The organism is Hwangdonia sp. (assembly GCF_048381975.1).
In the GTDB taxonomy this organism is placed as follows: Bacteria; Bacteroidota; Bacteroidia; order Flavobacteriales; family Flavobacteriaceae; genus Hwangdonia; species Hwangdonia seohaensis.
Genome location: NZ_JBLWYT010000001.1, coordinates 692056 through 749726, shown reverse-complemented (window position 1 = coordinate 749726; position 57671 = coordinate 692056). Strand labels below are relative to the sequence as shown.

At 35.8% G+C, this 57671-nt stretch carries 59 protein-coding genes and 1 tRNA gene (2 of these 60 only partly in view); 36 read left to right on the top strand and 24 right to left on the bottom strand.

The features are described from left to right. From murB to ACN5J7_RS03245, 10 genes are all read left to right on the top strand, one after another. Positions 1–796, top strand: the 3' portion of a protein-coding gene (murB, locus tag ACN5J7_RS03290) for a UDP-N-acetylmuramate dehydrogenase (protein ID WP_418602716.1). It extends 218 nt beyond the left edge of the window; only the last 796 of its 1014 coding nucleotides appear in the window; the start codon falls outside the window, past its left edge; its stop codon occupies positions 794–796. Positions 797–864: 68 nt separating this feature from the next. Continuing rightward, the gene (locus ACN5J7_RS03285; protein WP_311939597.1) at positions 865–1395 is read left to right on the top strand and encodes an RNA polymerase sigma factor; all 531 of its coding nucleotides are present in this window, start codon (positions 865–867) and stop codon (positions 1393–1395) included. An 11-nt stretch (positions 1396–1406) separates the two neighbouring features. Continuing rightward, on the top strand, positions 1407–2195 hold the full coding sequence (locus ACN5J7_RS03280) for an anti-sigma factor (protein ID WP_418602714.1): 789 nt from the start codon (positions 1407–1409) through the stop codon (positions 2193–2195). Positions 2196–2317: 122 nt separating this feature from the next. Beyond that, positions 2318–2521, top strand: coding sequence for a membrane or secreted protein (locus tag ACN5J7_RS03275; protein WP_311939593.1), 204 nt, complete (start codon positions 2318–2320; stop codon positions 2519–2521). A 6-nt stretch (positions 2522–2527) separates the two neighbouring features. Then, positions 2528–3640, top strand: a complete 1113-nt coding sequence (locus ACN5J7_RS03270; RefSeq protein WP_418602713.1) for a glycosyltransferase — start codon at positions 2528–2530, stop codon at positions 3638–3640. Next, positions 3631–4182: a sigma-70 family RNA polymerase sigma factor gene (locus ACN5J7_RS03265; protein ID WP_311939589.1), complete on the top strand. Its 552-nt coding sequence runs from the start codon at positions 3631–3633 to the stop codon at positions 4180–4182. The genes ACN5J7_RS03270 and ACN5J7_RS03265 overlap by 10 nt, the downstream gene beginning before the upstream one ends. Further along, positions 4175–5419: an NRAMP family divalent metal transporter gene (locus ACN5J7_RS03260; protein WP_418602712.1), complete on the top strand. Its 1245-nt coding sequence runs from the start codon at positions 4175–4177 to the stop codon at positions 5417–5419. The genes ACN5J7_RS03265 and ACN5J7_RS03260 overlap by 8 nt, the downstream gene beginning before the upstream one ends. A 51-nt stretch (positions 5420–5470) precedes the next feature. After that, positions 5471–6349 carry a lipoyl synthase gene (lipA, locus tag ACN5J7_RS03255; RefSeq protein WP_311939585.1) on the top strand — a complete coding sequence of 293 codons (879 nt, stop codon included), beginning with the start codon at positions 5471–5473 and terminating at the stop codon, positions 6347–6349. Position 6350: 1 nt separating this feature from the next. Next, a complete protein-coding gene (gap, locus tag ACN5J7_RS03250) occupies positions 6351–7367 on the top strand; it encodes a type I glyceraldehyde-3-phosphate dehydrogenase (RefSeq protein ID WP_418602709.1) in 1017 nt (338 codons plus the stop codon). A 28-nt stretch (positions 7368–7395) separates the two neighbouring features. Beyond that, positions 7396–9633: an ATP-binding protein gene (locus ACN5J7_RS03245; protein WP_418602707.1), complete on the top strand. Its 2238-nt coding sequence runs from the start codon at positions 7396–7398 to the stop codon at positions 9631–9633. On the opposite strand, the gene lpxK is transcribed toward ACN5J7_RS03245, so the two are convergent. Then, entirely contained in the window at positions 9620–10627 is a 1008-nt protein-coding gene (gene lpxK, locus ACN5J7_RS03240; protein ID WP_418602705.1) for a tetraacyldisaccharide 4'-kinase, read from the bottom strand. The genes ACN5J7_RS03245 and lpxK overlap by 14 nt on opposite strands. Positions 10628–10680: 53 nt before the next feature. Here lpxK and ACN5J7_RS03235 point away from each other — a divergent pair, with 53 nt between their 5' ends. From ACN5J7_RS03235 to ACN5J7_RS03215, 5 genes are all read left to right on the top strand, one after another. Next, on the top strand, positions 10681–11775 hold the full coding sequence (locus ACN5J7_RS03235) for a Nif3-like dinuclear metal center hexameric protein (RefSeq protein ID WP_418602703.1): 1095 nt from the start codon (positions 10681–10683) through the stop codon (positions 11773–11775). 3 nt (positions 11776–11778) lie between these two features. Continuing rightward, positions 11779–12558 (top strand): zinc ribbon domain-containing protein, encoded by a 780-nt coding sequence (locus ACN5J7_RS03230; protein WP_418602701.1) that lies wholly within the window; start codon positions 11779–11781, stop codon positions 12556–12558. 501 nt (positions 12559–13059) lie between these two features. After that, entirely contained in the window at positions 13060–13719 is a 660-nt protein-coding gene (gene msrA, locus ACN5J7_RS03225; protein WP_418602699.1) for a peptide-methionine (S)-S-oxide reductase MsrA, read from the top strand. Between the two features lie 161 nt (positions 13720–13880). Further along, positions 13881–14738, top strand: a complete 858-nt coding sequence (locus ACN5J7_RS03220; protein WP_418602697.1) for a DnaJ domain-containing protein — start codon at positions 13881–13883, stop codon at positions 14736–14738. Positions 14739–14740: 2 nt separating this feature from the next. Then, entirely contained in the window at positions 14741–15142 is a 402-nt protein-coding gene (locus ACN5J7_RS03215) for a hypothetical protein (RefSeq protein WP_418602695.1), read from the top strand. Here ACN5J7_RS03215 and ACN5J7_RS03210 read toward each other — a convergent pair. Further along, on the bottom strand, positions 15129–15929 hold the full coding sequence (locus ACN5J7_RS03210) for a class I SAM-dependent methyltransferase (RefSeq protein WP_418602693.1): 801 nt from the start codon (positions 15927–15929) through the stop codon (positions 15129–15131). The two genes, ACN5J7_RS03215 and ACN5J7_RS03210, sit on opposite strands and share 14 nt — an antisense overlap. A 33-nt stretch (positions 15930–15962) precedes the next feature. Here ACN5J7_RS03210 and ACN5J7_RS03205 point away from each other — a divergent pair, with 33 nt between their 5' ends. Beyond that, entirely contained in the window at positions 15963–16631 is a 669-nt protein-coding gene (locus ACN5J7_RS03205) for a hypothetical protein (protein ID WP_418602691.1), read from the top strand. A gap of 150 nt (positions 16632–16781) precedes the next feature. Here ACN5J7_RS03205 and ACN5J7_RS03200 read toward each other — a convergent pair whose 3' ends face one another. Beyond that, a complete protein-coding gene (locus ACN5J7_RS03200; protein ID WP_418602689.1) occupies positions 16782–17201 on the bottom strand; it encodes a (4Fe-4S)-binding protein in 420 nt (139 codons plus the stop codon). 117 nt (positions 17202–17318) lie between these two features. Between ACN5J7_RS03200 and kynU the strand changes: the two genes are divergently transcribed. The 7 genes from kynU to ACN5J7_RS03165 all read left to right on the top strand — a co-directional run bounded on the left by kynU (position 17319) and on the right by ACN5J7_RS03165 (position 24969). Beyond that, positions 17319–18587, top strand: coding sequence for a kynureninase (gene kynU, locus ACN5J7_RS03195; RefSeq protein ID WP_418602687.1), 1269 nt, complete (start codon positions 17319–17321; stop codon positions 18585–18587). Positions 18588–18697: 110 nt separating this feature from the next. Further along, complete coding sequence (locus ACN5J7_RS03190; RefSeq protein WP_418602685.1) at positions 18698–20143, top strand: FAD-dependent oxidoreductase; 1446 nt, start codon at positions 18698–18700, stop codon at positions 20141–20143. A 329-nt stretch (positions 20144–20472) separates the two neighbouring features. Further along, complete coding sequence (locus tag ACN5J7_RS03185) at positions 20473–20916, top strand: RidA family protein (protein WP_418602683.1); 444 nt, start codon at positions 20473–20475, stop codon at positions 20914–20916. A gap of 7 nt (positions 20917–20923) precedes the next feature. Then, the gene (locus ACN5J7_RS03180; RefSeq protein WP_418602833.1) at positions 20924–22366 is read left to right on the top strand and encodes an aldehyde dehydrogenase; all 1443 of its coding nucleotides are present in this window, start codon (positions 20924–20926) and stop codon (positions 22364–22366) included. Between the two features lie 84 nt (positions 22367–22450). After that, complete coding sequence (locus ACN5J7_RS03175; RefSeq protein ID WP_311939559.1) at positions 22451–23233, top strand: SDR family oxidoreductase; 783 nt, start codon at positions 22451–22453, stop codon at positions 23231–23233. Between the two features lie 114 nt (positions 23234–23347). Beyond that, on the top strand, positions 23348–23884 hold the full coding sequence (locus tag ACN5J7_RS03170) for a 3-hydroxyanthranilate 3,4-dioxygenase (RefSeq protein WP_418602681.1): 537 nt from the start codon (positions 23348–23350) through the stop codon (positions 23882–23884). Continuing rightward, positions 23884–24969: an amidohydrolase family protein gene (locus tag ACN5J7_RS03165; RefSeq protein WP_418602679.1), complete on the top strand. Its 1086-nt coding sequence runs from the start codon at positions 23884–23886 to the stop codon at positions 24967–24969. The genes ACN5J7_RS03170 and ACN5J7_RS03165 overlap by 1 nt, the downstream gene beginning before the upstream one ends. 25 nt (positions 24970–24994) lie before the next feature. On the opposite strand, the gene ACN5J7_RS03160 is transcribed toward ACN5J7_RS03165, so the two are convergent. The 3 genes from ACN5J7_RS03160 to ACN5J7_RS03150 are packed head-to-tail and all read right to left on the bottom strand — an operon-like array spanning position 24995 to position 28289. Next, entirely contained in the window at positions 24995–27424 is a 2430-nt protein-coding gene (locus tag ACN5J7_RS03160; RefSeq protein ID WP_418602677.1) for a hypothetical protein, read from the bottom strand. A gap of 8 nt (positions 27425–27432) precedes the next feature. Beyond that, complete coding sequence (locus tag ACN5J7_RS03155) at positions 27433–27861, bottom strand: hypothetical protein (protein WP_418602675.1); 429 nt, start codon at positions 27859–27861, stop codon at positions 27433–27435. A gap of 23 nt (positions 27862–27884) precedes the next feature. Further along, entirely contained in the window at positions 27885–28289 is a 405-nt protein-coding gene (locus ACN5J7_RS03150; RefSeq protein ID WP_418602673.1) for a hypothetical protein, read from the bottom strand. Between the two features lie 363 nt (positions 28290–28652). Here ACN5J7_RS03150 and ACN5J7_RS03145 point away from each other — a divergent pair, with 363 nt between their 5' ends. Continuing rightward, complete coding sequence (locus ACN5J7_RS03145; protein WP_418602671.1) at positions 28653–29297, top strand: O-methyltransferase; 645 nt, start codon at positions 28653–28655, stop codon at positions 29295–29297. Between the two features lie 3 nt (positions 29298–29300). Here the strand turns inward: ACN5J7_RS03145 and ACN5J7_RS03140 are convergent, their stop codons facing one another. The 6 genes from ACN5J7_RS03140 to ACN5J7_RS03115 all read right to left on the bottom strand — a co-directional run bounded on the left by ACN5J7_RS03140 (position 29301) and on the right by ACN5J7_RS03115 (position 36745). Then, positions 29301–31568 carry an ATP-binding protein gene (locus tag ACN5J7_RS03140; protein ID WP_418602669.1) on the bottom strand — a complete coding sequence of 756 codons (2268 nt, stop codon included), beginning with the start codon at positions 31566–31568 and terminating at the stop codon, positions 29301–29303. A 131-nt stretch (positions 31569–31699) separates the two neighbouring features. Next, positions 31700–31987, bottom strand: coding sequence for a Sec-independent protein translocase subunit TatA/TatB (locus ACN5J7_RS03135; RefSeq protein WP_418602667.1), 288 nt, complete (start codon positions 31985–31987; stop codon positions 31700–31702). A gap of 71 nt (positions 31988–32058) precedes the next feature. Further along, positions 32059–34362, bottom strand: a complete 2304-nt coding sequence (locus ACN5J7_RS03130) for a M1 family metallopeptidase (protein WP_418602665.1) — start codon at positions 34360–34362, stop codon at positions 32059–32061. Between the two features lie 107 nt (positions 34363–34469). Then, positions 34470–34973: a DUF6702 family protein gene (locus tag ACN5J7_RS03125; RefSeq protein ID WP_418602663.1), complete on the bottom strand. Its 504-nt coding sequence runs from the start codon at positions 34971–34973 to the stop codon at positions 34470–34472. 184 nt (positions 34974–35157) lie between these two features. Then, positions 35158–35958 (bottom strand): hypothetical protein, encoded by an 801-nt coding sequence (locus tag ACN5J7_RS03120; RefSeq protein ID WP_418602661.1) that lies wholly within the window; start codon positions 35956–35958, stop codon positions 35158–35160. After that, complete coding sequence (locus tag ACN5J7_RS03115; RefSeq protein ID WP_418602659.1) at positions 35945–36745, bottom strand: carboxypeptidase-like regulatory domain-containing protein; 801 nt, start codon at positions 36743–36745, stop codon at positions 35945–35947. Before ACN5J7_RS03115 ends, ACN5J7_RS03120 begins: the two co-directional genes overlap by 14 nt. A 115-nt stretch (positions 36746–36860) precedes the next feature. On the opposite strand from ACN5J7_RS03115, the gene pepE reads away from it, so the two are divergent. Then, positions 36861–37568 (top strand): dipeptidase PepE, encoded by a 708-nt coding sequence (pepE, locus tag ACN5J7_RS03110; protein ID WP_418602657.1) that lies wholly within the window; start codon positions 36861–36863, stop codon positions 37566–37568. A gap of 196 nt (positions 37569–37764) precedes the next feature. Here pepE and ACN5J7_RS03105 read toward each other — a convergent pair. Both ACN5J7_RS03105 and ACN5J7_RS03100 read right to left on the bottom strand, forming a co-directional pair. Further along, positions 37765–37837, bottom strand: a tRNA-Gly gene (locus tag ACN5J7_RS03105). 49 nt (positions 37838–37886) lie between these two features. Beyond that, positions 37887–38312, bottom strand: a complete 426-nt coding sequence (locus ACN5J7_RS03100) for a GNAT family N-acetyltransferase (protein ID WP_311939531.1) — start codon at positions 38310–38312, stop codon at positions 37887–37889. Positions 38313–38501: 189 nt separating this feature from the next. On the opposite strand from ACN5J7_RS03100, the gene ACN5J7_RS03095 reads away from it, so the two are divergent. Beyond that, positions 38502–39269, top strand: coding sequence for a M48 family metalloprotease (locus tag ACN5J7_RS03095; RefSeq protein ID WP_418602654.1), 768 nt, complete (start codon positions 38502–38504; stop codon positions 39267–39269). Between the two features lie 72 nt (positions 39270–39341). Here ACN5J7_RS03095 and ACN5J7_RS03090 read toward each other — a convergent pair whose 3' ends face one another. Beyond that, positions 39342–39725, bottom strand: coding sequence for an ankyrin repeat domain-containing protein (locus ACN5J7_RS03090; RefSeq protein WP_311939524.1), 384 nt, complete (start codon positions 39723–39725; stop codon positions 39342–39344). Between the two features lie 259 nt (positions 39726–39984). Between ACN5J7_RS03090 and gpmI the strand changes: the two genes are divergently transcribed. Then, positions 39985–41502: a 2,3-bisphosphoglycerate-independent phosphoglycerate mutase gene (gene gpmI / locus ACN5J7_RS03085; RefSeq protein WP_418602652.1), complete on the top strand. Its 1518-nt coding sequence runs from the start codon at positions 39985–39987 to the stop codon at positions 41500–41502. 105 nt (positions 41503–41607) lie between these two features. Continuing rightward, on the top strand, positions 41608–42015 hold the full coding sequence (locus tag ACN5J7_RS03080; RefSeq protein ID WP_418602650.1) for a BT0820 family HAD-type phosphatase: 408 nt from the start codon (positions 41608–41610) through the stop codon (positions 42013–42015). Positions 42016–42027: 12 nt separating this feature from the next. On the opposite strand, the gene ACN5J7_RS03075 is transcribed toward ACN5J7_RS03080, so the two are convergent. Then, positions 42028–43293, bottom strand: a complete 1266-nt coding sequence (locus tag ACN5J7_RS03075) for an acetyl-CoA hydrolase/transferase family protein (RefSeq protein WP_418602648.1) — start codon at positions 43291–43293, stop codon at positions 42028–42030. Positions 43294–43415: 122 nt separating this feature from the next. Here ACN5J7_RS03075 and map point away from each other — a divergent pair, with 122 nt between their 5' ends. From map to ACN5J7_RS03060, 3 genes are read left to right on the top strand one after another with little or no spacing between them, the layout of a single operon-like run. Next, positions 43416–44234 carry a type I methionyl aminopeptidase gene (map, locus tag ACN5J7_RS03070; protein WP_418602646.1) on the top strand — a complete coding sequence of 273 codons (819 nt, stop codon included), beginning with the start codon at positions 43416–43418 and terminating at the stop codon, positions 44232–44234. Between the two features lie 51 nt (positions 44235–44285). Further along, on the top strand, positions 44286–44663 hold the full coding sequence (locus ACN5J7_RS03065) for a GxxExxY protein (RefSeq protein WP_418602644.1): 378 nt from the start codon (positions 44286–44288) through the stop codon (positions 44661–44663). Positions 44664–44700: 37 nt separating this feature from the next. Continuing rightward, positions 44701–45465: a class I SAM-dependent methyltransferase gene (locus ACN5J7_RS03060; protein WP_311939509.1), complete on the top strand. Its 765-nt coding sequence runs from the start codon at positions 44701–44703 to the stop codon at positions 45463–45465. Between the two features lie 73 nt (positions 45466–45538). Here the strand turns inward: ACN5J7_RS03060 and ACN5J7_RS03055 are convergent, their stop codons facing one another. Together ACN5J7_RS03055 and ACN5J7_RS03050 are read right to left on the bottom strand one after the other, a co-directional pair. Continuing rightward, complete coding sequence (locus ACN5J7_RS03055) at positions 45539–46555, bottom strand: FAD:protein FMN transferase (protein ID WP_418602642.1); 1017 nt, start codon at positions 46553–46555, stop codon at positions 45539–45541. Positions 46556–46562: 7 nt separating this feature from the next. Beyond that, on the bottom strand, positions 46563–46940 hold the full coding sequence (locus tag ACN5J7_RS03050; RefSeq protein WP_311939504.1) for a Na(+)-translocating NADH-quinone reductase subunit F: 378 nt from the start codon (positions 46938–46940) through the stop codon (positions 46563–46565). 149 nt (positions 46941–47089) lie between these two features. On the opposite strand from ACN5J7_RS03050, the gene ACN5J7_RS03045 reads away from it, so the two are divergent. Beyond that, the gene (locus ACN5J7_RS03045) at positions 47090–47803 is read left to right on the top strand and encodes a DUF6090 family protein (protein WP_418602640.1); all 714 of its coding nucleotides are present in this window, start codon (positions 47090–47092) and stop codon (positions 47801–47803) included. 175 nt (positions 47804–47978) lie between these two features. After that, a complete protein-coding gene (locus tag ACN5J7_RS03040) occupies positions 47979–48437 on the top strand; it encodes a Na(+)-translocating NADH-quinone reductase subunit F (RefSeq protein ID WP_418602638.1) in 459 nt (152 codons plus the stop codon). Between the two features lie 94 nt (positions 48438–48531). On the opposite strand, the gene nqrF is transcribed toward ACN5J7_RS03040, so the two are convergent. The 6 genes from nqrF to ACN5J7_RS03010 all read right to left on the bottom strand — a co-directional run bounded on the left by nqrF (position 48532) and on the right by ACN5J7_RS03010 (position 54682). Further along, positions 48532–49842, bottom strand: coding sequence for an NADH:ubiquinone reductase (Na(+)-transporting) subunit F (gene nqrF, locus ACN5J7_RS03035; protein WP_418602637.1), 1311 nt, complete (start codon positions 49840–49842; stop codon positions 48532–48534). A 1-nt stretch (position 49843) separates the two neighbouring features. Then, positions 49844–50566 (bottom strand): NADH:ubiquinone reductase (Na(+)-transporting) subunit E, encoded by a 723-nt coding sequence (gene nqrE / locus ACN5J7_RS03030; protein WP_418602635.1) that lies wholly within the window; start codon positions 50564–50566, stop codon positions 49844–49846. Between the two features lie 82 nt (positions 50567–50648). Continuing rightward, positions 50649–51296, bottom strand: a complete 648-nt coding sequence (locus ACN5J7_RS03025; protein WP_311939490.1) for an NADH:ubiquinone reductase (Na(+)-transporting) subunit D — start codon at positions 51294–51296, stop codon at positions 50649–50651. A gap of 3 nt (positions 51297–51299) precedes the next feature. Further along, positions 51300–52043 carry a Na(+)-translocating NADH-quinone reductase subunit C gene (locus ACN5J7_RS03020; RefSeq protein ID WP_418602633.1) on the bottom strand — a complete coding sequence of 248 codons (744 nt, stop codon included), beginning with the start codon at positions 52041–52043 and terminating at the stop codon, positions 51300–51302. Between the two features lie 2 nt (positions 52044–52045). Continuing rightward, on the bottom strand, positions 52046–53272 hold the full coding sequence (locus ACN5J7_RS03015; RefSeq protein WP_418602631.1) for an NADH:ubiquinone reductase (Na(+)-transporting) subunit B: 1227 nt from the start codon (positions 53270–53272) through the stop codon (positions 52046–52048). A gap of 54 nt (positions 53273–53326) precedes the next feature. Continuing rightward, on the bottom strand, positions 53327–54682 hold the full coding sequence (locus ACN5J7_RS03010; protein WP_418602629.1) for a Na(+)-translocating NADH-quinone reductase subunit A: 1356 nt from the start codon (positions 54680–54682) through the stop codon (positions 53327–53329). A 170-nt stretch (positions 54683–54852) separates the two neighbouring features. On the opposite strand from ACN5J7_RS03010, the gene ACN5J7_RS03005 reads away from it, so the two are divergent. The 3 genes from ACN5J7_RS03005 to ACN5J7_RS02995 all read left to right on the top strand — a co-directional run. Beyond that, positions 54853–56100: a DUF5103 domain-containing protein gene (locus tag ACN5J7_RS03005; RefSeq protein ID WP_418602627.1), complete on the top strand. Its 1248-nt coding sequence runs from the start codon at positions 54853–54855 to the stop codon at positions 56098–56100. A 117-nt stretch (positions 56101–56217) separates the two neighbouring features. Then, the gene (gene apaG, locus ACN5J7_RS03000; protein ID WP_311939478.1) at positions 56218–56604 is read left to right on the top strand and encodes a Co2+/Mg2+ efflux protein ApaG; all 387 of its coding nucleotides are present in this window, start codon (positions 56218–56220) and stop codon (positions 56602–56604) included. Positions 56605–56961: 357 nt separating this feature from the next. After that, positions 56962–57671 carry the 5' portion of an aspartyl protease family protein gene (locus ACN5J7_RS02995; RefSeq protein ID WP_311939475.1) on the top strand. Its footprint extends 466 nt past the window's final position, so only the first 710 of its 1176 coding nucleotides appear in the window; it begins with the start codon at positions 56962–56964; the stop codon falls past the right edge of the window.

Sequence of the window (57671 nt, the reverse complement as noted above, 5' to 3'; positions counted from 1 at the left end):
GATAATTTCTGAAGATAACAACACGGTTACCGTAAAAGCCAATGCCGGCGAAAACTGGCACGAATTTGTGCTTTGGTGCTTAAAACACAATTTTGGGGGTATTGAAAACTTATCGTTAATTCCCGGAAATGTGGGTACGGCACCCATTCAAAACATTGGTGCTTATGGTGTTGAGTTAAAAGATACATTTGTTTCGTGCGAAGGTCTGTCTTTAGAAACAAAAAAAATAAAATCATTCTCCAAAACCGATTGTGATTTTGGTTACAGAAATTCCATTTTCAAACAGGAGGAAAAAGGAAAATATGTTATTACAAGCGTTACTTTTAAACTCACGAAAAAAGATCACAAGCTTAATATTGCGTACGGCAGCATTACTTCTCAGCTCGATTTGATGCATATTACACATCCAACCATTCAAGATGTTTCAAAAGCTGTGATAGCCATCCGCGAAAGCAAATTACCAAACCCAAATGAGATAGGTAATAGCGGTAGTTTTTTTAAAAACCCCGTAGTTTCAAAAGCAGATTACCATGCGTTGGTTGAAAATTTTAAAGATATCCCGAGTTATACCATTGCCGACGATGAAATAAAAATCCCAGCCGGTTGGCTTATTGAAAAAGCAGGTTTTAAAGGCAAGCGTTTTGGCGATTATGGCGTACACAAAAAACAAGCCTTGGTACTTGTAAACTATGGAAACGCCAAAGGTTCGGATATTTTAAATCTTTCAAAATTAATTCAAAAAACAATTAAAAGACTTTTCGGCATTTCAATAGAAGCCGAAGTAAATATCTTATAATCTAAAAGAAATTTATAACTTTGATGGTATTACTAACCTATAAACATCTTGTTTAAACCAAATTTATCTTGATTACACCCATAGAAAAAGACATAGTTACGCTTCTTGAAAATGGCGACAAAAAAGCCATTACCCTATTGTATGAAAACTATGCAGATGCCTTGTACGGCGTTATTAAAAAGGTAATAGCGGACGATGACACGGCACAAGATGTACTTCAGGAAACCTTTGTAAAGATTTGGAGATACTCAAAAAAATACGATTCAGACAAAGCAAAACTGTTTACTTGGCTGTATAGAATTGCCTATAATACGGCTATCGATAAAATCCGTTCTTTAAAGAATAAAACCGAAAAAGAAGTCCAAATGGAAACTTCATCCGTATATAAAGTATCATTTGGCGAATTAAATCAGGATGTTTTAGACATAAAAAAGCACCTTAGTAGCTTAGATGAAAAGTATCAAATAGTAATTAATGCACTCTTTTTTGAGGGCATGACGCAACAAGAAGCCAGTGAGGAATTAGATATTCCGCTGGGAACTATAAAATCGAGATTGAAAATTGGATTAAGAGAATTGAAAAAAATCTATAATCCCTAAAAAATAAAGTCATGAATGAGAAAATAAATATTTTTTTAAATTCTGGCCTATTGGAAAAATATCTTTTAGGTAAAACCACTTCTGAAGAAACAGAAATGGTTGAAACCTATATTTCAAAATACCCAGAAGTACAAAACACCTACAACACCTTACAATACAACCTAGAAATAGTTGCCAAAAGTAATGCTGTTGAAGCGCCCAAAAGCCTTTTAAATAATATTTTAGAAGAGCTTGACGAGAAACCCGTTGTTAAATTAAAACCATCGTACAAATACAAAAAATGGTATAAATTTAGTGTTGCTGCCAGTATTGCGGCACTGATTTTTGCCGGAACATCGTATTTGTTTTACACTCAAAATCAGAAACTTTCAAAAGAAAACCAAGTGGTTGTTGATGAGATTTTTGATTTACGTAGCGATATTGCGCAAAACAACAAAATGCTAGACGATGTGATGCGCCAGCTTTTAAAGCTTAACAACCCGGAAACCGAGAAGTATATCATTACAGGCAACGAACGCGCCAAAGACTTAAAAACAGTGGCTTACATAAACCCTAAAGAGAAAACATCAATGATTGATGTGGTTTCCTTACCGCAATTACCAGAAGAACAGTGCTACCAAATATGGGCTGAACTACAAGGAAAAATGGTGAGTTTAGGAATTTTAAGCGAATCGGACAGACAACTTAAATCGTTGCCTTATACAGAAGATGCATTAGCATTAAAAATCACCATTGAACCCAAAGGTGGCAACAGCGTTGCTTCGGTAGAAAACTCTGTGGCACAAGTTAGTTTACATTAAGGTTAATAGCAGCCTAATAAACAAAAAGCCTCATTTTAATTTTTAAAATGAGGCTTTTTTATGCCATTATAATTCTTAAAAATTAGCCACAAAATCATTATCTTTGCATAAAATTTACAGCCATGAAACTTCTTTTAATTACCATTATTTTATTAGGATTAGGAATTGCCGGAATTGCCATAAAACTTTGGGCTAAAAAAGACGGCAAATTTGCCGGTACCTGTGCAAGCCAAAACCCAATGCTGAATAAAGATGGTGAAGCTTGCGGCTTTTGCGGAAAAACACCAGACCAATTTAAAGACTGCAACGACCCTCAACATTCGTAATTTTTCATGGGTATTCTTGACGTTTTGTTCTACACATTTATTGCTGTAGTTTTTTTTCAAGTTATATATTATTTATTTTTTTTAGGACGATTCGCTTTTTTAAAACACCAAAAAACAGATTCGAAAAACATTCCCATTTCGGTTATTGTTTGCGCCAAAAATGAAGCCAAAAACCTAAAAACATTTCTTCCTTCTATTATCGCCCAAGATTATGATAATTTTGAAATTGTTTTGATTAATGATGCCTCGCAAGACGACTCGTTAAACATTATGAAAGCTTTTGCATCAAAACACAACAACTTAAAATTAGTTGATGTAAAAAACATCGAAGCGTTTTGGGGCAACAAAAAATACGCTTTAACACTTGGCATAAAAGCCGCCACGCACAATCATTTATTATTTACCGATGCCGACTGTAAGCCTGTTTCAAAACAGTGGATTACCGAAATGGCCTCGCAATTCAGCACAGATAAAACCATTGTTTTGGGTTACGGTGCGTATACAAAAATTAAGAATTCATTTTTAAACAAACTCATTCGTTTTGAAACCTTAATCACAGCCATTCAATATTTTTCGTTTGCAAAAATGGGCATGCCGTACATGGGCGTTGGTAGAAATTTAGCGTACACCAAAACAGAGTTTTTTAAGGCTCGTGGTTTTATGAATCACATGAAAATTCGATCGGGCGACGACGATTTGTTTATCAACGAAGCGGCCACCAACACGAATACCGAAATTTGTTTTACAAAAAACAGTTTTACAAAATCTAATCCCGAAACCCAATACAAATCATGGTTTAGGCAAAAAAGACGTCACATATCCACGGCCAAACACTACAAACAAAACCATAAAGTTTTATTGGCTTCAATTTACGTTTTCAACTTTCTATTCTGGATTTTGACCATCATATTATTAGCGTTTCAATTTAATTGGCAACTGGTAGTTTCGTTGTGTTTATTCCGAATTATTGTACAGTATTTCGCCATGTGGTTTTCAACAAAAAAACTGGATGAAAAAGACCTCATATTCATTTTTCCTGTCTTGGAAATCTTTTTAATTATGGCGCAATTAACTATCTTTATAAACAATCTTGTTTCAAAACCTAACCATTGGAAATAGAGAAAGCCATTAAACTTGCCAAAAAAAACGACCAAAAGGCCTTTAATTATTTGTTAGATGTATTTTGGGATAGCGTTTATGGGTTTCAATTAAAACGTACTGAGAATGAAAATGATGCCGAAGATATTACCATTCAAACATTCTCGAAAGCTTTTGACAAAATTGAAACCTTTGACGAATCGTACAAATTTAAAACATGGCTGATTACCATTTCAAAAAACATTCATATCGATTTACTGCGGAAGGAAAAAAACTCAATTTCCCAAGTTATTTCCAAAAACGACCGCGATGCTTTCCAAGTTTTAGACGAATCGCCTTCACCTGAAGACAAGCTTATTACCGAGCAACATTTGGCTAAACTGCTTCGGGATATCAAAAAGCTAAAACCCCATTATCAAGAAATTATTAATTTAAGATATTTTCAAGAGTTAAGTTATAAAGAAATTTCAGCAGAACTTAATGAACCCATTAACAACGTAAAGGTGAAACTTCTGCGCGCTAAAAAGTTGCTGGCTGAAATTATTAATAAAAGCAATGATTAGCAAACTCAAAAACCTGGGTCCGGGTTTATTATTTGCCGGTGCCGCCATTGGGGTTTCGCATTTAGTGCAATCTACTCGTGCGGGTGCCGATTTTGGTTTGGGCTTGGTTTGGGCCTTACTTTTGGTAAATGTGTTTAAATACCCGTTTTTTCAATTTGGCCCGCGCTATGCCACGGCAACGGGAGAAAGCTTATTAGACGGCTACCATAAATTAGGAAAATTCGTTTTGGCATTTTACTTTATTTTAAACATTGCCACCATGTTTACAATTCAAGCAGCTGTAACCATTGTAACTGCTGGATTAGCCTCAACGCTTTTTGGTGATTTTGAAGCTTTTAAAATTGGAAATAGACTTGTTACCAGCACAGAAATTTGGACTGTGATTATTTTAATTATTTGTTTATCCTTATTGATTATTGGAAGGTACAAATTGCTCGACAGGCTGATGAAAATTATAATCATCACATTAACCATAAGTACAATTATTGCGGTTTCCATGGCTTTGATGGATAACGCGAATCCTATTTCTTTTAAACAAATACTCCCGGAAAACGCTTTGGAAATAGCCTTTTTAATCGCTTTTATGGGTTGGATGCCCGCGCCTTTGGATGTTGCGGTATGGCAATCGCTTTGGGCCATCGAAAAAAATAAAGACACCAAAAGTTACAATACCAAATCGGCTTTATTCGATTTTAATGTCGGCTATTTAAGCACCATCGTTTTAGGTATTGGTTTTTTGTTTTTAGGCACTTTAGTAATGTTTAACAGCGGAGAAACATTTAGCAATTCTGCGAGCGTTTTTTCTGGACAACTCATAAACATGTACACCGTGAGTTTAGGCAATTGGGCCTATGTTGTTATTGGTATTGCGGCATTTACAACCATGTTTAGCACAACACTAACAACATTGGACGCCTCCCCACGAGCCATGAAAAAATCAAGTCAACTACTTTTTGGCAGCATATCAAAATTTAATTATACATTTTGGATGGCCGTATTGGCCGTTGGCACCCTTGCCATCTTTTTCTTTTTAGCATCAGAAATGGGCTTGCTTATAAAAATAGCCACCATTTTATCGTTTATTACGGCACCCTTTTATGCCATTGCAAATTACACTTTAATTTCGAGCAAGCACACGCCTAAAGCGTGGCGACCATCAAAACAATTGCATGTTTTAAGTTGGCTAGGCATCATTTTTTTAATAGGATTCAGTATTTGGTTTCTAACCACTTTATAAGATACTTTTAATAGATACTTTGTATCTTTGTACATTGAAATTTGATATTAGATGAATACAGATACCGCTTCAAATATACTACCAGAACGTCAAGCTAAACCTAAATGGCTTCGTGTAAAGCTTCCAACAGGAAAAAAATACACCGAACTGAGAAGTTTAGTAGACAAATACAAATTAAATACCATTTGCACCTCCGGAAGCTGCCCGAACATGGGTGAATGCTGGGGCGAAGGCACTGCAACTTTTATGATTTTAGGTAATATCTGCACGCGTTCCTGCGGATTCTGTGGCGTAAAAACAGGGCGACCGGAAACGGTGGATTGGGATGAACCCGAAAAAGTAGCACGCTCGATTAAACTCATGAAAATTAAACACGCGGTTTTAACCAGTGTGGATAGAGATGACTTAAAAGATATGGGAAGTATTATGTGGGCGGAAACCGTAAAAGCGGTGCGCCGAATGAATCCCGATACGACTTTAGAAACCTTAATTCCCGATTTTCAAGGCATTGAACAGCACATTGATAGAATTATTGATGTCGCACCAGAAGTGGTTTCACACAACATTGAAACGGTTAGACGCTTAACACGCGAGGTGCGCATACAAGCAAAGTACGATAGAAGTTTAGGTGTTTTAAAGTATTTGAAACAACAAGGGCAACGCAGAACAAAATCTGGCATTATGCTTGGTTTGGGCGAAACCCGAGAAGAAGTTATCGAAACCCTTCACGATTTAAAAGCAAACCATGTGGATGTGGTTACCATTGGGCAATACCTTCAGCCCAGTAAAAAGCATTTGCCCGTAAAACAATTTATAAACCCAGATCAGTTTAAAGAATTTGAAGATATTGGGTTAGAGCTAGGCTTCCGCCATGTAGAAAGCAGTGCTTTGGTACGTTCGTCTTACAAAGCTCAAAAACATATAAACTAATATGATTAGAGTTGCCATTAATGGTTTTGGAAGAATTGGCAGACGTGTTTTTAGACTACTCCAAGACCATAAAAACATCCAAGTTGTCGCTATTAACGACTTAGCCGACACTAAAACCTTAAATCATTTACTTAAGTACGATAGCGTACACGGGCTTTTTAATGGCACGGTTTCTTTTGATGACAATCACATTATTGTAAATGATAAAAGCATACCGCTATTAAATTACAATCATCCCAGACATATAGATTGGTTGCCTTTTGATATTGATTTTGTAATTGAGGCTTCAGGGAAATTTAAAACTAAAACCGACTTACAACATCATATAAACAATGGTGCAAAACGTGTAATATTAACTGTGCCGCCCATTGAAGACGATATTAAAACCATAGTTGTTGGAGTAAATGATACTATTATTGATGGCACCGAAACCATCATCTCCAACGCTTCGTGCACCACCAACAATGCCGCACCAATGATTGATATTATCGACAGGCTTTGTGGCATCAATCAAGCCTACATAACAACGGTGCATTCGTATACAACAGACCAAAGCTTACACGATCAACCTCATCGCGATTTGCGTCGGGCCAGGGCAGCAAGTCAATCTATTGTTCCAACAACAACAGGGGCAGCAAAGGCGTTAACAAAAATTTTTCCCGACCTTGCCAACGTTATTGGCGGTTGTGGCATTCGGGTTCCTGTTATTAACGGTTCATTAACCGATATCACGTTTAATGTAAAAAATGAAGTTTCCATCGAAACCATAAACAGCACATTTAAGGAAGCTTCAAAACATCACTACAAAAATATTTTAGAGTATACCGAAGACCCCATAGTTTCAATCGATATTGTTGGAAACACACATTCCTGTATATTTGATTCCCAAATGACATCCGTAATTGGAAATATGGTAAAAATCATTGGTTGGTACGATAATGAAACTGGATATTCTAAAAGAATTATTGATCTAATATGCAACTTATCGGAAAAAAACACTCTTTTATCGACAAAATAATTATATTTGTCATGAATATTGAATAAAAATGCTCCAGATAAAAAACTACATATATCCAATTTTAATGTTGATGAGCCTCAGCGTTTGTGCCCAAAACACCGTTGAAGACGACCCTGAAATTATTCAGAACAACATTAACTACCGTATTACACAGGCTAATTACGATATAGAAAACTATAATTATTACGAGGCTCAAAAAGAGCTTGAAGAGGCCTTAGAAATTGCAATAAAGGCTAACCACAAAAAAAGTGAAGGGATCATCTATACCATACAGGGTAAACTACAACTTATAATTGAGGAAGAAGACAATGCCGTAAAATCGCTAAATAATGCATTAAATATACAGCGCCTTATAAACGACAATGTTAACATTGGTTATTCCTATAAAACTTTTGGAGATATTTACTTTAAAAAAGAAGATTATTACCAAGCTTTAGACCAATATACAGCTGCAAAATCTAAATTTGAAGAAGAAGAATTGAGCGAAAGCCTAGGCGAGGTTTTACTTCGCGAAGCTGAAACGTATATGCGTTTAAAAAACTTTAGAAAAGCAAGGGTACTTAACGAACAGGCTATTGTTCTCGCAAAAAAGCATAATTATTTAAAAACCCAAAGTAACGGATTAGTTAACCACGGAAAAATTTATAGCGCTTTAGGTGATAACGAAAAAGCACTGGAATTCACCAACGAAGGCATTCAAATTGCAAAAAACGAAAATTATGCCAGCATTTTAAACGAAGGGTATTTAATTTTAAGTGAGATTAATAAAAATATTGGGAATTATAAACCCTCAAGAGATTTTTTAGAAGCACATTTAAAACTTTCCGATTCGCTTAGAGCGGTTAAACGCGCCAATTTATCGCCAGATAAAAAGGTTCAATATTTAATGACCGATCAAATTCTAGAAAACAAAAAACAAGCGGTAAAACTAGAAGAAGCCAATAGCAAAAACGATTTAAGCACACTAATATCCATTTTAAGTGTCGCGCTCATTACTATATTATCGTTATTAACCCTATCGCTTTACAAAAACAACAACATCAGGTTAAAAACCAATAATATGCTGCATAAAAAAAACGCGGAACTTATTATTGCCAAGGAAAAAGCCGAATTAGCATCAAAAACCAAGGCCAACTTTTTATCTACCGTAACCCATGAGTTGCGTACGCCGCTTTATGCCGTTACGGGCTTAAGCAATATGCTATTAGACGAAAACCCAAAACCCGAACAGATCCAGCATTTAAAATCGCTTAAATTTTCGGGTGATTATCTGTTAACGTTTATTAACGATATTCTTCAAATAAATAAAATTGAAGCCAATAAAGTTGATATCGAGCCCGAAGCTTTCAACCTTAAAAAGAAAATAAGCAACATTGTTTTGGCATTAAACAATTCTGCATTAAACAACAATATCAAAATTCATTTTGAGTACGATACCGATTTACCCGAAAACTTTATAGCAGATCAATTAAAGATTTCCCAAATATTAATAAATCTAATTGGTAACTCGATTAAATTTACAAAAGATGGCGATATTTGGATTAGGGTTTACAAAATCGATCAAAAGAACAACAACTACAGACTGCGTTTTGAAGTAGAGGATAACGGTATTGGTATTAGCCAAGAAAAACAAGACCATATGTTTGAAAGCTTCTCTCAAGGCTCTATACAAATCAACCGTAAATATGGCGGTACAGGTTTAGGGCTTTCCATTGTAAAAGGATTAATAGACATTTTAAAAGGCGATATTTACTTAAAAAGTGAATTGGGGAAAGGCTCCACGTTTTATTTTGAAATCCCTTTAACATACACCGCCATAGAAGAAACCAAGGAAAAAGCACCAACTTACTTTAGCGGAAACACTACCGAAATAGACTTAAGCAATGTTAAAATCTTGGTGGTTGAAGACAATAAAATAAATCAAATGATTACAAAAAAGATTCTTACCAAAATGAATCTTAAATGTGATATTATCGATAACGGTGAAGATGCCGTTGAGATGATTAAAACCAACGATTACAACATCATTTTAATGGACATCCACATGCCGGGAATAAGTGGTATTGAGGCTACTAAAATTGTAAGGAGCTTTGATAAAGAACTAACCATTTTCGCGTTAACCGCTGTAACCATTGAAGATAAAATGCAAGAGTTTGAAGAAGCCGGTTTTACCGATATTATTCCAAAACCATTTAAACAAGATGAGTTTGAGAAAAAACTTTACAACGCTTTGGCTTCTAAAAAAGACACGACTACGAGTGCTTAACTGCTTGTTTGATTAATTCGTTAAACGTGGTTTCACGGTCTATAACAACGGTTATGGGTAAATAAAACAATTTGTCTTTTATCGATTCGTACGGCTTTAACCGCATAAAATCTTTTTCGGTAGTAATTATTAACTGTTGCTTTTCTAAATGAAGAATGTCTTGTTGTGAAAACTCGTGATGATCTTTAAAATTGAAATGTTCAAATTTTAAATTTTTGCTTTTCAGATAATCAACCAAAGGATTGGCATTGGCTATACCCGTAACCAAAGTAAAGTTTGATAGCGTTTCAAGTTTTATTGAAGCATCATTTGAAAACACCTCGTTTGAATAAACTATCGAACTGAAAAACACATGTTGATAAGGTTTTGGTTTTATCTTAGTTAAGATGTCATTTTTTTCAACATCACCTAAATCAATCGGACATTTGGTAACCACAATAACATGGGCGCGTTTTGCACCACTTTTGGGTTCGCGCAAATTTCCGGTTGGCAGCACAAAATCTGAATAATACGGGTTGTTGTAAGTAGTAAGTAAAATATTAAAACCCGCCTTTACTTTGCGGTGCTGAAAGGCATCATCGAGTAAAATAATTTCAGGTTTACTTTCTAAATTTCTCAGGATTTTAATTCCGTTTTTCCTATCGGATTCAACGGCAACCATAACATCGTTTCCAAATTTATGGTAAAACTGAAACGGCTCATCGCCAACAGATTCAGCAGTCGAATTTTCATCGGCCAATTGAAACCCCTTTGTTTTTCGTTTGTAACCTCGGCTTAGTGTAGCCACTTTAAAATCATCTTTCAGTAGCTTGATTAAGTATTCAATCATTGGTGTTTTACCGGTGCCACCAACGCTTAAATTACCAACGCACAGCACGGGAAAACGGTACGATTCAGATTTTTTAATACCCCAATCATAACATGTATTTCGCAACCAAGTCACCAAATAATAAAAAGGAACAAGGGGGAATAATATTTTTCTAATTAGCTTCACAGCTACGAAAATATAATATTTATATTTGTTTTATAATCCATACCAAAAATAAAATGATAGTTCAAGACGTCATAAACCATTTAGAAGCACTCGCACCTTTGGCTTACGCCGAAGATTTTGATAACGTGGGCCTTTTGGTAGGCGACAAAAATGCAAAAATCACGGGTGTTTTAGTCACTTTAGACACGCTTGAAACCGTTGTTGACGAAGCCATTGAAAAAAAATGCAATCTCGTTGTTAGCTTCCACCCTATTATTTTTAAAGGTTTAAAAAAACTCACGGGCAAAAATTATGTGGAGCGCGTGGTTTTAAAAGCCATAAAAAACGATATCGCCATTTACGCGATACATACCGCTTTAGATAATGCGCTTCAAGGTGTAAACGATATGATTTGCAATCAGCTGGAATTAACCAACAAACAGATTTTAATACCACAAAGCGAAACCATAAAAAAACTAACCACTTACGTACCAAAACAGGAGGCCGAACAATTAAGAGCCGCTTTATTTGAAACGGGTGCAGGCAGCATTGGTAACTATAACAATTGCAGTTTTAATGTAGATGGTTTGGGTACGTACCAAGGCAACGAAAACTCAAATCCAAGTCTTGGCGAAAAAGGCGTTTTACATACCGAAGCGGAAACCAAAATAACCATTACCTACGCGACACATTTAGAGTCAAAAATCCTAAAAACACTATTTAAAACCCACAGCTATGAAGAAGTGGCTTACGAAATAACAACCCTAGAAAACAAAAACCAAAATATTGGCATGGGTATGGTTGGTGAGTTAAAACAACCCATGGCCGCGGAACTCTTTCTAAATCATGTAAAAACCAAAATGAAAACCGCGTGTATTAGGCATTCATCATTACCCAAAAAACCCATTAAAAAAGTAGCCGTTTTGGGTGGTTCGGGCAGTTTTGCCATTCAAGCTGCCAAAGCCGCTGGTGCCGATGCATTTATTACCGCCGATTTAAAATATCACGATTTTTTTATGGCCGAAAACCGCATACTTTTGGCAGATATTGGGCATTATGAAAGCGAACAGTTCACAAAAAATCTTTTAGTAGCATATCTTACAAAAAAAATTAGTAATTTTGCAGTCGTTTTATCAAACACAAATACCAATCCTGTTAAGTATTTTTAAAGTATGGCTAAAAAGAAAGAAGTAACTGTAGAAGAGCGCTTAAGAGCTTTATACGATTTACAACTCATCGATTCTCGTATTGATGAAATAAGAAATGTTCGTGGAGAGCTTCCATTAGAAGTTCGCGATTTAGAAGATGAAGTTGCTGGACTAAACATTAGGTTAGAAAAACTTATGGCAAGCTTAGAAGTAATCGATAACGACATCTCTTCAAAGAAAAACCTTATTGAAGAAGCTAAAGCCTTAATAAAAAAGTATAGCGAGCAACAAAAAAACGTTAGAAATAACAGAGAATTCAATTCGCTTACCAAAGAAGTTGAATTTCAAGAATTGGAAATTGAATTGGCCGAAAAGCATATTAAAGAATTCAAGGTTCAAATAGAGCAGAAAAAAGAAGTTATTGCCGAAACCAAAGAGCGCGTAAAAGAGCGCGAAAATCACCTAAAACACAAAAAAAGTGAGTTAGATGCTATTTTGGCAGAAACCGAAAAAGAAGAGCAAGCCTTAATCGTAAAATCCGAGGATTACAAAAAGCAAATTGAAGAGCGTCTAGTTGCCGCTTACACCAGAATTCGCAAAAACGTAAAGAACGGATTGGCGGTTGTGCCAATCGAAAGAGGCGCATCTGGCGGTTCATTCTTCACCATTCCACCGCAAGTTCAGGTTGAAATCGCATCGCGCAAAAAAGTCATTACAGACGAGCATAGTGGGCGTATTTTAGTTGATGCTGCCTTGGCCGAAGAGCAAAAAGCAAAAATGGAAAAAATGTTTTCAAAACTTTAATTCCAATTTAAACATAAACATAAAGAGCCTTCATTCCCGAAGGCTTTTTTTATGCGCAATTTGGGCGTTACCCTATCGGGTCGGGCTTTCCGCTACAAGTCCTCGCTCCTGCCTCGCTGTGGGCTTTTCACTTCAATCCCTAACGCGGGGCAGTCTGCAGTTGGCAGTAACCAGTCCGCAGACAGTTAACGTATTTGATAATTGGTTCGATATCGTTTACCAAACAAATCGTTTAATCTCTACTTAGTAATTAAAGATTAAAGAGCCATGTTAAAAACCCACCCCTTAATCCCCTCCAAGGAGGGGAAACTCAGGCGTTAATTCCAAATTCAGGGTTCAGAATTTAGGGTTTCACGTTTAACATTTATGACATAAAATAAATTTACCAGCAAGCAAAGCCCCTAATCAATTCACGAAATCAAACGTTTTAAAACAACTTTCTCTCAAAAACAATTAAGGTTTCGTAACTTTATACGTCTATTGAAAAAGAAAAAAGAAGTTATGAAACACATTCTCCCATTGTTGGCAATAACCCTATTGTTCAGTTGCCAAAACACAGCACAGGTCAACAAAAAGCAACAAGCCATAATTAATGCTGAACCCGTTGAAGTTTCATTAAAAAACGGAAAAGCACGCGCCTATTTTGCAAGTGGCTGTTTTTGGTGTGTCGAAGCCATTTACGAAAGTGTAAAAGGTGTTGAGGAATCTATTTCGGGATATGCCGGCGGCCATACAAAAAACCCAAACTACGAATCAAGTAACACCGGAAGAACCGGACACGCCGAAGCCGTCGAAATTATTTACGACCCCAAAGTGGTAAGTTTTGAAACCTTGGTGGATGTGTATTTTGCATCGCAAAACGTTACGCAGGTAAACGGACAAGGTCCAGACCGTGGCTCGCAATACCGCTCGATTATTTTTTATCAAAACGACGAGCAAAAACAAATCATTTTAAAAAAGAAAGCAGCTTTGGCAAAACAATTAAATGCCAAAATTGCCGCCGAAGTCTACCCATTTCAAAAGTTTTGGGTGGCCGAAGATTATCATCAAAATTACGAAAAGCTGCACCCAAACCATCCGTATATTAAAAATGTATCTATTCCCAGATTAAATAGGTTTAAGGTTAATTTCCCCAAAGAGTTTTTGAAAGAAAATCATTAATATGTATGTCATTCTAAACTTGTTTCAGAATTTTAAATCATTGACATTCCATCATCACTAAAACTATTAGACTTTTCACTTTTTCCTACAAAATATTAATTATATTTACGGAGTATGAGTAATAAAAGTTACTATATAACGAGTTTGCAAAATTAGAAAAATTGAGGAATTATTACCAAATTTTAGGGGTTGACAGAAAAGCAAATGGATTAGAAATAAAGAAATCTTATCGAAAACTCGCCACAAAATTTCATCCTGATAAAAACGATGGCGACACTTTCTTTGAAAGTAGGTTCAAAGAAATTCAAGAAGCCTATGAAGTACTTTCTAATTCAACTAAGAAAGTTGGGTATGATGAAAAATTAGATGATTTTTTAAATAGAAAACCAAATTCTACTACAAAAAAGAAAGAACCTTCTCAAAATCAAGAACCGAAAAAAAAAGATTACGAAAAGAAAAATAAACCTTCAATAAAAACAACGATTTTTATCGTTTTAGTAATTATTATATCAATTATTTTTTACAACAAGAGTTTCGATAACATATTCCCTCAAACTACAGAACAAAATGATAAAGACCAATCTCAAAAAATTCAAAACAATAAAGTTGAGTTTGTAACTTTTAACAATACACTTAGAGGGTACAAAATCGATTACCCAAAAACTTGGCAACCAAAAGGACTGCCCCCAACAAATGGAGATGGCAGGACTTTTAACAACAATCGGAATACCGAATTAACAGTTTATTCTGGCATTAATGTTTTTAATACAACTTTGGCTGAAGAGTTTGAAAAAGAATTAAAAAACAATGATTACAATATAACTTATAAAATAATTAAAGATAATTGGTATGTTATAAGTGGATTTACTCTAAATAATGATAAAGAATTTTATAAAAAAGTTTATCGAAGTGAAAAGTATGACGAGCAGAGAACAATGTTTTTAAGTTATGATGTAGAAAATCATAACGAAATGCAGAAAACAATTCCCGTACTTATTAAAACATTTAAAGACATCTAGAAATGAACCCGTTAAAAAATATACTAACCTATATTAATTTTCCAGAAAATGATTTCAATCTTGACTTTAAAAAATCCTTAGATGACAACGCAGACTCTCAAGGTTTTATTAATGTTAATCACTTCAATGTTAATTCAGAATTTATTGAATATTTTGTGTACCGAAGAAGAGAGAAGGAAGAGTATTGGAATAGTATAGATATTTTTATTCAGCGTGATAAAATAGATGATTTTTTAAAAAATCTTATACCCGAAAAAGAGCTAGACTTTAAAAAAATGGAAAATAATGAGTATATATATGAACTAAAAGTAAATAGTTTTATAAGATTAGAAGTTATTAAGATTGAAAATCATATTGTAATACAAATAACAAAATTTGATAATAATAACTTTAAAGCTTTTTAGCCTTCAACTCAAATATCAAAGGATACAACTTATCTTTGGTAACATACAAGCCTGTTTCGGTTTCAATTAAATCTGGCAACACATTATACGGACTTTCGTCGTGTTCCTTTAAATATTCCACATGCAAACCCGCTTCGGTTAAAGCCGAAACCACTTCGCCCAACCCGTGATTCCATCCGTATTCCTTACTAATCATTTTTGAATTTTGATTGGCATAAGTGCCCTCATATTCTTCGTAAATAGCCTCGTTTTGCATGTAGCCATATGTCATAATGGGCTTGCCTTCCAAATAATCGAACATCCAAACTATCGGGTGAAATTCGACCATATAAAACGTACCGCCTTTTTTTAAACGCTCCGCAATCATTTTTCCCCAAGGTTTTAAATCTGGCAACCAGCCAATAACGCCGTAACTGGTATAAACAATATCAAAAGTGTCTTTTACAAACTCCGACGTATCCAAAACATTACAACACACAAATTCAGCATCAAGCTTCAAATCTTTATTTAATTCTTGTGCTAATTTAATGCCTTCGTCACTCAAATCTACACCGGTACAGGTCGCTCCCATCCTACTCCAACTCAGCGTATCTTGCCCAAAATGACATTGCAAATGCAATAGCGATTTTCCTTTTACATCGCCCAAAGCATCTAATTCATAAGGCATTAAAGATGTTCTTCCTTTTTTAAATTCCTCCAAATTATACATAGCGCTTTTCGCGTGCACCTTTACTTTTTCGTTCCAAGTCGCTTTATTGGTTTTAAAATATTTATTATTGGTTGTCATCTTCAAATGATATCTTTACAAAAAATCTAAATTATGAAAAACTTCATTTACATGGTTTCATTAACCCTATTTTTCTTCGGGTGCAAGCAAAAAGCCGAAACCAAAACCGTTGAACCAGAACTTTCTGTGGCTGAAAAAATTGCAAAAGCACACGGGTATGAAAACTGGAAAAACGTTGCCGAAATTCAATTTACTTTTAACGTAGATAGAGATAGCAGCCATTTTGAGAGAAGCTGGCGCTGGAACCCAAAAACCAATGCAGTTAGTATGACGATGAATAATGAAACGGTTTCGTATAATAGGGCTTCGGTTGATAGTACAAGCCTAAAAGCAGACCAAGGTTTTATAAACGACAAATTTTGGTTGCTTGTACCGTTTCAATTGGTTTGGGATGCCGGCACGACCATTTCGGACCCCGTTAAAGCAGAAGCGCCGATTAGCAAAAGCGACATGAATAAAATTACTTTAACCTATTCAAACGATGGCGGATACACACCTGGCGATGCTTATGATATTTATTTCGATACGAATTACTTAATTCGGGAATGGGTTTTTAGAAAAGGTAACCAAAAAGACCCATCGATGATTACCACCTTTGAAAACCATCAAGATTTTAAGGGCATAAAAATAGCTTTAGAGCATAAAAAACAAGGCGAAAACTGGAATCTTAACTTTACAGATGTAAAAATTACCGTAGAGTAACATTTTACTATTTTAGTGTAAGGTAAACATCTAAATTACGACTAAGACCGTATATAAAGTATAGATAGTTTTTTCCGCATTTGCGCCTATATATATGAAAAGCGCTTTAACCAATGGTTAAAGCGCTTTTCCCTTTTTTACCATTTCATGTTAGCCTTTAAAAGCCTCCTTTACATGCGTACCATCGCAAAAAGGTTTATTGTTTGAGGCGCCACATCGGCAAAAAGCCGTGGTTTTATTTTTAATTTCTTGGCTGCCGTCCCTATGGGTAACTTTTAGTGTGCCGTAAACCAATAATGGGCCGTTTTCCATAACCTCAACCTTGGTTTCCAATGTTTCGGCTGTGTTATCGCCTACGGCATTCATATAATAAGTTAAAGCACCCGAAGGGCATTGTTTTACTTGATTGATAATCGCATTGGTTTTTGCAGCGTCAATTTTTATCCAAGGCTTGTCCCTGGGCTGGAATACTTCGGGCAAACCTTTGGCACAAATCGCCGAATGAATGCACTTTTCAGCCTCCCAAACCACCGTTGTTTCTCCGTTTGAATATTCTCTAATTTTTCCCATACCTTAAAGTTTTTACTAAATATACAAAAAAGATTGTTCTCATATTTAGTCCAATTTATCGGTTCGTTTCTAAATATATAATTCTTATTTTTGTTAGAAACCGAAAAACCCTTCACATTGTCCGATTATAAACTAGGTCTTGACTACGCAAAACAGCAAGACCAAAATGATGAATTAGCGCCCTACAGAAATCAGTTTCATATTCCCAAAGACAAGCACGGAAATGAACTTATTTACCTCACCGGTAATTCCCTTGGTTTACAGCCAAAATCAACCAAAAACTATATCAACCAAGAGCTTGAAGACTGGGCTAATTTAGGTGTTGAAGGACACATCGATGCTAAAAACCCATGGCTACAATATCATGAATTTCTCACCAAAAGTATGGCCAATGTGGTTGGGGCAAAACCCATTGAAGTGGTCGTGATGAATACATTAACGGCAAACCTTCATTTTATGATGGTATCGTTTTATAAACCTACAAAAACACGTTACAAAATACTAATTGAAAGTGATGCGTTTCCATCCGATAAATATGCTGTTGAATCGCAATTAAGACATCATGGATTTGATGATAAAGACGGATTGGTATTATGGAAACCCCGCAAAGGCGAGGAATTATTGCGATACGAAGATTTAGAATCTATTTTAAAAGAACAAGGCGATGAAATAGCGCTCATTATGATTGGTGGCGTTAATTATTACACAGGGCAATTTTTCGACTTAAAAAAAATAACCGAGCTAGGGCATAAACACGGTTGTAAAGTAGGGTTTGATTGTGCCCATGGCGCAGGAAATGTCGAACTCAATTTACACGATTCCGGAGCAGATTTTGCCGTTTGGTGCACTTACAAATACCTAAATTCCGGTCCTGGGAGTTTAGCAGGTTGTTTTGTGCACGAGCGTCATGCTTACAATAAAACACTGAACCGATTTACGGGTTGGTGGAGCCACAATAAACAAACGCGTTTTAAAATGCGCGATGAGTTTGATGTCATTCCGGGCGCCGAAGGTTGGCAACTTAGCAATCCGCCGATTTTATCGATGGCAGCCATAAAAGCGTCACTCGATATGTTTGAAGATGTTGGTATTAAAAAACTTATCGAAAAATCTAAAAAGCTAACGGGTTATTTTGAGTTTTTATTGAAACAGTTAGGTGAAGACACGATAAAAATTATTACTCCAAGCCATCCAAACGAACGGGGTTGCCAACTATCAATTCAAGTTAAAAATGCCGACAAAAGTTTACATAACAAATTAACCGAAATGGGTGTTATAAGCGATTGGCGCGAACCCGATGTGATTCGCTGTGCGCCTGTGCCACTATATAATTCGTTTGAAGATGTTTATAATTTGGTTAAGAAATTGAAGCGTATTTTAAATTGATTTGTCATTCCTGCGTGCCATACTGAGCTTGTCGAAGTGAATGCAGGAATCCACTCTAAATTAAAGTATTAATAACAATGAGATCCTGAAACAAGTTCAGGATGACAAAAATGAAAGAAAAACAACAAAACATACTAATCATTGGCGCAGGATTATGCGGAAGCCTTCTTGCATTACGATTAGGACAACGCGGATATCATGTTAGCGTTTACGAAATGCGTCCGGATTTGCGCAAAGTCGATATTTCAGCTGGCCGTTCCATAAATTTAGCACTTTCAGATCGCGGCATTAAAGCCATGAAACTTGTTGGTATTGAAGATAAAGTCAAGTCGCTTTGCATTCCCATGAATGGCAGAATGATCCACGATAAAAAAGGCCATACCCATTTATCAAAATACAGCGGACGAGAGCATGAATATATCAACTCCATTTCCCGTGGCGCACTTAACGCTTTACTTTTAACCGAAGCCGAAAAACATAAAAACGTCTCGGTTTATTTCAACAAAAAATGTAAATCCGTCGATTTTGAAAAAACCACGGCTTTGTTTCAAGATTACAAAACCAAAGATCAATTTATTGAAGATGCCGATATTATTATTGCCACCGATGGTGCGGGCTCCGTACTGCGAAAAAGCTATTTTTTAGGCAAAAAGTTTTTATTCAGTTTTTCGCAAGATTATTTAACACATGGCTATAAAGAACTCAGCATTCTGTCAAAGGAAAACGGCGATTACAAAGCGTATAAAAACGCCCTTCATATTTGGCCTCGTGGTACTTTTATGCTGATAGCTTTACCAAATTTAGACGGCAGTTTTACGGTAACGCTCTTTTTAAGTTACGATGAAGGTGAATACCATTTTAACAATTTAACCACTGAATATGCCGTATTGGAATTTTTCCAAAAAGAATTCCCGGACGCTTTAGCCTTAATGCCCAATTTAATTGATGATTTTTTTGAAAATCCAACGTCGCCTTTGGGCACCGTAAAATGTTCGCCTTGGCATTACAAAGGCAATACGCTTTTAATGGGCGATGCGGCACATGCCATCGTTCCGTTTTACGGACAGGGCATGAACGCGTCTTTTGAAGATGTGGTTATATTCGATAACATTTTAGACCAAAAACTAGAAAGTTGGGAAGCCACATTTGCGGCCTACGAAAAAACACGTAAAAAAGATACCGATGCCATTGCAGATTTAGCGATAGATAATTTCTATGAAATGAAATCCCATACAGCAAATCCTATGTTCCAAGAAAAACGTAAATTGGAAATGCTTTTAGAAGAACATTTTCCGGATGATTATGCTTCAAAATATACCTTAGTAACATTCAATGAAAATTTAGGATACCGCGAAGCCATGTTAAAAGGACGCGCACAGGACAAAGCTATTTTGAATTTATTAGCAGATGGCAACATCTCAACGAAGTCTATCTTGAGCGGAGACGAAGGACCCGATATAACAAAAGAAGATTTAAAAACGATATTGAAAAAAATAAAGCAAGAAACCGAAGCTATTTTAGAAGAAGATAAAATTGCAGGGCTACATGAGTTATGAGTTATGAGTTATGAGTTATGAGTTATGAGTTATGAGTTATGAGTTATGAGTTATGAGTTATGAGTTATGAGTAAAATTTATTAAAATATTTAAACAACATAAGGAAAACAATAAAATAACAAATTAGTCAAGCCCCAAATCAATTCAAGGAATTGAACATTGAAATGCAGAAATAAAGAGCGAAGGAATGGAGATGCGAAGCGCAGCTTTAAGCACGTAATTCCGAAAGCGAATGGTGCTTTAGCAATTTCCTTATTTCAATATGATTTTTTGGTTCGTTTTGTATCAAGACAAAATGAACAATTTAAAAAATAACGACAACATAAATTATGAGTAACGAAAAAAATGAGATTCCTGCCTCCGCAGAAACTAAAGTAACTCCAAGAGGCGCATATCCACACACCAAGCGCGTGAACGATTTTATATTTGTATCGGGCACCAGTTCTCGTCGTGCAGACAATACCATTGCAGGTGTTGATATAATTGACAACATGGGAACCAAGCGTTTAAATATAGAAACACAAACCCGTGAAGTTCTATTAAACATCGAAAAAAACTTAGCCAAAGAAGGCGCCACTTTAAAAGATGTGGTTGATGTAACCACTTTTTTAGTAAATATGAATGACTTTGCAGGTTACAATAAAGCTTACGCAGAATTTTTTGATAAGGAAACGGGTCCCACTCGAACCACAGTTGCCGTACATCAATTACCACACCCAGATTTGGTAGTGGAAATTAAAGTGATGGCTTACAAGCCTATGGGCAAAAGTTAAAAGCATGATGCAGAACATCCAAAACTACATAAACGGCAACTTTCACAACCCAATTAACGATGCATGGTTAGACAACTACAACCCATCAAACGGTGAGGTTTACGGGCAACTGCCAAATTCATCCAAAGAAGATGTAGAAAACGCATATATCGCAGCAAAATCTGCTTTTCCAACGTGGTCGCAAACCACTTTAGAGGAACGCAGTAAAATCCTAATAAAAATCTCAGAATTACTTGAAGCCAATTTACAGCGCTTCGCAGAAGCCGAAAGTAAAGACAATGGCAAACCCATCGGTTTAGCAAAAACAGTTGATATTCCCAGAGCAGCAAGTAATTTTAGATTCTTTGGAAATGCCATCACCCAATTCGCCAGCGAAAGTCACGAAAGCGTGGGTCAAAATGCCATAAACTATACGTTAAGGCAGCCCATTGGTGTTGTTGGTTGTATTTCTCCTTGGAATCTTCCACTTTACTTATTTACATGGAAAATAGCTCCCGCAATAGCCGCAGGAAATTGCGTGGTTGCAAAACCCAGTGAAATCACACCCATGACAGCTTATCTTTTGAGCGAGATACTAAATGAGGCTGGCCTCCCAAAAGGTGTGCTGAATATTGTACACGGTTTAGGCACAACAACAGGTCAAGCTATAATTGAGCATCCAGATATTAAAGCTATTAGTTTTACGGGCGGAACAGCAACCGGTGCACACATTGCAAAAGTAGCCGCACCGATGTTTAAAAAACTGTCCTTGGAACTTGGTGGTAAAAACCCAAATATCATTTTTGCAGATTGCGATTACGAGGATATGCTGGAAACCACGGTACGCTCATCATTTGCCAATCAAGGGCAAATCTGTTTATGCGGAAGCCGTATTTTTGTAGAAGCTTCCATTTATAAAAAATTTAAAACCGATTTTGTTGAAAAAGCAAAGCAGCTTAAGGTTGGGCATCCATCTGAAAGTAATACTGATATTGGCGCATTGGTTTCCAAAACGCATCTTAAAAAAGTAAAAGACTATATTAACATCGCCAAAGCTGAAAACGGTATTATTTTGTGTGGTGGACGTGAAGTTAAAGTTGAAGGTTACGAAAACGGGTATTATTTAGAGCCAACCATTATTGAAGTTAAAACCGATGAATGCACAGTAAACCAAGAAGAAATTTTTGGACCGGTTGTAACCATGATGCCTTTTAATACGGAAGATGAAGTTTTACAAATGGCAAACAAAGTAAAGTACGGCTTATCGGCATCCATTTGGACCAACGATTTAAAACGTACCATGGGCATGAGCAATCAATTACAAGCCGGAATTGTTTGGGTAAACACGTGGATGATGCGCGATTTACGCACGCCTTTTGGTGGCGTTAAAGCAAGTGGTATTGGTCGTGAAGGCGGATTTGAAGCTTTGCGTTTTTTTACCGAAGCAAAAAATGTTTGTATAAAATATTAAAAAAGAACCTAGAGAAGAGACGAAAGAAAATAGATTTACCAAACCTTCTGTTTTCTTTATTCTTTTCTCTTTTATCTCAAATAAATGGATTTAAAATTAAACAACAAAAACGCCTTAGTTTGTGGAAGCACTCAAGGCATAGGAAAAGCAACCGCCATGGCTTTAGCTGCCGAAGGTGCTAACGTTACTTTGGTAGCTAGAAACCGGGAAAAACTAAAAGCGGTTTTAGCAGAATTACCAGAACCTAAAAACCATAGTTATATAGTGGCAGACTTTTCCAACCCCAGGGATTTACAAGAACAGGTCATTAAATTTACAGAGAAAAACCACGGGTTTCATATCTTAATCAATAATACCGGTGGCCCAAGGAGCGGGCCTATTTTAACTGCTGCTTTAGAGGAATTCGATAATGCTTTTATTCAGCATTTAAAATGCAACCATGTGTTGGCTCAGGCCACTATCCCGTTTATGAAAGAAGCTGGTTTTGGAAGAATTGTAAACATTATTTCCACCTCGGTTAAAGAGCCCATTCCGGGTTTGGGCGTAAGCAATACCATTAGAGGTGCTGTGGGCAACTGGAGCAAAACCTTGGCAACCGAAGTTGGTGCATTTGGCATTACGGTAAACAATGTATTGCCCGGATTTACCGAAACCGAACGTTTAAACGAAATAATTAAAATTAAAGCTGTCAATGAAAACAAAAGTATTGATACTATGGCAGAAATAATGAAAGGTTATTCGCCAGCCCAACGTTTTGCAAAGCCTGAAGAAACTGCAAATGTTATTGCGTTTTTAGCGAGTGAATGTGCCAGTTATGTAAACGGAATTAACGTTCCGGTTGATGGTGGACGCACAAAAAGTTTGTAACTTTAAGCACAATTAATTCCGCGTGAAGGATTGAAGCGGCATCCTTTTGCTTTTTTGCAAAAGATACAGCGGAAAGCCTGACCTGCAAGGGCACGCCCAAAAAATAAAAATACCATGAGCAAAGTATATCCGCCCGTAAATTTTAAAGCTTGGATTGATGAAAACAGACATTTATTAAAACCCCCTGTGGGCAATAAAGTGGTTTGGAAAGATGGCGATTTTATTGTTATGGTGGTTGGTGGACCAAATAGCAGGAAGGACTATCACTACAACGAAACCCCTGAGTTTTTCTATCAAATTGAAGGTGATATCGTTTTGAAAATTATTGATAATGGCACGCCCAAGGACATTCATATTAAAGAAGGCGACATTTTTTTATTGCCTCCAAAAGTGCCGCATTCGCCACAACGAGGTGCCAACACCGTAGGATTGGTTATTGAATATCCCAGAGAAAAAGGGGTGCAGGATGCATTGCTTTGGTTTTGCGAAAATTGCGCCACAAAATTATATGAAGAAGATTTTACGCTAGACAATATTGAAACGGATATGCCTAAAATTTTCGATAATTATTACAGCGATGAAAACAAACGTTCTTGCCCCAATTGTGGGGAAGTGATGCAACCGCCTAAAAAAGTTAAATTGGAAGATTAATGAAACGAAAACTTCGAATAAACGGCCATTCCCATTTACTTCCTTATCCTGAGGAAATACCGGATTTTATGCGCGAAAAAGGCATTTTTTGGGTAGACAAGGACAGAAAATATATGCTTCAAAAAGATTGGAGCCGCCCCGTAACCGATTCCAGTTTCTTTTTGCACGATAAGCTGGAATGGATGGAGCGCAACAAAATTGACCATGCCGTCGTTTTAAATTTATCGCAATTGTACGGCAATGGGTTACGTGTTGAAGAAATGAAGCAAGCATTGCGTTTTCAAAACGATTTCAATGCCAAAATACAGCACGAGAACCCCAATAAATTTACGTGTGGTTTTGTGGTGCATCCGGGTTTTGTTAGGAGTGCCTGTTGGGAAATTGAACGCTGTGTGGAAACCCATGGCATGCAATTACTCTGTTTACCAACCCATTATATGGATACTATTGGCACGTGGCGTTGTATTTTTGATGAGGAAAACGAACCTATTTTTGAATTGGCCAACAAGTACAATTTAGCCGTAGAAATCCATCCGTACGATGGCGAAAAATTTATAAAATTAGAAAACACCTCGTGGCGTTTTCATTTAATTTGGATGCTGGCCCAATGTGCCGATGCCTATCACTTTTTAACCTTAAATGGGTATCAGGAAAAATACCCGAACATGAGAACTTGTTTTGCTCATGGCGGCCAATTGGCACAAATTAATTTAGGGCGACGTATTCAAGGGTTTGATGGCAGACCCGATTTATTTGAGGGCAAACACCACCCCAGAAAAGCAGTGGGGCATAAAAATATTTTCTTCGATACCTTGGTACACGATACCGGCGGGTTGGAATTGCTAATAAAAAACCAAGGCTCTAAGCAGGTACTTATGGGATTGGACGACCCTTATCCTTTGGGGGAAATGGAAAGCGCCAAACAATCGTCGTATCCCGGTAAAATTTTAGATTTAGCTATTGAACGTAAAATTATTAACGAAACTGAACGCGATGCCATTTGGGAAGACAACGTTATCCAATGGTTATGTGGCGATGACGAAAGCGCAAAAAAAGATTTAGTAAATAGAATTTTAAAGACTTGATTTATTACCTTTTTCGCAGTTTTATTTAGTCTTCAACTCTATAATTTTTCTCTACTACTATCGGCACTCCTGTATCTGTAATGCCTTCAACGGTAATACGCACATCCATATTATTTACTTCACTATTAAAATAAGACATTTCAGCTAAACCGTTTTCATCGGGGTGCACATAAGGATTCCAGTACAATGTATTTCTTATATCGGCATCTTGATCAAGCAGAGGATCTGGTTTTTCATAATTTGGTGAATAAAAAACTCGGGCGTCATAAAAACCATGAACTAATTTGGTAATTGAATGAAACGCTTTTTTTCGTTTATGTGCTGAACTCCCCTCTTTAATGTAAATAAGTATAGCCCCATTTGCGCCTTGCGAACCAAAAACGGCCGCTCTCGAGGATTTTATGGACTCTATTTTAGCCACATGGTCTGGATGAATAAACTCCAAATCTCCCATTTCTGCAACCACCTCATCTATTAAAATTAAAGCGGGCCCGTTACTACTATTAAATTTAATTGAATTCCCAGATACTAGAACACCAGGCATAGCGTACTGTATGAATTGATAAATATTGGAAAAATTTGGCGTGTTTTCTTCAACGATATACGTTTTATCGGCATTTCCGTATTTGCTTTTTCTTTCGTTTTTCTTTTTTCCCATTATAACGACTTCATCTAGTACATTTTCTATTGGAACATTAAAATTTACATGTTTTTTATAAACACTTTGCTTCATAGTTTTCGATTTTAATGAAGGTGTATACGTGCTCTGATAATCTATTTTAATTGGGTTATTAAATAAAGAATCCAGAAGAAATGTACCTCTGTTTTTCCCCTTCTCGTTCTGTGCATTAAGCATCATGAGAGAGCTACCCTTAAACACAATATCATTAAATTCAAATTCCCCATCAACATTGGTTACATCATCTAACAATATCGATTTTCCGTTGTTCATTAAAACCATACTGACCCTACTATTCGCTTTTGGGGTGTTTCCAAATAATGTTCTAACAGATCCCGAAATGGTAATCCCTTTTTCCAAATTATACTTTAAAGGCATTTTAGCAATTGGTAGTTTTTTCCATAAAAAATCTCGCCAACCTTGTGTAAGCAATAACAAATCTAAATGCCTTAATCTATTGCGGTTCGATCTATTAAAGTAATATTCCGGGTTATGCACGGTGCCCTTAATATCTGACTCCAATAAAAAATACGAACAAATATTCATTCCGTTATCCAATTTCTTATCAATTCCATTCTCGTCAACCGAAGCCAATGAAAAGCTCGCAGCCACAGGAGCACCCTTCTTTGTTTTTGCTGTGAGACTAAGGTTTACTTTTTCTTTTGGAGCATATTGTTCTTTGTTAAGCTTGAGAGTAACATCTATATCGTTATCTTTTTCGTTATAAACTAACCGTTCGCTATAAGGTTTCAATGTTTGGTCGTAAAGTGTTATTTGTATAATGCCCTCTGGCAAATCTTCTTTAGCAAGTATAAAGGAAAAACTATTTTCTTCTAAACGTTGAGTACCTTCAAAATAAGTTATTCCTTTAGCCTTGCATGTAAGTGTTAATAAAGCTCCTGGATTACTGTTTAAAGTGCTTTGATTTGTTTTAATTGTTATTACATTGTTTTCTTTTACTATTTTCGAGCTTAATGTATAACCATGCGTTTCTACTTTAGGCAGTTTGAATTTAATGTTTTCGTTAGCATCATCAATTATTTCAACACTATATTCCTCGTTTTTATTTGGAGTTAAAACAAATTTACCCATACCATCATGTATACTCCTAAATATAGTTACGTCATTTTTTTGAGCATCAAACACTCGTCCTTTTACGGCTGTGGGTTGACCTCTACTATTGGTTGCCTTAAACGCTACAACACTTGCAACACCTTCGATTAACGTTCCGCCTTCAGGGAAAAATTGCACATTTACAGTCTTTTTATTCGCACTGGTTTCTTGGTTGTTAGGCTTCTGCAAAAGGTTATCATTATCAAGAGGGGCTAAACTATCTTTCTTACTAATGTCTATAACTTCAATTTCTTTTTTAAAAACAAAGTCCTCACCAAAATTACGCATCCAATTGGTATAGGCTCTTAATTGATATTTCCCAGCCGAAACCCCTAGCGAATCGGTTAGCTTAAAATCGCCATGACCCAGACCGCTTTCTAATTTAATTATGTTACGTGCAATTATTTTAGATTCGGGCGAAATTAACTCTACGTAAAGTAAATTACTGTTATCAAACAAAACATTCGTATAGGCATAAACCGAGTATGCTTTATACCAAAGAGACTCTCCAACAGTATAGCAAGATCTATCTGTATGCAGATATATTTTTTCTATACTTGGTACGGTTGGTGAATGAATGGAATCGGTTTTAGTTTTATCTTGAGCATTAATGCTAGATTGAATTAAAAACAGGAACAATATTAATAATGGCAATCTTTTCATATAGACTTTTAATTTGCTTTCTTGAATTTTGATTTATGTGATTTAAGTATTACTTGCTTGCCGTCTTTTTGAATGGATAGCATTAGTTTTTCTCTATGGTGTGCATCTCTATCAAATGTTAAAACCAAATCTACTTTTACCGCGACACCAGCAATTAGGTTTGGTCGAAATTCCCAATTACCATTAATAATTCTAAACCCTGTAGTATCTTGTATCTCAACTTCTGCTTTATGCTCCTTTTTTAAATTCATTTTATAAATCACCCTATCATCTTCTGAAATAATTTCTTTGTTTTCACTTTCGTTAACCCAAATACCAATATAATCTTCTGCAACAAAAACTTCGTTACTTGTACTTACGTTTCTTTTAGACTCAAACCTACAAGATTGTAAAACAAGTACAACAAAAAAGGTGATAACAGCTGCGTTCTTATACATTTTAAAACTATTTTAAATAATGATTACTCAGATTTTAATGATTCATTGCGCTCTTTTACAATTCGCTTTTTAACCGATTTAAAACTTATTCCAATAAATATTAAAATAATTCCAAAAGTCAAATACTTCCATTCACTCACAAAAGCTAATGTAACTTTACTGTTATTAATCTCACTAAAAAAAACCGTTATTAGATTGGCTATAACAAAGCCAAACCCCGATATAAAAAATAATCTATTCAAAATTGTAAAAAACTCTAAATAATCCGCATTTTTAGCATCAGCTTCCGTTTTTACAAACTTATCCCTTAGTAGATTAATTATCAATACTAACGCATAAATAAGAAATAATGCTGCTACAAACTTTACAAATAAGCCTGTGAAATCTGAAACAAAATTTGCATTCAAGTTGTACGATTGTTCATTCATTTTTGATAATTTTTATAGATTTAAATTAGCTACTCATACATAAAGTAATTAAAGGTTAGTATTCAAATTTAGAATTAATCCATTCAAAAAAAGAGGGAATTTTCATCAAAAAAGAGGAAAATTACTACCGTTTTGTTTTTTAGGTAGAAATTACCAACATGCATTTATAATATCTCAAAGAAAGGTAGTAGGCTTGGTTATTAAAACTAATTTCGGACAAACTGCATCATAGCTGTTGTAAATTACAATTATCATAATTCGATAAATAAAAAAGTTATACTTTTGATTATAGTTTTAATTTAAAAATAGATTTTGACCACGCTTTTACTATAATGAAGTGTAACACGATTAATTATATAAAATATGCATTTTATACCCGAAAACATAGACGATTACGTAGTAAAACATTCTGAGGACGAACCAGAATTACTGCAGCAACTCAATAGGGAAACCTATCAAAAAATATTGCAACCTCGGATGCTAAGTGGGCATTACCAAGGGCGTGTATTGAGTATGATTTCTAAAATAGTGCATCCAAAAAACATATTGGAAATTGGGACCTACACGGGGTATTCCGCTTTGTGTTTAGCCGAAGGTTTACAAAAAAACGGCGAGCTCCACACTATTGACCTCAATGAAGAACTGTTTGACTTTCAGCGAAAGTATTTTAACAAGTCTGAATATGCCAATCAAATATTCCAGCATTTAGGTGATGCTTTGGATATTATTCCGAAACTTGACAAAACCTTTGATTTGGTTTTTATTGATGCCGATAAAGAAAACTATGCCAATTACTTTAACGCGATTGTTGACAAATTAAATACCGGCGGCATTATTTTATCCGACAACGTTTTGTGGAGCGGTAAAGTTTTAGAGACTCAGTTTAAAAAAGAAGACACCTCTACCCCTGCTTTAATTAAATATAATGCGCTTTTAAAAAACGACAAACGTGTTGAAACTGTGGTGTTACCCATAAGAGACGGTTTGACGATTAGTAGAAAGGTTTAAACATTAAGATGCCTTAACCAATTTTACTTCACACGAATTCGAATTTTGAATGTGAGACGCTATCGTTTGGAAAAACTCATAATTATCAAAAGGTTTGGTTATAATATCGTTAAACCCAATAATATCGAAATCTTGTTTTACCTCCTCTATATCGGCAGCTGTTAAAGCAATAATAGGTATCTCTTTATTAAACTGTCTAATGGCCACTGTCGCATCATTACCATTCATAATAGGCATATTGATATCCATTAAAATAAGGTCATAATTGTTTTTAGCTTGCATCCTCTCAACTGCCTCTAAGCCGTTATCTACAATGTCGCAAACGTAATTTTGCTTAACCAATAGGTTCTTAGTCACAATTTGGTTTATCTTATTATCTTCAACAATTAAAACCTTAAACTTGTTACCTGTATTTAATTCCACCTTTTTAGATGCATTTAGGTCTACTATGGTCTTGCTTTCTTGGTCTATTTCAAAATCTACGTTAAAGCTAAATTTGGTTCCTTTACCCACTTCACTTTCAAGCTCTATTTGGCTTTCAAATAATTGAATGATGTTTTTGGTAATGGAAAGCCCTAAGCCTGTGCCTTGATAATTGGTATTGCTTTCATTTCCTAATTGAGAAAAATTATCGAAAATGGTTTTAAATTTATCTTGTGGAATACCTTTACCATTATCTTCAATTTCGAAACGCAAACTCACTTTTTCATCTCCTAAGTTTAATAATTTTATTCTCAAATCAATAACACCACTTTCAGTGAATTTTATACTATTTCCAATTAAATTTAGTAAAACCTGAGACATTCTAACTTTATCAACTTTAATGTACTCTGGAATGCCTTCGTCCATAGACAATTTAATTCGATTATTCGATTCTTGTAATCTATATTCAAAAGAATCAACTATACGCTGCATTAAGGATTTTATATTTACCGACACATTTTTAAGCTCTATTTTTTGAGCTTCCATTTTATTGGCTTGTAAAATATCATTAACTAAATTTAAAAGGTAATCTCCTGAATATTTAAGCGAATTTAAATATTTTCGGTCGCGTTCGCTAAGGTTCTTTTTCTCGTTTAACAACAGCGATGTTATACCAACCACGCCATACAGCGGGGTTCTCAATTCGTGAGACACGTTTGAAATGAATTTGCTTTTTAACTCCGAAGTTTTTAAGGCTTCATCTTTAGCCAATTGTAATTCGCTGTTTTTTAATTTTAGCGTTTTACTTAATTTTATTTTAGAGCTATAACTTTTATAAATAACGATGAATGAAACCACCAACAGCAACAACGTTACAAAAAATACAATATTAATTTTCTTGAATTTATTGGCTATTTCTAATTGCTGTAGTCTCGCTATATTAGCTGTTTTTGCTTCGTTTTTATAATCTTCGATTAAAAATTTGGATTTTACTAATAAATCCTGTCTGTTTTTTTCTTCGTTGGATAGTTGGTCTTTATAGTTATTTTGTTCCAATAAAGTAATATACGCCTCTGTGCTTTTACCAGATTTTGCCAAAGCAATGGACAGTTGCATGTAGATACTACTCAGTAAATCCAAATCGACTTCTTCGGTGTCTTCATTTAATAAAAAAACGGCTTGCCTAAATTTATTACTCGCATTATTGTACAGCTCCTTTTTTGCATAATAAATACCGTACACATAATTGTAATACCCTTCTAAACTTGAATTTATGGTGTCTGTTTTTAGATAACTGCCTAATTTTAATAAGTTGATTAAAGCTTCGTCTAGGTTATTTTTTTCAATATATAATTCACATAAATTAATCTTTGCTTCAACATATACGTTTTGGATATTTTCTTTTTCAATAGCAGGTAAATTTCTTTTGGCTACCGAAAACCGAAGAGCTTTCTCAAAATATTCAATGCTTTTATCGTGGTTATTCTGGTCTCTAAATATTTTAGCTAGGTTTAGATAAGAACTGGAAACCAAGTAATCATCATCAATCTCTTTTAAAACATCTAATGTTAATTGGTAATGCTCTTGGGCAGACTTATAATTTTCCATTAAATAATAAATATTACCTAAGTGAAAATTGGCTGTGGCACTTCCATAATTGTCTTGAATAGAATCTGACAATGCTTTGGCATGAATAAATTCTTTAAAGGACTTTACTATTTGCTGATTGTTGAATAGAATTAATGCAGACGCATTTTTTTTATCGATTTCTTTTATGATATCTCTATCTGTTTTACCAAAGATCACGGAGGTAACTAACAGAAAAACTACAAGTAGGTTTGTTTTCATGTTTTACGAAAATTATTGATTTGGGACTTTTAAAGTATTTCTTTTCCTCGATAGGAATAAAAATACTCGTCATAAAACAGTCTTTTTCCGACAAAGAGATAAATAACGTAATGAAAACTAAAGGAATTATATTAAAACTTACGTTTTACCGAGCCTGTAAAATCCTCTAAATCGTCTTTTACTTTATCGAGCTCTTTTTTTACATCGGCAGTGATGCTAGTGTCTATACCGTTCTTTTCGACGGTTTTGGTAATTTCTTGTTTAATATCGTTGGTGGCATCTTTAAGCGTACGCATGCCTTTACCCAAACCACGGGCTATTTCGGGCAGCTTGTCGGCACCAAAAACCATGATGACAATAAATAGTATAAAAGCTATTTCTGCACCGCTTATAAATAGAAATGTAGGTTGATATATCACAATACAAATATAGTGAGTGTTTGTTAGAATAAAAAAAGGCCAACTATTAAAGTTGGCCATTTTTTATTTTTTTATCCGTTTATTTTGTCTTTAAATTGATCGAATTGGCTTTGCGTAACTTCTTTAGGCCAAGAATTGTTTGAAGTATCAATATCCGCAGTTTCTAAATTCGGGTCTACTTTAATACTTACAATTTCTTTTTCCGAAGCAATGGCTTTTTTGACTTCGTTATCGTTAAACCTCCAAATTTGAGCTGGATAGGTTACGGTTTTCGAAGTGCCATCGGCATAAGTGTACTCTACAATAATAGGCATAACCAAACCACCTGGTTTTTCGAAGGTAATGTTATAGAAATACTTAGGCGACTTGATGTTTTTTTGTTCTTCTGGCGTAAAATTATCCATAATGTATTCTTTTACAGAAAGTGCTTCACTTGGTGTTTGGTTTTTCATGTCCTCTTTAAAGTCTTCGCTACCTTCTTCAACCATGTATACCAATGGCCTTAATTGGTTTTCACTAATACCTCTTTCCTTCATAAATTCTTTCATATAAGCATTAGGTTCGGATGACACATAGTATTTCTTTACTTCTTTTATACCTATATCAACCCAATCGGTAGTGTAAAACCAACCTCTCCAAAACCAATCCAAATCGAAAGCCGAAGCATCTTCCATCGTTCTGAAAAAATCTTCTGGTGTTGGGTGTTTAAACATCCAACGGTTCGCGTATTCCTTAAATGCATAATCGAATAGTTCGCGACCCATAACCGTTTCCCTTAAAATATTTAAGGCCGTAGCCGGTTTTCCGTATGCATTGTTTCCAAATTGATAGGTATTTAACCCTTTGGTCATTATTGGAGCAATATAATCTTGGTTGCCGCCCATATATGGTACAATTAAATGTGCTGGTCCACGATCGGACGGGAAGCTTTCGTGTTGAGGCGATAATGCTTTTGGGTGTTTTTCGCCAAAATCCTGTTCCGCCACATATTGTAAAAACGTATTTAAGCCTTCGTCCATCCATGTCCATTGGCGTTCGTCGCTATTTACAATCATAGGAAAAAAGTTATGACCAACCTCGTGGATAATAACGCCCATCATGCCATATTTTGTACGGTCGCTATAATTACCATCATCATCGGGTCTGCCGTAATTCCAGCAAATCATGGGGTATTCCATACCTTGTTGATCGGCATGTACCGATATAGCTTTGTGGTACGGGTAATCAAATGTCATTCTGGAATAGGTTTCCAAGGTGCTGGCAACAGCTTTAGTGGACCATTCTTCCCACAACGGATTACCTTCTTTTGGATACATCGATACCGCCATAACATCTTTATCGCCAATTTTAACGGCCATCATGTCCCAAATAAATTTTCTTGAAGTTGCAAAACCATAGTCACGTACGTTTTCCGCTTTAAATCTCCAGGTTTTGGTTTGGTTTGAAAATCCTTTTTCCGCCGCTTCAGCTTCGGCTTGGTTTACAATAATAACAGGTTCGGTATACGATTTTTTTGCTCGCTCGTAACGATCCATCATCGTTTTTGTAAACACTTCCTTTCTATTTAGAAGTTTCCCTGTGGCATCTAAAATATGATCTGCCGGAACGGTAATATTTACTTCATAGTCGCCAAATGGTAATGCAAACTCATCACGTCCCCAAAATTGAGAATTCTGCCAACCTTCCACATCGCTGTAAACTGCCATTCTTGGAAAAAACTGCGCGATTACATAAGCCCTATTTCCATCTTTTGGAAAATACTCGTAACCCGAGCGCCCGCCTTCATCTACGTGATTATTAATATTATACCACCACTTAATGGAAAACGAAAATTTGTCGCCCGATTTCATGGCTTTTGGCAACTCCACACGCATCATGGTTCTATTAATCATGTGCTTTAAAGGTTTGCCGTTGGTATCTTTAACCTCTTCGATATTAAAGCCTCGTTCCAAAGGCCCTTTAATGTAATCATTTGCGAATTGTGAAGGTGTTAAAACCGGAGCCACACCACTGCTTTCTATAAGCGGTGATTTGGAGTCTTTGGCACGTTGGTTTTGGTCTAATTGTACCCAAAGATATTTTAAAACATCAGGCGAATTATTGGTATAGGTAATGGTTTCAAAACCAGATAACCTAGCGTTTTTATCGTCTAAAACAATATCCATTTTATAATCGGCTTGCTGCTGATAATAAGCTACACCCGGTGCGCCCGACGCCGCTCTGTACATATTTGGAGTTGAAAACTCATCGTACAATTGCTTAAATTTATTGGTGTTTGTATGTCCTTTTTTGCGCTCTTGTTGCTCTTGATTTTGGGCAAAAACCCCTGAAGTAATAAATACTACGGACAAAAAGTAATAGGCAATTTTTTTCATGTTCAATTTAATAACATTTATAATTTAAAGAATTGCGTTTTTTAGATAAAAGTATGATCATAAAAAACGCTCGAAAATAGTAAATTTAAAAGAGTTTTAACTTTATTTTAATCAAAGTTTAACAAAGCGTTGTCTTTTTGAAGAATAAACAAAAAGCTTTTATGTGTCTCGTTTATTTTTGTTTTAACAATATTTTGCTGTTCTTCAAATAAATCAAACAGCAATTGGTTTGTAATTTGAAACGTTTTAATGGCCTTAACACCTTCAATTTCCAAGTAACATTGCATAATATCACCGCTGTATTCTTTTCCAATAAAGCTGATTTTTGCAGTTTCATCATTAATTTTAATTTTAATTTTTTCGCTTAAGTAACGTTCAATATAAGCATCTACCGTTTTCGGTTCGTTTTTGCCTGCCAAGGTTATGTTTTCATCGTAACGTTTGCGCAAAACATTTTCGAAATCGTCAATAAAAATCCTCGATATTATTTGTACAGATGCCTTCTCTTTTACATAATTTATTTGCGTGACGCTCACATAATATTTATGCATTGCGCTAAAGCCCAAAAGCGGAATTATTAAAAGGAATAAAAAAGACTTTGAAAATGTCATGTCTGTTTTTTTTTGCTAAAGTAATTATTTTGAAACTTGTATTTACTTTTCAAAAAGCATTCCAAAAAAATAGGTTAATTATGTGGGCGTTACCCCAACCCTTCGACGCCTCTCAAGGGAAGAGAGTTTATCCTTGTCTTGCAGAGGGGCTACTAATCCCTAACGCGGGCCTCACAACTTAAAATCAATCGGTAACCAATTCAAGATTGGCTTTATAGGCTTTTAATTTTTCTTGTAAAAATTCAAGAATTTCAATATCGGTCTTGCCGTTGCAGCGTTCCATAAAACCAGCATCGTCTGCGCAGAAATAGAAAAAATCTGCAACTTTATCGGCTTCCAATTCATTTAAAGCTAAAAAATCTTTCTGCAATCGCGATTTTATACGTTCCAACAAGGCATCATTCGTTTCAATTTCAACTCGGTTTTTAAGTTCTTTTGTTCTTCCTGAAAGGCCATTTAATATAGGATTTAAAGGTATTCCTCCCGTTAAAAGCCCCAAAAGCATTTTTGGTTTAAATTCTCCAGCTTCGTACAGTCGCCGTTCACTTTGTGTTGCAATTTTACCGGTATACCCGGGAATGCCAACATCGTAAAAATTAATGGGCGGTCGGCCTTCAACATGCTCAATATCCGAAAGCAAATCGCCGGTTAACACTTTGCCAACCAACACTTCATCCAACTCGTTTATTTGCTCTTTTAATTTTACGGTCAATGTTCTATTTAAAATGGTATGATTACCAACAACCATATATTTGGGAATGTGCTGAACGGACGAAAACACAAGCGTATCGTTCAACTTTGCAGTAATTTTAAACTCGCCTCGTTTATTGGTTGTGGTAAAAACTTGGGCCGTTTTATTTATAACGTGAATATTTTCAACACCCACATCACTTTCAACTTTTCCGTAAATTTCAACGGATTGCGAAACGGCCACTTTAAAACCAAACAACAGTACTAAAAAAGTAAGGTATTTAATGTTTTGCATCTTTCAACGTCAAAAATTCTTTGCTTTGCTGAATCAAAAACTCGATTAAATACACTTCGTTTTCGGGTTTATACAATTCCTCTTTAATGCCATTGGTTTCAATAAACGCTACAAACAAGTCCACTTTTTCAAACGGAATATTACAGGCTTTACTAATAAATTCATGGGTATAAACATCCAATAAGTCTTTAGGTTTTTCATCTTTCTTATAAAAATCCATTTTTTTGTTTTTGCGTTTCAACAACCTGTTCAAACCAAATATCGTCGCAAAGTCTATACCGTTGTAAAACTGTCCTGTGCTTACAATCCTATTTAATTCATTTCTAACTATATTGTTATTAAAGGCATTATCGTCAAAATACTCCAAAGCATTCATGTTTCCCAAATCGAGTTCTATTTTGGGCAATTCTTCAGCATTATCAATATCGGTAACCAAATCACCCGAAAGCCCTGTGGACAACAACACAGCATCTAATTGATTAACATGTTCGGCCAAATAAATTTTTAATTGTTTGGAGGCTATAACGTCCTTAGTAATGGCGATTGAAAGAGCTTTAAATTGCAGTGCGGAAATTTCAATAATATCGTTTAAAGCCACGTGAATGGTAAATTCGCCGTTGCCATTGGTAATGGTACCTTTATTGGACGACGTATTGTAAACCGTTATATTTTCTACATCGCTGTTAACTGCAAGAATAATTCCGTTAACCTCAACGCGCTCAATATCCTGCCCCATAACTAAATCACAGGAAAAAATTAATATAAAAATAAGTAGTAGTTGTTTCAATAAGTTTAATTTACTTTATAAAGAAAGCGTTTCAAATCTTAAATAAAATGAAAAACCGCTTTAAACTTTTGTTAAATCCTACATTTCATTACTTTTACCTAATATACAAAATAAGATGAGAAACCTTATAATAGCCAGCACTTCTACAGTTCACGGAAGCGGATATTTGGAATATATTTTAGATGAATTAACAGTTTTTTTTAAAGACGCCAAAACGGTGTTGTTTATACCCTATGCCAGACCTGGCGGTATATCGCACGATGAATATACCGAAAAAGCCGCATCGGCTTTTTCTAAAATTGGTAAAAAAGTAGTGGGCATCCATACGTTTAAAAATCCCGTTGAAGTCATAAAAAACGCCGAAGCCATTTTTACCGGCGGTGGCAATACCTTTGTTTTGGTAAGTCAGTTATACAAAAATAATTTAATAGCTGTTTTAAAGGAAGCCCTTACAAACGGCACACCTTATTTGGGCACAAGCGCAGGCAGCAATATTTGCGGCCTAACCATAAAAACATCCAACGATATGCCCATTGTTTATCCGCCCAGTTTTAATACTTTGGGCATGCTGCCTTTTAATATAAATCCGCATTATTTAGACCCCGACACAAACAGTACACACATGGGCGAAACCCGCGAAACGCGGATTAAAGAATTTCACGGCTACAATACACCGCCCGTAATTGGTTTGCGCGAAGGCAGCTGGCTGCACGTTAAAGGAGATTCCGTAGTGTTGAAAGGCAACTTAGAAGCGCGAATCTTCGAGTATAACAAAACACCTTACGAAATCACATCGGGCACACAATTAAATCATTTAAAATAAAAGCATTTTGGGCGTGCCCCCACTTGGTCGCTGAGGCTCACGAAGTGGGGTCGGGCTATCCGCTACAAGTCCTCGCTGCGCTGTGGGCTTTCCACTACTATCCCTCACACGGGCATACCAGCCAAAACCATTGCGAAATTCCATAAAATAACCTATCCGCATAAAAAAAAGCCCCATATTTCCATGGAGCTTTTCGAGCGGGAGACCAGGTTCGAACTGGCGACATTCAGCTTGGAAGGCTGACGCTCTACCAACTGAGCTACTCCCGCATTAGCCATGCAAATATATACATTCTCACAACTTATTTGCAAGCAAAAACTACAACTTTTTAAAAAAATGGTAGCCCAAAATCTCAAACCCTTCGTTGTAATAAAATTTGTGCGAAGGATAATTATTCACGTAAGTATTCAATTCCACTGATTCATAACCTTTTAGCTTAACGTAGTTATAAATCCATTCAAAAAATTGTTTTCCCAAACCTTTGCCGCGATACTCATCATCAATAAAAACATGGTCTGGTTCAACACTTTTTCCAGAATAGTGCCGTGTGCAAAACCATAAGCCAGAAATTCCAATTAATTTTTCGCCTTCAAAAATACCTGCACACTCGTAATTCTGATTTACCATTTCGGAGAAACGTTGTTTTAAAATAGCGTCAGACACTTGATTTCCATTTAGTTTTTGAACTAATGGTATCACGGAATCAATCTGCTTTTTATCAATAATTTTAAACTGAAAAGCCATGAACTATTTTTATGTGAAGATAAATATTTTCTAACCATTAATTAAAACATCATTTTAAAAACATTTAAATTTAATGCGTGACCCTAACATAAAAAATGCGTCTAAAGCCTGTGTTTACATTGTAAATTAAAACAGGTTGCAAATTACAGTGATTATTTTTTGTAAATTTAAAACTATAAACATCTATTTATGAGAAGTAGAAATTTTAAGATTAGATTATTAATTGGTTTGGCCATAGTCGCTTTTGCATTTATTAAAAAATGTAATAGTAAAGAGAGAAATGCGTATACCGGCAGAGTGCAAACCATTAATATGACCTCGGATCAAGAAATAGCCATTGGTTTACAACATGCGCCGCAAATGGCTCAACAACACGGTGGCTTACACGCCAACAACCAATATCAAGCCTTAGTGGACCAAGTAGGAAACAAGCTTGTTAATAACAGTATGGCAAAAGATACGCCATACAAATACGACTTTCATCTTTTGGCCGACGAAAACACTATAAATGCCTTTGCGCTACCCGGTGGGCAAATATTTATTACCTACGCCTTGTTTTCTAAGTTAGAAAACGAAGACCAACTAGCTGGTGTTTTGGGGCACGAAATTGGTCATGTTTTAGGGCGTCATTCTGCTGAACGAATTGCAGAAAGCGACTTTTGGCAAACGGTAACAACCGGCGCATCGGTAGGTGCCGATATGGGCGGATTGGTAAGTGGCATTGGGCAACAAACGTTACTTAAAAATGGTCGTGGCGATGAATTAGAAAGCGATAATCTTGGTGTTTTATTTATGCTTAAATCGGGTTATAACCCTCAAGAAATGATTGGCGTTATGGAAATTTTAAAGGATGCTGCTGGCCCTAATAGAGTTCCGGAATTTCAAAGCTCGCATCCAGACCCAGATAATAGAATTGAGAAAATTCAAGAAGCTATTGAAAAGTATAAAAACCAATAATAAAAAGCCTTGTTAAACAAGGCTTTTTATGAGTGACTAGCTCTAAATAATTATTAAAAATTATTTATATTTTTAAGCTAAAGCTTCTTCTAAAATAGCTAAAGCTTCTTTGGCATTAGACTGTTGTGCGTACTTAACAGCAGTTAAACCTTTAGGACATTTGGTTTTTAACTTAGCGCCTTTAGCAATTAAAAATTTCAAAATGTCTGTTCTGTTGTATTTAGCAGCATACATAACCGGTGTCATCCCATTAGATTTCTTATTGACATCCGCCCCTAAACTAACAAGTTTTTTAACGGTTTCAAAGTCGCCTTTTGCAATAGACACACAAAAAGGGCTGACTTGTGCCACTGTTTCTACACTGTAATCTTTAACGGTTTCATTAATTGATTTTGCATTTACTGATACTACTGAAAAGCATAATGCGATTGCGGAAATAATGATTGTTTTTTTCATGATGAAAGATTTTAATTTGATTATTGATTTGAATTGATTTCGTTTTTTGATATACTAAAGAGACGACAAAAATCTCGATCTGTTACAGAAAAAATAATTAATAACATATTTTTAACATTGATTTCACATTTTATTATGTTAAAGCTTTTTTGTTGAGATACTCGTAAAAATCCGTTATTTAAAAGCTTTTTGAGGTGTTTTATCGAGGATTTTTTTTATAATCTCACTATCTTTGGATACTCAAAAATTCTCACAAAAAATGAACAAAAAAGTTATCTTAATGATTCTTGACGGTTGGGGAAATTCTCCAGATCCAAAGGTTTCAGCAATCGATCATGCTCACACCCCATTTATTGATTCACTATATAAAACATACCCTTTTGCAACGTTGCGTACCGATGGCTTGCATGTTGGTTTACCCGAGGGGCAAATGGGAAATAGCGAAGTTGGCCATATGAATTTAGGTGCCGGACGTATTGTATATCAAGATCTCGTTAAAGTAAACTTAGCCGTAAAAAACAAAACGCTTAATAACGAGCAGGTTTTAGTTGATGCGTTTAACTATGCCAAAAACAACCATAAAAATGTTCATTTTTTAGGTTTATTAAGCGATGGTGGCGTTCACTCGCATATCAACCATTTATTGGGTTTAATTGACGCCGCCAACGATTTTGGATTAACCAATACTTTTGTGCACGCGTTTACCGATGGGCGCGATGTAGACCCAAAATCTGGTTATGGTTTTGTAACCGAACTTGAAAGCCACATTGAAAAAACAAACACCAAACTAGCAACGGTAACCGGTCGTTACTACGCTATGGACAGGGATAAACGTTGGGAACGCATAAAATTAGCTTATGATGCTTTAGTGAATGGTATTGGCGAAAAATCGACCAACATTACCGAATCCATCAGAAAGAGTTATAAAAATGATATCACCGATGAGTTTATAAAACCCATTATTGCAGTTGATGAAACCAACCAACCCATCGCACAAATTAAAGACGATGATGTTGTAATATTCTTTAATTTTAGAACCGATCGCGGTCGCGAGTTAACCGAAGCTTTAACGCAAACCAACTTTCATGAGCAAAACATGCATAAACTCAATTTGCATTATGTAACGCTTACCAATTACGACGATACTTATAAAAACATCAAAGTTATTTTCAATAAAGATAACCTCACTGAAACCCTGGGTGAAGTATTGGAAAAACACAACAAAAAACAAATTAGAATTGCCGAAACCGAAAAATACCCACATGTTACTTTTTTCTTTTCCGGCGGACGCGAAGAACCTTTTAATGGGGAAACCCGCATTTTAAGAAACTCGCCAAAAGTAGCCACTTACGATTTAAAACCCGAAATGAGCGCTTACGAATTACGTGATGCTTTAATACCAGAATTACAAAAAGGCGATGTTGATTTTGTGTGCTTAAACTTTGCAAATGGCGATATGGTTGGGCACACCGGCGTTATGGAAGCCGCCATAAAAGCCTGTGAAGCCGTAGATGAATGCGTGAAAGACGTGGTTACAACCGCTTTGGAGAACGGCTATTCAACCTTGTTAATAGCAGACCACGGTAATTGTGAAACCATGATAAATCCTGATGGTTCACCAAATACGGCGCATACCACAAATCCAGTTCCTGTTATTTTAATCGATAACGATTTAAAAGACATTAAAGACGGTATTTTAGGCGATATGGCACCAACCATTTTAAAACTTATGGGAGTTCCGCAACCTGAAGCGATGACGCAACATGCTTTGGTTTAAGCTGTGAAATTTATTGAAAAGCGTTAATGTACTAGAATTCTAAAACATCACTTAGTGCGTAAATTATTGTACTTTTGCGTCTAACTCAAGTCTGTAATTCGAAAAATGGATTTTAACCAAACGCTTATAATCGCCGTAGATTTTGATGGCACTATCGTGGAGGACGCCTATCCAAAAATAGGAAAGCCAAAACTATTTGCTTTTGAAACCCTAAAAAAATTACAGGAAGAAGGACATCGTTTGATTTTATGGACGTATAGGTGCGGTGATAGGCTAAACGAAGCTGTTACTTTTTGCGAAAATAACGGCGTTGTTTTTTACGCTTTAAATAGTAGCTTTTCGGGAGAAGAATACAGCAATAAAATTAGCAGAAAAATCCATGCCGATTTATTTATTGACGATAGAAATATTGGTGGCTTTATAGGTTGGGGTGAAGTTTACCAAATGCTTACCAATACCAAACCAAACCTGCCTATAAAGAAAAAAGGCTTCTTTAGTTTCTTCAAACAATAAATGAAATAAAATTTAAATCAGTTCAAAATACGTTTTTCCGATAGATGCCCTGTAATCGGGATGCGCTATATCTACCAAGGCTTTAATGCGTTGTTTAATAGTTTTGCCATATAAATTTGCGATGCCGTACTCGGTAACCACGTAATGTACATGCGCACGTGTAGTAACGACACCCGCTCCCGGTTTTAAGCTCGGTACAATTCTGCTAATGCCCGTACGTGTTACTGATGGTAATGCAATAATTGCTTTTCCGCCTTCGCTGAGTGATGCGCCCCGGATGTAATCCATTTGTCCACCAACACCCGAGTACATTTTTGACCCTATTGAATCTGCACAAACTTGCCCCGTTACATCTACCTCAATAGCAGAATTAATAGCGACCATTTTAGGGTTTTGCTTAATTATTGAAACATCATTTACATAATCTGAAGCTCTCATTTCTACAAAAGGATTATCATCTACATAGTCGTACAATCGTTTTGAACCCATTAAAAAAGTGGTTAACGCGCGACCTGGATTAATGGTTTTATAGTTTCCGTTAATAACATCATTCAAAATTAAATCGATAACACCATCTGAAAACATTTCGGTGTGTAATCCTAAATTTTTATGATGTGTAAGTTGCGATAACACAGCATTGGGAATAGATCCAACCCCCATTTGCAATGTGCTTTTATCGTCAATCAAACTTGCCACATAAGCCCCAATTTTATTTTCAATAGCTGTGGGTTTACCTATATTGTGTGTTGGTATGGGCACATCGCATTCTACAAACAAATCAATTTCGGTATGGTGTATTATGCCGTCGCCATGTGTTCTTGGCATTTGAGGGTTTACTTGAGCAATAACCGTTTTTGCGTTTTCTATGGCAGCCAAAGTCGCTTCAACCGATACACCTAATGAGCAATAACCGTGCTTATCTGGAACGGACACGTGAATTAATGCTACGTCTAGCGGTAATATATTCCGTTTGAACAATAGAGGCAATTCACTTAAAAAAACAGGTGTATATGATCCGTTGCCGGCAGTTAATGTATGTCTAACGTTGCTTCCTATAAAAAATGAATTGACGTGAAAACTATCTTTTAATTCTGGGTTTGCATACGGCGCTTCGCCTTCAACGTGTAAATGGCAAACCTCAACACCTCGTAATTCTTCATGTCTTTCAGACATCGCATTCATTAATAACTGCGGAGCTGCTGCAGCTGCTTGAATATAAACTCTATCGTTACTTTTAATTTTTTTTACTACTTCTTGGGCACTTCCTACTTTGTACATTTTTCGGGTATTTGTAATACAAAATTATTTGTTTTAAAGATGATAGAAAATGCCAAAAGTCATATAAAACCAAAATAATTAGAATTATATTTTTAAGTATCTTTGCACATATTTTTTAAAAGATGATTGTAGTAAAAACACCCGAAGAAATTGAATTGATGCGAGAAAGCGCATTGATAGTTTCTAAAACCTTAGGCATACTTGCCCAAGAAGTAAAACCTGGAGTAACAACACTTCAATTAGATAAAATTGCCGAAGAACACATAAGAGACCATGGTGCCATACCCGGTTTTTTAGGGTTATATGATTTCCCAAACACCCTTTGTATGAGCCCAAACGAACAAGTGGTTCACGGTTTCCCAACAAACGAGCCGCTTAAAGAAGGTGACATTATTTCTATAGATTGTGGCGCTTTAAAAAATGGTTTTTACGGTGATCATGCCTATACCTTTGCTGTTGGAGAAATTGCCCCCGAAACCGAAAAACTACTACATGTTACCAAAGCATCTTTATACGAAGGCATTAGGGCTTTTAAAAAAGGAAATCGTGTTGGCGATGTGGGGTATGCCATTCAAAAATATTGCGAAGACCACGGCTATGGGGTTGTAAGAGAATTGGTTGGCCATGGTTTGGGCAGCAAAATGCACGAGGATCCTGAAATGCCAAATTACGGGAAACGCGGTCGTGGCAAAAAATTTATCGAGGGTATGGTGGTGGCCATTGAACCTATGATTAACATGGGAACACACCGCATAAAACAACATAGAGACGGTTGGACCATTACCACTTTAGATAACAAACCAAGTGCCCATTTTGAACACAATGTGGCGTTAGTAAATGGCAAACCCGAGTTGCTTTCTACATTTGCCTATATTTACGAAGCTTTAGGTATTGAAAGTAACGAGGAAGAGGAGTTTAGGCAGAAGGCTTTGGTGCTTTAAAGTTATTACACAGAGCTTCACAGAGAAATCACAGAGTTACACGAAGTGATTATGGATGACAAAATAACGAAAAAAATTATTGGAGCTGCAATAAATGTGCATCGTGTTTTAGGCCCTGGATTATTAGAATCTGCTTACCAAGAATGTTTGCTTTTTGAATTGAAATCTATTGGCTTACACGTTAAAAAAGAAATTGCATTACCAATAGTTTATAAAGACATTAAATTAGATCATGGCTACAGAATTGATTTATTAGTTGAAAATAAGATTGTGGTTGAACTAAAAACTGTGGAATGTTTTACCGATGTTCATTCTGCCCAGATTTTAACATATATGAAATTAGGAAACTATCCATTGGGACTATTAATTAACTTTCATACCAAACTATTAAAAAACGGAATTAAACGATTTATTAATTCTGCTCAGTGAATCTCTGCGATTTCTCTGTGAAACTCCGCGAAACAATTTGAAAAAACTCTTCAAAATTATACTAAACGTAATCCCAAGACCTTTACTCATTAGGTTAAGTTACATTATCCGTCCTATTGTAGCTTTTTTTTTAAAAGGAAATACATACACCGATCCTATTGATGGCAAATCCTTCAGAACTTTTTTACCCTACGGATATGGCACACAACGTAACAATGTGCTTTCGCCATCTACTTTAAGTTTAGAGCGCCACCGGCTTTTATGGTTGTATTTAAAATATGAAACCGATTTCTTTTCAGCAGAAAAGCGTGTACTGCATTTTGCACCAGAACAAGCCTTTTACAAACGCTTTAAAACCATGAAAAATCTGGATTACACGACTACAGATTTGAATTCACCTTTGGCCGATGTAAAAGCCGATATTTGCAATCTTCCTTTTAAGGACGACAGCTACGATGTTATTTTGTGCAACCATGTTTTAGAGCATATCCCAGACGACACCAAAGCGATGCAAGAACTGTATCGTGTTTTAAAGCCCAAAGGCATGGCTATTCTGCAAATTCCGCAAGATTTGAATCGGGCTGAAACGTTTGAAGACGATTCTATTACAGATCGAAAAGAACGGGCTAAAATTTTTGGGCAATACGACCATGTACGTATTTATGGTCGCGATTATTTTGATAAACTTCGTAGTGTTGGTTTTACGGTTGAAGAAGTGGATTATACTGCTAATCTTTCCGAGGAGGCGATAGAAAAATACCGTTTGGCAAAAGGTGAAATTATTCCGGTTTGTTACAAATAGTTACGCAATTACAAAATACAACTTTAAATATTATGAGAAACTGAAACAAGTTCAGTTTGACATAGCAAGGCATTTAATTCTCAGGAAAATCATTTAAAGCCAAGGTTTCCAATTCTTTATCTCCATTTTCAAAAATTAAAAACACTTTAAGTTCTTTATAGGCTTTTAAAAACGATTTCACATTTTCAATTCCCATAGCTTTAAAAGCCGTGGCATAAGCGTCGGCATTCATACAATTATCTGCAATAACCGAAATACTCAACAAATTGGTTTTACTTGGGTAGCCCGTTTTTGTGTCGATGATATGCGCATAGCGATTCCCGTTTTCATCTATTTTAAACTTTCTGTAAGTTCCGGAAGTCGCCATAGCCTCATCCTTTAAAGTTATAGCTCGATTTATGGATTGCGTGCCATCAAAATTAGGGTTTTCCACACCTACGCGCCATCCCGTTTTTTTTTCGATATTAATACCGCTTGCCCTCAACTCACCACCAATATCGACCAAATGATTTTTTGCATTCTTACTTTCCAAAAATTCTGAAACCACATCAACAGCATAGCCTTTTGCTATGGCATTAAAATCTAAAAATGTTTCTTTTTGCTTTATAACCCGTTTATTTGTCAGCTTCACTTTATCATATCCAACTGATTGCATTAAACTGTCAATTTTAAGGCTATCGAGATTGGCTATTTTACCTTCTGGCCCAAAATCCCAAGCATTTACAACGGCTCCTATGGTTGGGTCGAAAGCTGTATTGGTGGCTTTATAAATTTCTTTAGAGGCCTTAAAAACTGTTTCGAAATGGGTATCAACCTCAACATCTTCATTATTATTTATTTTTGAAATATCTGAGTTTACTTGATAGGTAGACATCGATTTATTAATCACATAAAACAAGCTATCAATTTGCTTTTGATAGTTGATTTCGGAATCGTAAGTCATTCTATAATACGTCCCAAAAACGGCACCTTCAAGTATGGTGTTTTTATGTTCTTTTTTGCATGAAACCAACGAGATTATGACAACCAAAATCATAAGACATCGACTGCCTTCCAACAGACAAAAACTCTTTTTTCTATCTCCTCCCATCTTGAGTCTAGTTTAAATTGGTTTCTAAAACCTGTATGCCGTTATATTCCATCAAATATTCTTCGTTTAAATAAATGGGCAGATTTTCGCCATTTACATTGCCCAATCCAACGCCCGCATAAAGCACTTTTGCATCGTTTTCCCGGGCATGCTTTTTAAAGGATTCCATCCAAACTACATCGTAATTATTGGGGTTATCCGGCAAAATTACAGCGCGTACAATAACAAAATAATACTGCTTGTTTTTATCGATACAAACAAATTGCGGATGTTTTTTTAGTTTACTATTAACGGCAATAAACTCAAAACCACGTTGCTCCAAGTCTTTTCCAACATGGTTCATTGCCAAATTATGTAATTCCTGTTTTGAAAGTGGTTTGCTCATGCTACAAAAATACTATTTATAAAATGATAGATAAAATTGTTTAACTTTAAAACCTATTTGATATTGCAACATTTTATGTGTTATAAATACTGATATTATAATCAACTTAAACACCGCCATTAACTTCCTTTACTTACAACCGCAGGTTTATGATTAAATTCTTTAGAAAAATACGTTACAATCTTATGGAACAAAACAAAACGGGTAAATACTTCAAATATGCCATTGGCGAAATAATCCTGGTCGTTATTGGTATTTTAATAGCGCTTTCTATTAATAATTGGAACGAAAACAGAAAAGATAGAAATAAAGAGATATCTATATTGAAAGCGCTCCACAAAGACTTTAAAAATAATCTGAATGATTTTAACCGAATAAAAGAATTGCATATTAACACATTAAACAAGCAAAACATCGTTTTAAGGAATATTGATAAATTTCCTAATCCCAAAGCCATCGATTCTATTTTTAATTATGGAAAAAACATGTTTGGTGGTTATACCTATAATGCATCAAACGGTACCATAGAATCTTTAATTAGCTCTGGAGATATTAATTTAATTACAAACGATACTTTAAAAAACTATTTGGTTTCTTGGAAAGATGTGTTGGAAGATTATAGCGAAGAAGAAATAATTTCCCAACGATTATGGCATACTGCTATTGAACCGTATATGATTAAAAAGGGCTTGTTTTATAAACCAAACACGCAGCGCCAACTTAAACTTATACAAGACACTGTTTTTTTAAGTATGCTTAAAAGAAAACAGCATTACACAGAAAGAATTGTTAATGAGATGCTTGTAGAAAACTCGATTGAAGATTACTTAAAAGAAATTGTTAGGCTTTCAAAAACTGATTAACAAAGTATATAAAAACCATTTAATCCGCTAGCGGAAACATTAATTTCTACACCCTTCCAACAAGGTTTTAATCGAAAAACGATATGAATCTCACTTAAAAACGGTTGGCCAATTTTCAATTTTAACATTATTAATTCAGATTATTTTTGTAATTTATTTACCAAATTTTCAATTTATGAAAACTTCTAATCGATTAGAATCTGCAATTAAAAAACTTTATACGGCTTATTACAGCAACCAACTGTTTCCTGAATGTTGTAAACAGTGTGCCGTTGGAAATATATTGGACAAGACCGATGGATGGAAACATTTGTCTGATTACCACGGAGCATTGCAGTTAAATTACATAGGAAGGGTACATCAAAATTTAGGGAGGAAGTTCAATGGTTATTCGCCTTTGGAATTATTGCAGATTGAAGCTGTTTTTTTAACTGCTTGTGGTTATCAATTACCGCTTCATCATAAAAACAACAAACCTAAAAACCCAAACGATAACGATGTGTTGTTTGATGGTTTAATTGCAGTAATTGGCTTTTTATGCGAACTGGATGGTGTCTCAAATACCATGGATTACACTAAGTGTTTTGAGCTTAAAAATGATAGCCCAAAATATGAGTTAGAACTTTCCTTTTAGAATATTAATCTCCCTGTTTTAAAGCACCCATTTAAACAAAAAACCCAACACTTTCGCATTGGGTTTTATTTATAATCAAATATCGCTTAGCGATCTATCCTCCAAAGTCATCAAACCTAATATGCTCGTCTGGTATACCAAAATCCTCTCCCATTTTCTGAACGGCTTTGTTCATTAACGGCGGACCACAGAAATATAACTCGATATCTTCTGGAGCTTCGTGATGACTTAAATAATTATCAATCACGCAGTTGTGAATAAATCCAACGAAACCATCACCTGCTTCGTCATTAATATCTTTTTTCACTTTCCAGTTATCTTCTTCCATAGGTTCAGATAAAGCCATATAGAACTTAAAGTTAGGAAAGTCTTTTTCCAGTTCCCTGAAATGCTCAATATAGAATAATTCACGTTTTGAACGACCACCATACCAATAAGTCACTTTTCTGCCCGTTTTTAGGGTTTTGAATAAGTGGTATAAATGTGAACGCATGGGCGCCATACCTGCTCCACCACCAACATAAAGCATTTCGGAATCAGACTCGTTTATAAAGAACTCGCCGTAAGGTCCTGAAATAGTTACCTTATCACCTTGTTTTTGAGCGAATATATACGATGATGCTATTCCTGGGTTTACGTCCATCCAACCGTTTTTATTACGGTCCCATGGCGGCGTAGCAATACGCACATTTAGCATAATTTCGCGTCCTTCGGCTGGGTAAGATGCCATAGAATAAGCTCTTTCAACAACTTCGGTATTTTTCATTACCAATGGCCAAAGTCCGAATTTATCCCATTCTTCTTGAAACTTATCTGGTGAATCATGCTCTTCTGGATGCGCCGTAATATCAATATCCGAATATTTAATTTCACATTCCGGTATTTCAATTTGAATATAGCCACCTGCTTTGTATCCCATATCTTCAGGGATTTCAACAACAAATTCCTTAATAAAAGATGCCACGTTATAATTACGCACAACGGTGGCTTCCCATTTTTTAATTCCGAACACTTCTTCCGGAATGGTAATAACCATATCTTGTTTCACTTTTACCTGACATGATAAACGCGCGCCATCTTTTAACTCTTTACGAGTAAAATGAGGTGTTTCGGTAGGCAAAGCCTCTCCGCCGCCTTCCAATACATGGCATTCGCACTGAATACATGTTCCGCCGCCACCGCAAGCCGATGGTAAAAATATTTTCTGTGCGCTTAAAGTGGTTAATAAAGTGCCTCCAGAAGCTACTTCAATTTCTTTTTCGCCATTAATGGTTATTTTAACTGGACCAGATGGCGATAATTTTTGTTTTACAACTAATAGTAATGTTACCAACAACAAAGTAATAACCAAAAAGGCTGTTACTGTTGCTATAATTGTTCCTAATGTACCTGCTGCCAAAATCATATTACTCGTTTACTTTAATGTTGTTAGCTACTACTTTTTCTTGTTCCGAATCCTTTTGGGGTTCTTCAACTTTTACCGTCGTTTCTTCAACAGGCGCTTCTTCGTCGCCTCCAGTTAACATCCCTCCAAAACTCATAAAACCTATGGCCATTAAACCTGTTATAATAAATGTGATTCCCAATCCACGTAATGCCGGTGGCACGTTTGAATATCTGATTTTTTCACGAATAGCTGCAATAGCCAAAATAGCTAAAAACCATCCTATTCCTGAACTTACCCCGTAATTGAAAGCTAAACCTAAGGTTGCAATTTCACGTGATTGCATAAATAACGAACCTCCTAAAATCGCACAGTTTACGGCAATTAACGGTAAGAAAATACCAAGTGAGTTATATAATGCTGGTGAAAACTTTTCTACTACAATTTCTACCAATTGCACCATGGTGGCTATGGTAGCAATAAACATGATGAATGATAAGAAACTTAAATCGTAATCTGCAAATTCTTCACCTAACCAGGTTAATGCGCCAGGTTGTAAAAGATACTGATCAAGCAGCCAGTTTAATGGTACTGTTATAGCTAATACGAAAATTACCGCAGCGCCCAGACCAACTGCTGTACTCACCTTTTTAGATACAGCAAGGTAAGAACACATTCCCAAGAATGTAGCGAATACCATGTTGTCAATAAATATTGATTTGAAAAATAATTCTATATGTTCCATATTCTTTTAGTCTTCAGTTCTCAGTTTTCAGTCTTCGGTTAGCATTTAACTGCCCACCGCTGACGGCTTCCTGCCAACTTATTTAATGATCTTCTACTAATGCTTTGTTTTTTGTACGTTGTACCCAAATAATGATACCTACCACTATAAGCGCCATTGGCGATAATAACATAAATCCGTTATTTTCATAACCAATAGCATATAAGCCTGTTTTTTCAATTGGATCTCCTAAAACCGGTATTCCCAATAGAGTTCCGGATCCCAGTAATTCCCTAAAGAATCCAACAATAATAAGTATTACGGCATAGCCTAATGCATTTCCAATACCATCAAGGAAAGATCTCCATGTTCCATTGGCCAAAGCAAAAGCTTCAAAACGTCCCATAATGATACAGTTGGTAATAATTAATCCGACGAATACCGAAAGCGTTTTACTTAATTCGTATGCAAAGGCCTTTAGCACTAAATCTACTATAATTACCAATGTAGCAACCACAATAAGTTGCGCAATAATTCTGATTTTTGATGGTATTACATTACGCATTAACGAGATTACCACGTTACCAACCCCCATTACAAATAGTACAGAAATAGACATTACGATAGATGCTTCTAACTCTGCAGTAATTGCTAAAGCAGAACAAATACCTAATACTTGAATGGTAATTGGGTTGTTATCTGCTAATGGATCTAATATTAATCTGCTGTCTTTTTTTGATAATAGTCCCATTCTTTATTGTTTTAAATTTTCAAAATAAGGCACGTAAAGCTTCAAATCGTTTCTTATCATTGCTGATACACCATCACCTGTAATGGTTGCTCCCGCAATGGCATCTACGGCATTATCTGTTTTATCTTCATTTCTTGGATCGGCATTCCCTTTGGCCACGTTAATACCTTTAAAAGTACCGTTGCTCATTAGATGCTCACCAATAAAATCGTCCATAAAATAACGTTGTTTAATATTGGCTCCTAACCCTGGCGTTTCGGCAGCATGATCAAAAAATGCACCTTTCACAACCATGTCTTTATCCATAGCTATATAGGCCCAAATAGCGTCCCAAAGCCCTTTACCTCTAATGGGTGCTATGTAATATGTTTTACCGTCTTTTTCTCCAACAAACAATGGTAGGCGTCTTGCGATACCTGCCTTGGCATTTGCTTGTTCCTTTTTAACATCAATTAAATAGGCTTGGTCGTCTTCAGTTACTTGGCCGTCCTGAATTACCAATTGTTTTTTGATATATTTTTCGAATAATCCCGGTGCTTCTTTGGTCGACACAAAATTGGCGCTGGTTTCGTCGTTATCGTTAACACCCATAGCATACAAAATGTTTTGTTGCTTTTCTAAACGCTCGTTTTCAGTAATTCTTGGCTTTAATGACGATGCCAAAAATGCTAATAAAGCACCAACTACTATTACCATGATTATGGCAAACATTATAGTATATGAATTTTTATCTGTTCTATTTTCCATCGTTATGCAACTTTAGCTTTTACACGTTTCATTCTTTTCTTAACATTACCTTTTACTATATAATGATCGATTGTTGGTGCAAACACATTCATTAATAATATAGCTAGCATAACACCTTCTGGGTATGCTGGGTTGAATACACGAATTAGTATGGAAATAAACCCTATTAAGAAACCATATATCCATTTTCCTTTGGTGGTTTGCGACGCGGTTACAGGATCTGTAGCCATAAACACCGCACCAAAGGCGAATCCACCAATGAGTAAATGATGCCACCATACCGTGCTCATTAATCCGTAAAACTTACTGCTTTCGGTAATCCAGCCAGCATCTACAACAGCATTAAATATTAATCCCATCGCGATAGCGCCTAAGGCTGATGACAACATAATTCTCCAGCTTCCTACTTTGGAAAATATTAAAAACAAGCCTCCTAGGAGAATCAATAAGGTAGACGTCTCTCCAATCGAGCCTGGTATAAATCCTATAAACATATCCGAGACCGAATAAGCCATTTCTTTACCTTGTGCTAAAGCTCCTAAAATAGTTTCGCCCGAAATGGCATCTAAATTCTCGCCAGCGGCAATCATTTGGTCGCGCTCCACAGCACCGTGAACCCATACTTTATCACCACTCATCCAAGTTGGATATGCAAAGAATAGGAAGGCACGTATGGTTAATGCGGGGTTAAGAATGTTCATTCCTGTGCCTCCAAAAACCTCTTTTCCGATTACAACACCAAAAACTACAGCTACTGCTAACATCCAAAGCGGAATATCAACCGGTACAATAAGCGGCACCAACATACCGGTTACCAAATACCCCTCTTCAACTTCGTGTCCGTTAATTATGGCGAATATAAATTCAATACCCAAACCAACTCCGTAAGACACTATTACCAGTGGTAATATTTTCCAGAAACCGATTAAGAAATTATCCATGGTCCAAAATTCCGAACTAAAGAAACTTCCGGTAACGGCTTGAATTTCGCCTAAAGCTAAATGATGCTGATAACCTGCATTAAACATACCAAAAATTAAACATGGCACCATGGCCATAATAACCGTATTCATGGTACGTTTTAAATCGTCGGCAACTTTAATATGAGTCCCATTATGTGTGGTCTCGTTTGGCAAATATAAAAACGTATGGATAGCATTAAATGCCGGTATCCACTTTTTGTTTTTATTCTTTTCCTTAAAATTATGTAAACTGTTTTTTAAACCCATTTTTCAAGTTTATTATTTTAAAATGTCGCTTCGAGAACCTCAGCGACCACTTTATTATCCAATTTCTTTAAGCATTAAGTCTAAACCTTCTCTTATAATTTTTTGATGTGGTTGTTTAGACACACAAACAAATTCTGTTAACGCAAAATCTTCAGGAGCCACTTCGTACATGCCTAAAGCTTCCATTTCATCTAAATCTTGATACATACATGCTTTTAGTATTTGCATCGGGTAAATATCCAAAGGAAAAACGGCTTCGTACGTTCCTGTAATTACAAAAGCACGATGCTCGCCATTGGTGTTGGTATTTAAATCGTATTTTTTCTTCGGATTTAACCAAGAAAATGTCATGGCTCTCGATGTGGAAATTTTGTTGAAGATTGGTTTGTTCCATCCAAAAAACTCATAATCGTCTCCTTCTGGAATTACTGAAATCACATTGCTGTAATAATCTAAACTACCATCTGGCTCTACCTGTTTTCCGCTTAAAACATTACCGGAAATTATACGTGCATTTGCGTCTTTTGAAATGCCTTTATCGTAAACCATAGTAGCCACTTCGCTACCAATTTTAGTTTTGAAATATCTTGGTTTTTCAACTGAAGAGCCTACTAGAGCTACAATGCGTTCGGCATTAAACTTCCCGGTAAGCAACAATTCTCCTATAATAACCAAGTCTTGCGGATTTACCGTCCAAACCACTTCGCCTTTATTTACAGGGTCTATTTTATTAATCTGGGTTCCCACATTTCCCGAAGGATGAGGGCCAGAAACCTTATGTAACGTAATACCAGATAAACCCGCTAATGGTGAATTGGATTTTTTTCCAACCGATACATGCACTTTGCCTTCTGTAAGTTTAGCAAGTGCTGTAACTGCGGCTTGTAATTCTGCTTCTTTGCCTTGTAGGGTAAAATCTAAATCGGCTGCCAATGGTGCGCTTGCATAGCCCGAAATAAAAATCGCTTTTGGCGACTTGTCTGGGTTTGCAACAACATCGTACGGACGTTGTTTTACAAACGGCCAACAACCCGATGCCAATAAATGTGCTTTAACCGAATCTGAAGTTGCAGCATCCAAGTTAAAGGTTCCATAATCTTGATAAGACTGTGCTTTATCAGCTTGAATTTTAATGGCGTCAATGCGTCTTTTGGGTCCGCGAACTATTTCCAAGACTTTCCCCGATACAGGTGAGGAAAATTTGATGTCCTCGTTAGATTTATCAAAATACAAAGTGCCTCCAGCTTTAACCGTGGTACCTTCTTTTGCGACAAGTTTTGGAATAACACTGTGAAAATCTTCTGGTCTTACGGTGTAGTAGTTACTTATAACCGCTTGTTCAACGATTTTTTCAGCTTCACCCTTAAGTTTAATGTCCAGACCTTTTTTAATATGAATGTCGTTTGACATATTTATTTTTATTGAAGTTAGTTGTCTAAAAATCGGGGCAAAAATACGAATTAAATATACAGTTTTCATAATAATTTAAACATAATTTTGCACGCAAACGTTTACTTAAAGTTCAATCGCAATATTCAGGCATTAAATTTGTTTATATTTACGAAAAACTACTGCAAAAAATGAGATTTAATCTTATCCTATTTTTAATTATCACATGGTTTCCCCAAAATCACTTTGGTCAAATACAGGAAGTTCATCCACCAGATTACATTAAAACCATTGCTTTTAAAAGCAACACTAAAGAAAGTCAACTCCCAATTTTAAAACTTGGGGAATACGTGGTGTTGGAATTTGATGCGCTAAATGGGGATGAAGAAGATTTTTACTATAAAATCGAGCATTTTAATTTTGATTGGACACCTTCCATTTTAGTAAAATCTGAATATATGGATGGGTTCGACAATCAGCGCATCCGAAATTACGAGAATTCCCTAAACACCTATCAAATATACTCGCACTATAAACTCACCATTCCTAACGCACAAACCAAACGATTAAAGGTTTCCGGCAATTACCTGTTAAGTGTTTTTAATGACGACGATGCGCTTGTTTTCTCAAGAAAATTTATGATTTACGAAGACAAAACCAATGTTGGCGTTAGCATAAAACGCTCAAGGGATGTACAGTTTATTGAAGAAAAACAGCGTGTGGATATTGTTATTTTATCAAACAGCATGCAATTTAACAACCCCAAGCAAAATGTAAAAACCTTGGTTGTGCAAAACAACAATTTAAATACGGCCATTCAAGATTTAAAACCACAATACACCATTGGCAACAAACTGATTTACAAATACGATACCGAGTCTAGTTTTTGGGGCGGAAACGAATATCTGTATTTTGAAAACAAGGATATTAGGGCCGCCAATATAGGTGTAAGGCAAATAGATTTACAAGACCTGTACCACAACTATTTATTTACAAATACCGAAAGAGCCAGCAAACCCTACACCTATAACCCCGATATTAACGGCAATTATTTAATAACCAATATTGATGCCGACGATCCGAGTATTGAGGCCGATTATGTTTGGGTGCATTTTTCGTTATTGGCAAATGAGGGCTTAAAAGACAAAACCATACATATATACGGTAACTTTAACAATTACGCTATTAATGAAAGCACCAAAATGATTTACGATGAGTACAATAAAGTATTCACAAAACCGCTATTACTAAAACAAGGATTTTACAACTACAAATACGTGGCTGTAAATAACAACAAGCTGGACGAAGGTGCCATAAGCGGCAATTTTTACCAAACCGAAAACAATTATAAAGTTATTGTATATTACCGCGATTTGGGTGCACGCTACGATAAAATTATCGGTTTGGGCGAAGGCAACTCCGTAAATATCTCCAACTAACAGCCCGATTAAAATACCATTCAACTAATATTTTCAATCGTTGATGTTAAATTTTGTTATTCTCGTGTAATATTCATTATTTTAGCCGACTAAACGCATTGTATATCAATAGTTAACATGGTTCAACAAGTTACGAGTGGCATAAAAATTTCGGTCGAAACCAATTTCGAAGGCTCATTTTATAAAAATTATAAAACCCAGTACGCCTTTGGCTATACCGTAACCATCGAAAATCAAAGTAAAGATTCGGTGCAGCTTAACGCGCGCCATTGGGAAATTATGGATGCCTTAAACAATGTTGAAATCGTTTCCGGCGAAGGCGTAATTGGCGAAAAACCCGTTTTAAAACCGGGCGAATCGCACACCTATTCTTCGGGCTGTTTGTTAACTTCGCCTTTTGGCGCTATGAAAGGCCATTACAACATGGTAAACTTCACCACCACAAAAAAGTTTCAGGTTACCATTCCAACCTTTAAGTTAAGTGCGCCTTTTGCGATAAACTAACGTATTCGCAATGTCACCCTAAGCGCAGTCGAAGGGTCTTCATTATCCATTTCAGTTTAAAATATCAAGCATTTGGGCGTTACCACAACCCTTCGACTGCGCTCAGGGCAAGTGGTCGGGCTTTCGGTAGTCGCTTCCTCCTGCGTCGGCGAGCTCCAACAAATACCTCAATCCCTAACGCGGGTTAGTTTGTAGTGAACAGTTTTCAGTTTGCAGCCGTTTTCAAATCCGTTTAATTCTTATCAATAATTTTTTAACTAGCATTTGTTTATATTTGAGATTGAACATATCCTACAGTAAATACGTCATAAATGTATTTATCAATATGTTTGAATAATTACATCCTAAATTCAAAAAATGAAATTAGCAACTTTTCTTATAGCACTATGTTTTGTTATTCAAAAAGCAAACACCCAAAAAATTGAAAAAAATAATGACACCGGAAAAATGTCTTTCGAGCTCATTAAAGAAAAAATAATTATTCCCGTTCAAATTGGCAATAAAACGTTCAGATTTCTTGTCGACACGGGAGGCATTTTTGAAATTTCAGAAGAGGTTCAAAACCAATTTAATTTCAACCAAACAAAATCTATCACTATTGTAGACATTAACAGAAAAGAAGTTGAAATAAAATCAGTAACGGTTCCAGAAATTAAACTTGGCAACTGGTCATTTAAAAACCGAAAAGCCATTGTAAGCGATTTGCATAGTAAATATCCTTACAGCTGTTTTGAATTAGACGGAATGATTGGGCGAGATTTTTTCGATAAAGTCATTTTACATTTTAATTATGCTACAAAAACCTTTCGACTTAAAGAAAATGAAAAGGCTGTTGATGTTAATAAAAACAACAGAACAAAATTAAAATTAAGCCATCGCGGATTGCCTAACCTACAATTAAGACTAAATGGCAAAAAAGAATATATAGAATTCGATTCTGGTTCTGGCGATTTTTACAGCCCAAAAACTAGCGACGTGGAAAAAAGGCTAACTAAATCAAACCCAAACGAAGCTCTTAAATTTACTGGAGAATTCTCTTTTGGCGTTTCAATGGACGATATAAAAAT

Bases quoted from the DNA above. Each gene is read 5' to 3' on its own strand.
- ACN5J7_RS03200 (WP_418602689.1), bottom strand. From the start codon at position 17,201: ATGGGAAAAATTAGAGAATATTCAAACGGAGAAACAACGGTGGTTTGG.
- ACN5J7_RS03155 (WP_418602675.1), bottom strand. From the start codon at position 27,861: ATGTATAAGAACGCAGCTGTTATCACCTTTTTTGTTGTACTTGTTTTA.
- ACN5J7_RS03230 (WP_418602701.1), top strand. From the start codon at position 11,779: ATGGCTAAAAAGAAAGAAGTAACTGTAGAAGAGCGCTTAAGAGCTTTA.
- ACN5J7_RS03215 (WP_418602695.1), top strand. From the start codon at position 14,741: ATGAACCCGTTAAAAAATATACTAACCTATATTAATTTTCCAGAAAAT.
- ACN5J7_RS03245 (WP_418602707.1), top strand. From the start codon at position 7,396: ATGCTCCAGATAAAAAACTACATATATCCAATTTTAATGTTGATGAGC.
- ACN5J7_RS03270 (WP_418602713.1), top strand. From the start codon at position 2,528: ATGGGTATTCTTGACGTTTTGTTCTACACATTTATTGCTGTAGTTTTT.
- ACN5J7_RS03065 (WP_418602644.1), top strand. From the start codon at position 44,286: ATGGATGACAAAATAACGAAAAAAATTATTGGAGCTGCAATAAATGTG.
- ACN5J7_RS03120 (WP_418602661.1), bottom strand. From the start codon at position 35,958: ATGCAAAACATTAAATACCTTACTTTTTTAGTACTGTTGTTTGGTTTT.
- ACN5J7_RS03235 (WP_418602703.1), top strand. From the start codon at position 10,681: ATGATAGTTCAAGACGTCATAAACCATTTAGAAGCACTCGCACCTTTG.
- ACN5J7_RS03280 (WP_418602714.1), top strand. From the start codon at position 1,407: ATGAATGAGAAAATAAATATTTTTTTAAATTCTGGCCTATTGGAAAAA.
- ACN5J7_RS03175 (WP_311939559.1), top strand. From the start codon at position 22,451: ATGGATTTAAAATTAAACAACAAAAACGCCTTAGTTTGTGGAAGCACT.
- pepE (WP_418602657.1), top strand. From the start codon at position 36,861: ATGAGAAACCTTATAATAGCCAGCACTTCTACAGTTCACGGAAGCGGA.
- map (WP_418602646.1), top strand. From the start codon at position 43,416: ATGATTGTAGTAAAAACACCCGAAGAAATTGAATTGATGCGAGAAAGC.
- ACN5J7_RS03015 (WP_418602631.1), bottom strand. From the start codon at position 53,272: ATGGGTTTAAAAAACAGTTTACATAATTTTAAGGAAAAGAATAAAAAC.
- nqrE (WP_418602635.1), bottom strand. From the start codon at position 50,566: ATGGAACATATAGAATTATTTTTCAAATCAATATTTATTGACAACATG.
- ACN5J7_RS03275 (WP_311939593.1), top strand. From the start codon at position 2,318: ATGAAACTTCTTTTAATTACCATTATTTTATTAGGATTAGGAATTGCC.
- ACN5J7_RS03170 (WP_418602681.1), top strand. From the start codon at position 23,348: ATGAGCAAAGTATATCCGCCCGTAAATTTTAAAGCTTGGATTGATGAA.
- ACN5J7_RS03125 (WP_418602663.1), bottom strand. From the start codon at position 34,973: ATGACATTTTCAAAGTCTTTTTTATTCCTTTTAATAATTCCGCTTTTG.
- ACN5J7_RS03190 (WP_418602685.1), top strand. From the start codon at position 18,698: ATGAAAGAAAAACAACAAAACATACTAATCATTGGCGCAGGATTATGC.
- ACN5J7_RS03185 (WP_418602683.1), top strand. From the start codon at position 20,473: ATGAGTAACGAAAAAAATGAGATTCCTGCCTCCGCAGAAACTAAAGTA.
- ACN5J7_RS03140 (WP_418602669.1), bottom strand. From the start codon at position 31,568: ATGAAAACAAACCTACTTGTAGTTTTTCTGTTAGTTACCTCCGTGATC.
- ACN5J7_RS03010 (WP_418602629.1), bottom strand. From the start codon at position 54,682: ATGTCAAACGACATTCATATTAAAAAAGGTCTGGACATTAAACTTAAG.
- ACN5J7_RS03210 (WP_418602693.1), bottom strand. From the start codon at position 15,929: ATGACAACCAATAATAAATATTTTAAAACCAATAAAGCGACTTGGAAC.
- ACN5J7_RS03260 (WP_418602712.1), top strand. From the start codon at position 4,175: ATGATTAGCAAACTCAAAAACCTGGGTCCGGGTTTATTATTTGCCGGT.
- ACN5J7_RS03180 (WP_418602833.1), top strand. From the start codon at position 20,924: ATGCAGAACATCCAAAACTACATAAACGGCAACTTTCACAACCCAATT.
- ACN5J7_RS03150 (WP_418602673.1), bottom strand. From the start codon at position 28,289: ATGAATGAACAATCGTACAACTTGAATGCAAATTTTGTTTCAGATTTC.
- ACN5J7_RS03100 (WP_311939531.1), bottom strand. From the start codon at position 38,312: ATGGCTTTTCAGTTTAAAATTATTGATAAAAAGCAGATTGATTCCGTG.
- lipA (WP_311939585.1), top strand. From the start codon at position 5,471: ATGAATACAGATACCGCTTCAAATATACTACCAGAACGTCAAGCTAAA.
- ACN5J7_RS03160 (WP_418602677.1), bottom strand. From the start codon at position 27,424: ATGAAAAGATTGCCATTATTAATATTGTTCCTGTTTTTAATTCAATCT.
- gap (WP_418602709.1), top strand. From the start codon at position 6,351: ATGATTAGAGTTGCCATTAATGGTTTTGGAAGAATTGGCAGACGTGTT.
- ACN5J7_RS03090 (WP_311939524.1), bottom strand. From the start codon at position 39,725: ATGAAAAAAACAATCATTATTTCCGCAATCGCATTATGCTTTTCAGTA.
- ACN5J7_RS03145 (WP_418602671.1), top strand. From the start codon at position 28,653: ATGCATTTTATACCCGAAAACATAGACGATTACGTAGTAAAACATTCT.
- nqrF (WP_418602637.1), bottom strand. From the start codon at position 49,842: ATGATTTTGGCAGCAGGTACATTAGGAACAATTATAGCAACAGTAACA.
- ACN5J7_RS03080 (WP_418602650.1), top strand. From the start codon at position 41,608: ATGGATTTTAACCAAACGCTTATAATCGCCGTAGATTTTGATGGCACT.
- ACN5J7_RS03095 (WP_418602654.1), top strand. From the start codon at position 38,502: ATGAGAAGTAGAAATTTTAAGATTAGATTATTAATTGGTTTGGCCATA.
- ACN5J7_RS03075 (WP_418602648.1), bottom strand. From the start codon at position 43,293: ATGTACAAAGTAGGAAGTGCCCAAGAAGTAGTAAAAAAAATTAAAAGT.
- ACN5J7_RS03040 (WP_418602638.1), top strand. From the start codon at position 47,979: ATGAAAACTTCTAATCGATTAGAATCTGCAATTAAAAAACTTTATACG.
- ACN5J7_RS03205 (WP_418602691.1), top strand. From the start codon at position 15,963: ATGAAAAACTTCATTTACATGGTTTCATTAACCCTATTTTTCTTCGGG.
- ACN5J7_RS03050 (WP_311939504.1), bottom strand. From the start codon at position 46,940: ATGAGCAAACCACTTTCAAAACAGGAATTACATAATTTGGCAATGAAC.
- ACN5J7_RS03025 (WP_311939490.1), bottom strand. From the start codon at position 51,296: ATGGGACTATTATCAAAAAAAGACAGCAGATTAATATTAGATCCATTA.
- ACN5J7_RS03130 (WP_418602665.1), bottom strand. From the start codon at position 34,362: ATGAAAAAAATTGCCTATTACTTTTTGTCCGTAGTATTTATTACTTCA.
- apaG (WP_311939478.1), top strand. From the start codon at position 56,218: ATGGTTCAACAAGTTACGAGTGGCATAAAAATTTCGGTCGAAACCAAT.
- ACN5J7_RS03005 (WP_418602627.1), top strand. From the start codon at position 54,853: ATGAGATTTAATCTTATCCTATTTTTAATTATCACATGGTTTCCCCAA.
- ACN5J7_RS03165 (WP_418602679.1), top strand. From the start codon at position 23,884: ATGAAACGAAAACTTCGAATAAACGGCCATTCCCATTTACTTCCTTAT.
- ACN5J7_RS03045 (WP_418602640.1), top strand. From the start codon at position 47,090: ATGATTAAATTCTTTAGAAAAATACGTTACAATCTTATGGAACAAAAC.
- ACN5J7_RS03055 (WP_418602642.1), bottom strand. From the start codon at position 46,555: ATGGGAGGAGATAGAAAAAAGAGTTTTTGTCTGTTGGAAGGCAGTCGA.
- msrA (WP_418602699.1), top strand. From the start codon at position 13,060: ATGAAACACATTCTCCCATTGTTGGCAATAACCCTATTGTTCAGTTGC.
- gpmI (WP_418602652.1), top strand. From the start codon at position 39,985: ATGAACAAAAAAGTTATCTTAATGATTCTTGACGGTTGGGGAAATTCT.
- ACN5J7_RS03020 (WP_418602633.1), bottom strand. From the start codon at position 52,043: ATGGAAAATAGAACAGATAAAAATTCATATACTATAATGTTTGCCATA.